At 74.7% G+C, this 56,215-nt stretch carries 54 protein-coding genes and 1 tRNA gene (2 of these 55 cut by a window edge); 22 read left to right on the forward strand and 33 right to left on the reverse strand.

Annotation, left to right across the window (positions count from 1 at the left end):
- Both Q0840_RS01000 and Q0840_RS01005 read right to left on the reverse strand, forming a co-directional pair.
- A protein-coding gene (locus tag Q0840_RS01000; protein ID WP_298455003.1) for a uracil-xanthine permease family protein crosses the window boundary here: on the reverse strand, nt 1-774 show its 5' portion. Its footprint begins 534 nt before the window's first position; 774 of the gene's 1,308 nt are visible here — the first part of the coding sequence; it begins with the start codon at nt 772-774; its stop codon lies off the left edge, out of view.
- Between the two features lie 195 nt (nt 775-969).
- Nucleotides 970-1,422, reverse strand: a complete 453-nt coding sequence (locus Q0840_RS01005; RefSeq protein ID WP_298455005.1) for a hypothetical protein — start codon at nt 1,420-1,422, stop codon at nt 970-972.
- Nucleotides 1,423-1,584: 162 nt separating this feature from the next.
- Here Q0840_RS01005 and Q0840_RS01010 point away from each other — a divergent pair, with 162 nt between their 5' ends.
- Complete coding sequence (locus tag Q0840_RS01010; RefSeq protein WP_298455009.1) at nt 1,585-2,865, forward strand: hypothetical protein; 1,281 nt, start codon at nt 1,585-1,587, stop codon at nt 2,863-2,865.
- On the opposite strand, the gene Q0840_RS01015 is transcribed toward Q0840_RS01010, so the two are convergent.
- Nucleotides 2,846-3,793 carry an LLM class F420-dependent oxidoreductase gene (locus Q0840_RS01015; protein WP_298455012.1) on the reverse strand — a complete coding sequence of 316 codons (948 nt, stop codon included), beginning with the start codon at nt 3,791-3,793 and terminating at the stop codon, nt 2,846-2,848. The two genes, Q0840_RS01010 and Q0840_RS01015, sit on opposite strands and share 20 nt — an antisense overlap.
- 149 nt (nt 3,794-3,942) lie before the next feature.
- Here Q0840_RS01015 and Q0840_RS01020 point away from each other — a divergent pair, with 149 nt between their 5' ends.
- From Q0840_RS01020 to Q0840_RS01035, 4 genes are read left to right on the forward strand one after another with little or no spacing between them, the layout of a single operon-like run.
- The gene (locus tag Q0840_RS01020; RefSeq protein WP_298455014.1) at nt 3,943-4,794 is read left to right on the forward strand and encodes a hypothetical protein; all 852 of its coding nucleotides are present in this window, start codon (nt 3,943-3,945) and stop codon (nt 4,792-4,794) included.
- A gap of 54 nt (nt 4,795-4,848) precedes the next feature.
- A complete protein-coding gene (locus Q0840_RS01025) occupies nt 4,849-5,175 on the forward strand; it encodes a helix-turn-helix transcriptional regulator (RefSeq protein ID WP_298455017.1) in 327 nt (108 codons plus the stop codon).
- Nucleotides 5,172-5,684 carry an SRPBCC domain-containing protein gene (locus tag Q0840_RS01030; RefSeq protein WP_298455020.1) on the forward strand — a complete coding sequence of 171 codons (513 nt, stop codon included), beginning with the start codon at nt 5,172-5,174 and terminating at the stop codon, nt 5,682-5,684. Before Q0840_RS01025 ends, Q0840_RS01030 begins: the two co-directional genes overlap by 4 nt.
- A gap of 16 nt (nt 5,685-5,700) precedes the next feature.
- Entirely contained in the window at nt 5,701-6,105 is a 405-nt protein-coding gene (locus Q0840_RS01035; RefSeq protein WP_298455023.1) for a cupin domain-containing protein, read from the forward strand.
- Here Q0840_RS01035 and Q0840_RS01040 read toward each other — a convergent pair.
- The 3 genes from Q0840_RS01040 to Q0840_RS01050 all read right to left on the reverse strand — a co-directional run bounded on the left by Q0840_RS01040 (nt 6,083) and on the right by Q0840_RS01050 (nt 8,403).
- Nucleotides 6,083-6,805: a hypothetical protein gene (locus tag Q0840_RS01040; RefSeq protein ID WP_298455025.1), complete on the reverse strand. Its 723-nt coding sequence runs from the start codon at nt 6,803-6,805 to the stop codon at nt 6,083-6,085. The two genes, Q0840_RS01035 and Q0840_RS01040, sit on opposite strands and share 23 nt — an antisense overlap.
- 2 nt (nt 6,806-6,807) lie before the next feature.
- Complete coding sequence (locus Q0840_RS01045; RefSeq protein ID WP_298455027.1) at nt 6,808-7,371, reverse strand: sigma-70 family RNA polymerase sigma factor; 564 nt, start codon at nt 7,369-7,371, stop codon at nt 6,808-6,810.
- Between the two features lie 108 nt (nt 7,372-7,479).
- Nucleotides 7,480-8,403, reverse strand: a complete 924-nt coding sequence (locus tag Q0840_RS01050) for an Fpg/Nei family DNA glycosylase (RefSeq protein ID WP_298455030.1) — start codon at nt 8,401-8,403, stop codon at nt 7,480-7,482.
- A gap of 182 nt (nt 8,404-8,585) precedes the next feature.
- Between Q0840_RS01050 and Q0840_RS01055 the strand changes: the two genes are divergently transcribed.
- Nucleotides 8,586-9,203, forward strand: a complete 618-nt coding sequence (locus Q0840_RS01055; protein ID WP_298455032.1) for a PadR family transcriptional regulator — start codon at nt 8,586-8,588, stop codon at nt 9,201-9,203.
- 36 nt (nt 9,204-9,239) lie between these two features.
- On the opposite strand, the gene Q0840_RS01060 is transcribed toward Q0840_RS01055, so the two are convergent.
- From Q0840_RS01060 to Q0840_RS01070, 3 genes are all read right to left on the reverse strand, one after another.
- A complete protein-coding gene (locus tag Q0840_RS01060; RefSeq protein WP_298455035.1) occupies nt 9,240-10,292 on the reverse strand; it encodes a glucose 1-dehydrogenase in 1,053 nt (350 codons plus the stop codon).
- Nucleotides 10,293-10,375: 83 nt separating this feature from the next.
- Entirely contained in the window at nt 10,376-11,755 is a 1,380-nt protein-coding gene (locus tag Q0840_RS01065; RefSeq protein ID WP_298455038.1) for a cytochrome P450, read from the reverse strand.
- A gap of 112 nt (nt 11,756-11,867) precedes the next feature.
- Nucleotides 11,868-13,103 carry a glycoside hydrolase family 26 protein gene (locus tag Q0840_RS01070; RefSeq protein WP_298455040.1) on the reverse strand — a complete coding sequence of 412 codons (1,236 nt, stop codon included), beginning with the start codon at nt 13,101-13,103 and terminating at the stop codon, nt 11,868-11,870.
- A gap of 244 nt (nt 13,104-13,347) precedes the next feature.
- On the opposite strand from Q0840_RS01070, the gene gdhA reads away from it, so the two are divergent.
- The 6 genes from gdhA to Q0840_RS01100 all read left to right on the forward strand — a co-directional run bounded on the left by gdhA (nt 13,348) and on the right by Q0840_RS01100 (nt 19,233).
- The gene (gene gdhA, locus Q0840_RS01075) at nt 13,348-14,685 is read left to right on the forward strand and encodes an NADP-specific glutamate dehydrogenase (RefSeq protein WP_298455042.1); all 1,338 of its coding nucleotides are present in this window, start codon (nt 13,348-13,350) and stop codon (nt 14,683-14,685) included.
- Nucleotides 14,686-14,777: 92 nt separating this feature from the next.
- The gene (locus Q0840_RS01080) at nt 14,778-15,548 is read left to right on the forward strand and encodes a DUF4129 domain-containing protein (RefSeq protein ID WP_298455045.1); all 771 of its coding nucleotides are present in this window, start codon (nt 14,778-14,780) and stop codon (nt 15,546-15,548) included.
- On the forward strand, nt 15,545-16,060 hold the full coding sequence (locus tag Q0840_RS01085) for a hypothetical protein (RefSeq protein WP_298455047.1): 516 nt from the start codon (nt 15,545-15,547) through the stop codon (nt 16,058-16,060). The genes Q0840_RS01080 and Q0840_RS01085 overlap by 4 nt, the downstream gene beginning before the upstream one ends.
- Nucleotides 16,057-17,124 (forward strand): MoxR family ATPase, encoded by a 1,068-nt coding sequence (locus Q0840_RS01090; protein ID WP_298455050.1) that lies wholly within the window; start codon nt 16,057-16,059, stop codon nt 17,122-17,124. Before Q0840_RS01085 ends, Q0840_RS01090 begins: the two co-directional genes overlap by 4 nt.
- A 13-nt stretch (nt 17,125-17,137) precedes the next feature.
- A complete protein-coding gene (locus Q0840_RS01095) occupies nt 17,138-18,493 on the forward strand; it encodes a DUF58 domain-containing protein (RefSeq protein WP_298455053.1) in 1,356 nt (451 codons plus the stop codon).
- Nucleotides 18,490-19,233 (forward strand): hypothetical protein, encoded by a 744-nt coding sequence (locus Q0840_RS01100; protein WP_298455059.1) that lies wholly within the window; start codon nt 18,490-18,492, stop codon nt 19,231-19,233. The genes Q0840_RS01095 and Q0840_RS01100 overlap by 4 nt, the downstream gene beginning before the upstream one ends.
- Nucleotides 19,234-19,320: 87 nt before the next feature.
- Here the strand turns inward: Q0840_RS01100 and Q0840_RS01105 are convergent.
- Nucleotides 19,321-19,410 (reverse strand) — tRNA-Ser (locus Q0840_RS01105).
- 81 nt (nt 19,411-19,491) lie between these two features.
- Nucleotides 19,492-21,720 (reverse strand): bifunctional diguanylate cyclase/phosphodiesterase, encoded by a 2,229-nt coding sequence (locus Q0840_RS01110; protein ID WP_298455061.1) that lies wholly within the window; start codon nt 21,718-21,720, stop codon nt 19,492-19,494.
- Nucleotides 21,721-21,833: 113 nt separating this feature from the next.
- Between Q0840_RS01110 and Q0840_RS01115 the strand changes: the two genes are divergently transcribed.
- Nucleotides 21,834-22,685, forward strand: coding sequence for an NAD-dependent protein deacetylase (locus Q0840_RS01115; RefSeq protein WP_298455064.1), 852 nt, complete (start codon nt 21,834-21,836; stop codon nt 22,683-22,685).
- A gap of 45 nt (nt 22,686-22,730) precedes the next feature.
- Here the strand turns inward: Q0840_RS01115 and Q0840_RS01120 are convergent, their stop codons facing one another.
- A complete protein-coding gene (locus Q0840_RS01120; RefSeq protein WP_298455066.1) occupies nt 22,731-23,192 on the reverse strand; it encodes a nucleoside deaminase in 462 nt (153 codons plus the stop codon).
- Between the two features lie 3 nt (nt 23,193-23,195).
- On the reverse strand, nt 23,196-23,966 hold the full coding sequence (locus Q0840_RS01125) for a GntR family transcriptional regulator (RefSeq protein ID WP_298455067.1): 771 nt from the start codon (nt 23,964-23,966) through the stop codon (nt 23,196-23,198).
- Nucleotides 23,967-24,055: 89 nt separating this feature from the next.
- On the opposite strand from Q0840_RS01125, the gene manD reads away from it, so the two are divergent.
- The 4 genes from manD to upp all read left to right on the forward strand — a co-directional run bounded on the left by manD (nt 24,056) and on the right by upp (nt 28,628).
- A complete protein-coding gene (manD, locus tag Q0840_RS01130) occupies nt 24,056-25,264 on the forward strand; it encodes a D-mannonate dehydratase ManD (protein ID WP_298455068.1) in 1,209 nt (402 codons plus the stop codon).
- A gap of 213 nt (nt 25,265-25,477) precedes the next feature.
- A complete protein-coding gene (locus tag Q0840_RS01135) occupies nt 25,478-26,869 on the forward strand; it encodes an MFS transporter (protein WP_298455071.1) in 1,392 nt (463 codons plus the stop codon).
- Nucleotides 26,866-27,888, forward strand: a complete 1,023-nt coding sequence (locus Q0840_RS01140; RefSeq protein WP_298455073.1) for an L-idonate 5-dehydrogenase — start codon at nt 26,866-26,868, stop codon at nt 27,886-27,888. The genes Q0840_RS01135 and Q0840_RS01140 overlap by 4 nt, the downstream gene beginning before the upstream one ends.
- Before the next feature lie 104 nt (nt 27,889-27,992).
- Nucleotides 27,993-28,628 (forward strand): uracil phosphoribosyltransferase, encoded by a 636-nt coding sequence (gene upp / locus Q0840_RS01145; protein ID WP_298455075.1) that lies wholly within the window; start codon nt 27,993-27,995, stop codon nt 28,626-28,628.
- Between the two features lie 84 nt (nt 28,629-28,712).
- Here the strand turns inward: upp and Q0840_RS01150 are convergent, their stop codons facing one another.
- The 3 genes from Q0840_RS01150 to Q0840_RS01160 form a co-directional block, all read right to left on the reverse strand.
- Nucleotides 28,713-29,585, reverse strand: a complete 873-nt coding sequence (locus Q0840_RS01150) for a MetQ/NlpA family ABC transporter substrate-binding protein (RefSeq protein ID WP_298455077.1) — start codon at nt 29,583-29,585, stop codon at nt 28,713-28,715.
- Between the two features lie 122 nt (nt 29,586-29,707).
- On the reverse strand, nt 29,708-30,385 hold the full coding sequence (locus Q0840_RS01155; RefSeq protein WP_298455079.1) for a methionine ABC transporter permease: 678 nt from the start codon (nt 30,383-30,385) through the stop codon (nt 29,708-29,710).
- Complete coding sequence (locus Q0840_RS01160) at nt 30,382-31,371, reverse strand: methionine ABC transporter ATP-binding protein (RefSeq protein ID WP_298455081.1); 990 nt, start codon at nt 31,369-31,371, stop codon at nt 30,382-30,384. The genes Q0840_RS01155 and Q0840_RS01160 overlap by 4 nt, the downstream gene beginning before the upstream one ends.
- Before the next feature lie 315 nt (nt 31,372-31,686).
- Between Q0840_RS01160 and Q0840_RS01165 the strand changes: the two genes are divergently transcribed.
- Nucleotides 31,687-32,415: an NAD(P)H-binding protein gene (locus Q0840_RS01165; protein ID WP_298455082.1), complete on the forward strand. Its 729-nt coding sequence runs from the start codon at nt 31,687-31,689 to the stop codon at nt 32,413-32,415.
- A gap of 39 nt (nt 32,416-32,454) precedes the next feature.
- On the opposite strand, the gene Q0840_RS01170 is transcribed toward Q0840_RS01165, so the two are convergent.
- A complete protein-coding gene (locus Q0840_RS01170) occupies nt 32,455-35,457 on the reverse strand; it encodes a sigma-70 family RNA polymerase sigma factor (RefSeq protein WP_298455086.1) in 3,003 nt (1,000 codons plus the stop codon).
- 138 nt (nt 35,458-35,595) lie between these two features.
- On the opposite strand from Q0840_RS01170, the gene Q0840_RS01175 reads away from it, so the two are divergent.
- The gene (locus tag Q0840_RS01175) at nt 35,596-36,363 is read left to right on the forward strand and encodes a hypothetical protein (protein WP_298455089.1); all 768 of its coding nucleotides are present in this window, start codon (nt 35,596-35,598) and stop codon (nt 36,361-36,363) included.
- Nucleotides 36,364-36,453: 90 nt separating this feature from the next.
- Nucleotides 36,454-37,146, forward strand: a complete 693-nt coding sequence (locus Q0840_RS01180) for a phosphotransferase (protein ID WP_298455092.1) — start codon at nt 36,454-36,456, stop codon at nt 37,144-37,146.
- Nucleotides 37,147-37,174: 28 nt separating this feature from the next.
- Here the strand turns inward: Q0840_RS01180 and Q0840_RS01185 are convergent, their stop codons facing one another.
- The 6 genes from Q0840_RS01185 to nrdH all read right to left on the reverse strand — a co-directional run bounded on the left by Q0840_RS01185 (nt 37,175) and on the right by nrdH (nt 43,139).
- The gene (locus Q0840_RS01185) at nt 37,175-37,567 is read right to left on the reverse strand and encodes a hypothetical protein (RefSeq protein WP_298455096.1); all 393 of its coding nucleotides are present in this window, start codon (nt 37,565-37,567) and stop codon (nt 37,175-37,177) included.
- 47 nt (nt 37,568-37,614) lie between these two features.
- Complete coding sequence (locus tag Q0840_RS01190; protein ID WP_298455099.1) at nt 37,615-39,072, reverse strand: MFS transporter; 1,458 nt, start codon at nt 39,070-39,072, stop codon at nt 37,615-37,617.
- Nucleotides 39,073-39,127: 55 nt separating this feature from the next.
- A complete protein-coding gene (nrdF, locus tag Q0840_RS01195) occupies nt 39,128-40,102 on the reverse strand; it encodes a class 1b ribonucleoside-diphosphate reductase subunit beta (RefSeq protein WP_298455102.1) in 975 nt (324 codons plus the stop codon).
- Between the two features lie 124 nt (nt 40,103-40,226).
- Nucleotides 40,227-42,377 (reverse strand): class 1b ribonucleoside-diphosphate reductase subunit alpha, encoded by a 2,151-nt coding sequence (gene nrdE, locus Q0840_RS01200; protein WP_298455105.1) that lies wholly within the window; start codon nt 42,375-42,377, stop codon nt 40,227-40,229.
- Complete coding sequence (nrdI, locus tag Q0840_RS01205) at nt 42,347-42,763, reverse strand: class Ib ribonucleoside-diphosphate reductase assembly flavoprotein NrdI (protein ID WP_298455108.1); 417 nt, start codon at nt 42,761-42,763, stop codon at nt 42,347-42,349. The genes nrdE and nrdI overlap by 31 nt, the downstream gene beginning before the upstream one ends.
- Nucleotides 42,764-42,893: 130 nt before the next feature.
- Nucleotides 42,894-43,139, reverse strand: coding sequence for a glutaredoxin-like protein NrdH (gene nrdH / locus Q0840_RS01210; RefSeq protein ID WP_298455111.1), 246 nt, complete (start codon nt 43,137-43,139; stop codon nt 42,894-42,896).
- Nucleotides 43,140-43,540: 401 nt separating this feature from the next.
- On the opposite strand from nrdH, the gene Q0840_RS01215 reads away from it, so the two are divergent.
- Nucleotides 43,541-45,658, forward strand: coding sequence for a prolyl oligopeptidase family protein (locus Q0840_RS01215; RefSeq protein WP_298455114.1), 2,118 nt, complete (start codon nt 43,541-43,543; stop codon nt 45,656-45,658).
- The gene (locus Q0840_RS01220) at nt 45,655-46,683 is read left to right on the forward strand and encodes a S66 peptidase family protein (RefSeq protein ID WP_298455117.1); all 1,029 of its coding nucleotides are present in this window, start codon (nt 45,655-45,657) and stop codon (nt 46,681-46,683) included. Before Q0840_RS01215 ends, Q0840_RS01220 begins: the two co-directional genes overlap by 4 nt.
- Before the next feature lie 37 nt (nt 46,684-46,720).
- On the opposite strand, the gene Q0840_RS01225 is transcribed toward Q0840_RS01220, so the two are convergent.
- The 10 genes from Q0840_RS01225 to Q0840_RS01270 all read right to left on the reverse strand — a co-directional run.
- Nucleotides 46,721-47,032, reverse strand: coding sequence for a helix-turn-helix domain-containing protein (locus Q0840_RS01225; protein ID WP_298455119.1), 312 nt, complete (start codon nt 47,030-47,032; stop codon nt 46,721-46,723).
- Nucleotides 47,033-47,043: 11 nt separating this feature from the next.
- Nucleotides 47,044-47,520, reverse strand: a complete 477-nt coding sequence (locus Q0840_RS01230) for a succinate dehydrogenase hydrophobic membrane anchor subunit (protein ID WP_298455122.1) — start codon at nt 47,518-47,520, stop codon at nt 47,044-47,046.
- Between the two features lie 28 nt (nt 47,521-47,548).
- Nucleotides 47,549-48,754, reverse strand: a complete 1,206-nt coding sequence (locus tag Q0840_RS01235) for a TerC family protein (protein ID WP_298455124.1) — start codon at nt 48,752-48,754, stop codon at nt 47,549-47,551.
- A gap of 238 nt (nt 48,755-48,992) precedes the next feature.
- On the reverse strand, nt 48,993-50,333 hold the full coding sequence (locus tag Q0840_RS01240) for an SLC13 family permease (protein ID WP_298455127.1): 1,341 nt from the start codon (nt 50,331-50,333) through the stop codon (nt 48,993-48,995).
- Between the two features lie 80 nt (nt 50,334-50,413).
- Complete coding sequence (locus tag Q0840_RS01245) at nt 50,414-50,830, reverse strand: heat shock protein transcriptional repressor HspR (RefSeq protein ID WP_298455132.1); 417 nt, start codon at nt 50,828-50,830, stop codon at nt 50,414-50,416.
- A 56-nt stretch (nt 50,831-50,886) separates the two neighbouring features.
- Nucleotides 50,887-51,897, reverse strand: coding sequence for a DnaJ C-terminal domain-containing protein (locus Q0840_RS01250; RefSeq protein ID WP_298455135.1), 1,011 nt, complete (start codon nt 51,895-51,897; stop codon nt 50,887-50,889).
- A gap of 97 nt (nt 51,898-51,994) precedes the next feature.
- Nucleotides 51,995-52,720, reverse strand: coding sequence for a nucleotide exchange factor GrpE (gene grpE / locus Q0840_RS01255; RefSeq protein WP_298455138.1), 726 nt, complete (start codon nt 52,718-52,720; stop codon nt 51,995-51,997).
- The gene (dnaK, locus tag Q0840_RS01260; protein ID WP_298455141.1) at nt 52,717-54,594 is read right to left on the reverse strand and encodes a molecular chaperone DnaK; all 1,878 of its coding nucleotides are present in this window, start codon (nt 54,592-54,594) and stop codon (nt 52,717-52,719) included. Before dnaK ends, grpE begins: the two co-directional genes overlap by 4 nt.
- A gap of 149 nt (nt 54,595-54,743) precedes the next feature.
- Nucleotides 54,744-55,310, reverse strand: a complete 567-nt coding sequence (locus tag Q0840_RS01265; protein WP_298455145.1) for a GNAT family N-acetyltransferase — start codon at nt 55,308-55,310, stop codon at nt 54,744-54,746.
- 114 nt (nt 55,311-55,424) lie between these two features.
- On the reverse strand, nt 55,425-56,215 hold the 3' portion of the coding sequence (locus tag Q0840_RS01270) for an FAD-dependent oxidoreductase (protein WP_298455148.1). Its footprint extends 565 nt past the window's final position; the window shows 791 of its 1,356 coding nt (coding positions 566-1,356); its start codon lies off the right edge, out of view — the gene reads right to left on this strand; the stop codon is at nt 55,425-55,427.

Here is a 56,215-nt window from a genome sequence, read left to right on the forward strand (position 1 = left end):
GGTCATGGCGGCGACCGACTTCACGTGGCCGACGTTCTCGGCCACCAGGACGAAGACCACGGGCGCGAACAGGCCGAGCACCGCGAGGTCGAACTGCGGCGCGGTGAACTGCGGCAGGCCCACCCAGTCGGCCGCGCCGACGGCGGCGAAGTCCACCTCCCCGCGCAGCACGGCCACGAGGTAGCCGACCAGCACGCCGACCAGGATCGCCAGCCGCCCGAGGATGCCACGGAACAGCACCGTGACCAGGACGATCGCCAGCAGGGTGAGCACAGCGGTCACCGGTGCCGCCTCGACGTTGCCCCACGCCGTCGGGGCCAGGTTGAGGCCGATCAGCGCCACGATCGTGCCGGTGACCACCGGCGGCATCACCGCGTCGATCCACCGGGAGCCGACCGCGCTGACGAGCAGCCCGACCGCCGCGAGCAGCACCCCGGCGAGCAGCACCCCGCCGAGCGCCACCGCCGGGCCGCCGGCGTCCTGGGCGGCGGCGATCGGGGCCAGGAACGCGAACGACGACCCGAGGTAGCTGGGCAGCCGGTTGCGCGTGAGCAGCAGGAACGTGACCGTCCCGACCGCGGAGAAGAACAGGGTCGTGGCCGGCGGGAACCCGGTGAGGATCGGCACCAGGAAGGTCGCGCCGAACATCGCCACGACGTGCTGCAGGCCGATCCCCACGGTGCGCGGCCAGCTCAGGCGCTCCTCGGGGCGCACCACCTCGCCGACGCCGATGGTGCGTCCGTCGCCGTGCAGCCGCCATCCGATGCCGCTCATCGCGGGCCTCCCTCTCCGTGGCCCGCGACGCGCGGGAGCCCTTCGCCGGTGCCGGCCGACCCGGCCCGGGCGCGACGCAGGGTAGCGACCGCGCCGTCCGGTCCGCGCGCGCGTCCGTCGCGGTCGACGCCGGCGCCCGGCCCGAGCGGGACGCCGTCGGGGTGCGGCGAGCGGCCGGACGAGGGGCCCGGCCCGTTACGGGCGCGGCGTCTCCCCGACCCCCGCCCATGCTCCGAGCCGCCCGATGATGTCGGCCGGGGCGCGGTCCAGGGCCGGCAGCGTGAGGACGCCGGTCCTCGTCCGGATCTTCACCTGCTGGCTCCAGGTGGGCCGGCCGGGGACGTCGCCGCCGACCGCGACGACGTCCGCGCGGTCGATCGACCACGGCCGCACGCGTCGGCGCAGCTCCAGGTGGTCGTCGTGGAGCACGAGCGTGACCCGCGGCCCCGAGAGCGCCACGACCACCTGCGCCGCGAACCCGATGCCGGTCAGCACAGCCATGCCGGTCTGCAGCCGCCCGCCCTCGGCGACCGCCTGGCCGGCCCACAGCAGGAACTGCAGGCCCCACAGCACGAGCTGGGTCCGCCGGAACGGCGCCGACGTCGCGCTGGTGGCGACGAGCTCCGCGTCGGGGTGCCCGGTGCTCATGTCGACATCATCACAATCATCCCTCCGCCTGGCGCGACACGGACGGGTGACGACTCCGTGACGGTCCGCCTGGACGCCCGTCCCCGCCCGCTGAGCCACGGGCGACCGGCGCACGGCGTCGACGCGGCCAAGCCGCCCTGACGGCTGTGCGATGCTCGCGCCGTGACGGTCCAGCCGAGCCGTCCCGAGGCGACCCGGGGCGACCCTCTGCGGCGGGCGGCGAGCAGCCGGACGGCGCTGTGGACGACCTTCGTCGCCGTGCACGGATGGCTGGCCTGGCTCGGGGTGGTCGTGATGCCGACCCGCGCCTTCTGGGACGTCGACCTCTACCGGTGGTGGGCCTCGCTCGCCCTGGACGCGGGGCGCTGGCCGGTCCTGGACGACCCCTGGGTGTACCCCGCGGGCGCGCTCGTGCCCGTGCTGGCACCCGCCCTGACCGGTGCCCGCACCACGGTGGGCTACTCCGTGGGCTGGTGCGTCCTGGTCACCGTGCTCGACGCCGTCGCGGTCGCGGTGCTGCTGCGGGCCGGCCCCCGCGCCCACCCGGATCGCCCCGTACGCACCGGTCGCGACCGCGCGCCCGTCCCGACCGGTGCCTGGTGGTGGCTGGCGTTCCTGCTCGCGCTCGGTCCCGTCGCCCTGGGCCGGCTCGACGCCGTCGTCGCCCCGCTGTGCGTGGTGGCGCTCGCCGTCGGGCTGCGGCGGCCGCGCGTCGCCGCCGCGCTGCTGACGGCCGGGGCCTGGGTCAAGGTGGCCCCGGGCGCGCTGCTGCTGCCGCTGGCGGCCGTCGTGCGGCGACCCGTGCGGACGGTCGCGTTGCCGGCCGCCGCCGTGACGGCGGTCGTCGTCGGCGCGGTGGCGGCGGGCGGCGGCGCGGCCCGGATCGCCGGCTTCGTCACCACGCAGGGCGGCCGGGGGCTGCAGGTGGAGTCGGTCACCGCGACGCCGTGGCTGCTGGCGGCCGCGGTCGACGAGCGGGTGCGGATCGTGTTCGACACCGCGCTGGTCACCTGGGAGGTCGCCGGGCCGGGGACGGCGGCGACCGCGCGCGCCCTCGCCGTCGCGCTGCCGGTGGCGCTGCTCGGGCTCGCGGTGCTGCTGCGGCGCAGCACCGCGAGCCCGGTCGACGTGCTGCTGCGCGGGTCGCTGGCCGCGACGACCGTCCTGCTCGTGGTCAACGCGGTCGGCTCGCCGCAGCTCGTCGGCTGGCTGGCCGCGCCGGTGGCCGTGGCCCTCACCGTCGCCCCCGAGCGGCGCGCCTGGACACGGGTCGCGGCGGGCGTGCTCGTCCTGGCCGCTCTCACCCAGGTGGTCTTCCCGTTCGGGGCCGACGGCGTCGTGACCGGCGACCCGTTGTTCACCGCCGCGCTGGTGCTGCGCAACGCGGGACTCGTCGTCCTGCTCGTGGTCGCGGTGCGGTCGGTCAGCCGACCTGCGCCATGACCTCCGCGGCGACGAGCTCGAGGTGGTCGAGGTCGCCGAGGTCCATGACCTGCAGGTAGACCCGGCCGGCGCCGGCCTCGCGGATCGCACCGAGCGTGTCGACCGCCTCGGCGACGGTGCCCGCGACGCCGTGCTCGCGCAGCTCGGCGGGCTCACGGCCGATCGCGGCGGCCCGACGTCCTACCTCCGCCTCGTCGGCGCCGACGCACAGGATGAGCGCCACCGAGTACGTCAGGCTGTCCGGGTCCCGGCCGGCCTCCTCGCACGCGGACCGGACGGCCGCGAAGCGCGCGGGGACGTCCGCCTTCTCGGGGAATGCGGCGTTGTACTCGCTGGCGAACCGGGCCGCGAGCGCCGGCGTCTTGCGCGGACCGTTGCCGCCGACGATGACCGGCACGCCGGCCCGCGAGGCGTCCAGCGGCGAGCGCTGGGTCGGCTTGGGCAGCGCCGGGGAGTCGGTGAGCGTGTAGTGCTCGCCGGCGTGGTCGAACGTCTCGCCGTCCGGCGTCCCCCACAGGCCGGTGACGATCTCGAGCTGCTCGGTGAGCATGCCGAACCGCCGCGGCGGGAACGGGATGCCGTACGCCGCGTGCTCCTCGGCGAACCAGCCGGCACCCAGACCCAGCTCCACCCGCCCGCCGGACATCTGGTCGACCTGCGCCACCTGGATCGCGAGCACGCCGGGGTGGCGGAACGTCGCCGAGGTGACCAGGGTGCCCAGCCGGATCCGCGAGGTCTCCCGGGCGAGCCCGGCGAGGGTCGTCCACGCGTCGGTGGGGCCCGGGCGCGGGTCGCCGTCGCCCATCCGCAGGTAGTGGTCGGAGCGGAAGAAGGCGTCGAAGCCGAGGCGCTCGGTCGCCTGCGCGACCGCGAGGAGCTCGTCGTAGGTGGCGCCCTGCTGGGGCTCGGTGAAGATGCGCAGATCCATGCCGTCACCCTGGCATGCCGGCCGGGCCGCGGCCGCCCGGAGCCGGGCGCGGTCCGCGGCTCCCGCCGACCCATGGAGGTTCGGTGAGGGAGCGGCGCAGGCGGCGCGGCCGGGGCGCACGGCCGGCGCGGGACAGGCAGGATCGGGGCATGACTGAGCAGCCCCGCCCGGCGATCACCGCGATGTGGGCGTGGGACAACCCCGTCGACCCGGCGCTCGACGCGCGCGGCCGCGGGTACGCGCCGGCCGCGGCGGACCGGCTCGCCGCGTTCGCCCGTGCCGGGGGCCTGCAGCACGTCTACGTGCTCGCGCCGACGCTCCCACCGGCCCTGCCGACGGCCCGGTCCGGTTCGTCGGGCCCGGCCCGCGGGCCGGTCGACGCGTGGCTGGCGGAGGCCGTCACCGCGCTGCACGACGCCGGCGTGACGGTCAGCGCGGTCGCCGGCGCCCGCGCGGCGACACCGCACTGGGTCGACGCCGTGACCGCCCTCGCACCGTTCGACCGGCTGCAGGTCGCCGTCGTGCCGTGGGCCGGCCCGGGCGAGGGACGCACGGCCGCCGACGTCGGCGCCGCCACCGCCGACGCCGTCGTGGCCGTCTCGGACGTGGCCGGCTCGCTGCCCGTCGACGTGTGCGTGCCCTGGTGGTTCGCGACCACGACCACCGACGACGGCCGCTCGCTGCTGGACCCGTTGCTCGGGTCGGTCGGCGCGGTCGCGCTGGCCGCGCCCGCCGCGCATGCCGAGGGGCCCGACGGCGTCCTGGAGCGGGCCGCGCCGGCGGTCGACGCGCTGGTCGCGGCCGGGCGGCCGTTCACGGTCGGGGTGCAGGCGGACACGCCCGAGCTCGCGGGCGGCTCGGAGCACACCTTCTTCGACGAGGGCCCGGTCGCGCTCATCCGCGAGTGCGGGACCGTCGCGGCCGCGCTCGCGGGTGTCCCGGGCTTCGGCGGCGTCGCGGTCAAGGCCCACCGGGCGTGGCGCCGGCTGCTGGGGGTCTAGGTCTCCCCTCATATTGCTTGACGGACATATGCCCGTTCGGCGATGCTCGGTTCCATGAGCACCTACACCGCTCTGGCCGATCCCCACCGGCGCCACATCCTCGAGCTCCTGCGCACCGGTGAGCGCCCCGTCAACGACCTCGTCGAGCACCTGGGACTCAGCCAGCCCGGCGTCTCCAAGCACCTCAGGGTGCTGCGCGAGGCGGGCCTGGTCGCCTCGCGCAGCCACGGCCAGCAGCGTCTGTACGCGCTGCGCACCGAGCCGTTGGTCGAGATCGCGGACTGGCTGGAGCCCTACCGGATGCTGTGGGCCGCTCGCCTGGACGACCTCCAGCGCCACCTCGACAGCCACCCCGACACACCCGCCCTGGAGGACTCATGACCGACGGCACCCTGCTGACCATCGACGGCCGGCCCGCGCTCCGCTTCGAGCGCGTCCTGCCGCACTCCGTCCACCGCGTGTGGCAGGCGGTCAGCGTCCCGGCCGAGCTCGCCCTGTGGTTCCCCGCTGCCGCACCGTGGACCCCGGCCACCGGGGAGCACTTCGAGGTGGGCGGGATGACCGGGCAGGTCACCGAGGCCCGCCCGCCCCACCGCCTGGCATGGACCTTCGCGGGCGCCGAGTACTCCTTCGACCTCGCCGAGCACGACGACGGCTGTCGGCTGGTCTTCGTCCACGTCTTCGACGACCGCTCGGCCGCCGCGCAGACCGCCGCCGGATGGCACAGCTACCTCTCCCGGCTCCAGCCCCACCTCGCCGGAGAGCGCGTCAGCGAGGACGCCGCCCACCGGGGATGGGCGCAGACGCATGAGCGCTACGCCGAAGCCTTCGGCGTCGACCCGGCACCGGGACGGCACTTCGCCGAGCAGCTGCGCACCGAGCAGGCCTGACGCCGCGCCCCGGGGCGTGTCGGCACGTGGTCCACCGTCCTCGACCGCCACGCCGGAGCGGAGCAAGGTCGGATCTCGGCTCGTCCTGCGCCGCCCGCGCGAGGTGCTGGTGCCGGTCCTGCGCGATGACCGGACCGCGTTCGACGTCGGCCCCACTGCTGCCTCACCACACCTCGGGGGCGTCGTCGTCAGCCGCCAGGACGACGTCGAGCTGCGGGTGAAGGGCACGACGGAGGTCCGGGTCTACGACCTGACGTACCCACCCGGGTCGTTCTCCGGCTGGCACACCCACCCGGGCATCGTCGTCGTCGTGAAGGAGGGCGCCGTCGACCGGCAGTCCGGTGGCGAGTCCGAGGAGTTCACCGTCGGCGCTCGCTCGTGGGCGACCCCCGGCGCCATCAGTCCAGGCAGAGCGTGGTGACCTCGACGACCCCGACGACGTCGTCCCCGTAGCGGTCGGTGAACAGCTCGACGAACAGCTGGGCGTCGGCCCGGGAGGTGAAGTACACCGAGCGGACGACCTGCGTGCCGTCCAGCCCGAGCCCCTCGGCGGCGCCCCGGTCGCAGTTGATGTCGCCGCCGCCCGGGAAGTACCCCATCTCCTCGAGCCGGGTCCCCGCCCTCTGCCAGGCGGGGTCGTCCGGGGTGGTCATCACCGCGACGTAGACGCCCCACGCCGTGCCGCCGTGGGACGGTGTCGCGGCCGCGGGCGGGGTCGGCGGCACCGGCTGCACCGGGGCGGGCGGTGTGCTCGACGGCGTCGGCTCGGGTGGGACCGGCGTCGGGGTGAGGGAGGGGGTGGGGACGGGCGCCACCGACGACGGGCTCGGCGCCGGCCGGACCGGCGTGGTCGGGTCGGGCGTCGGTGACGGCGTGGTGGAGGTCGTCGGTGTGGCGGCCGCCACGGGGGCGGGAGGCCGGGTCTCCAGCCGGTCCAGGCCCGCGGCGCCGGCCACGAGCACCCCGACCGCCGCGGCGGTGCCCACGACGGCACCGGAAGAGGTGCGCGCGATCCGACGACGGCGCAGCTGTGCCGTCAGGGCCCCCACGGGCAGGCGGGTGGTGCGGACGGCCGGGTCGTCGCCGAGGCGCCGCAGTCCGTCACGCAGGTCGTAGTCCATGGTCAGTCCTTCGCGGCGTGGGTGGCAGGCTGGACGAGGAACGCCTCGGTGCGCGCAGAGGGGTGCAGGTCCGGTATGGGACCCAGTTGCGCCTCGAGCTTCCTGACGGCGTTGCTGAGGTACCGCTTGACGGAGCCGGCGGCCAGGTTCATGCGGTCGGCGGTCTCGGGGACCGTGAGGTCCTCGTAGAAGCGCAGGACGATCGCGGCGCGCTCCTGGGGCGCCAGCGTGGCCAGCGCGGCACGCAGGTCCATGCGGTCGGCTGCGGCGAGCTCGTGTCCCTCGACGGCGTCGTCCCGAGTGACCAGGTGCCGCAGCGACGTCCACAGCCGGCCCCGACGGTAGCCGTCGATGTACAAGCGCAGGATGGTGCGCCGCACGTAGGCCTCGGCGGCGTCGGGCGCCGAGCCGGAGCGGCTGCGGACGAACACCTTCAGCAGCGCCTCCTGGGTGAGGTCCTGCGCGGCCATGAGCTCGCCCGTGAGCAGATAGGCGTAGGCGACCAGCGCGGAGCCGCGCTCGTCGACGAAGGTCGCGAACACGTCGTCGTTCGAACGGTGCGACATCGTCCTCCCGTCGGTGTCGTGGTGCACGGCCACGTCGACCGTTCACCACCCAGACGAACGGAGGGCGCCGATCGTTGTACCGGGCGTCGCACCCGAGGGCGCCGGCCGCTACGGGCCCACCTGGCAGGTCGGGCACCAGTACAGGTTGCGTGTCGCCATGGTCTCCACCGCGATCGCGGTCCCGCAGACGTAGCACGGCTCCCCCGTGCGCTTGTAGACCCAGTGCCGCTCTCCGACGTCGGCCAGCGCCCGCTCGCGCGCAGCAGGGTCGTCCTCGTCCCGGGTGAGCATCGCGCCGGTCGCGATGCCGTCGTCGAGCAGGCCGACCCAGTCCCGCCACAGCCCGCGGGCGACCTCGCCGGGGACGCGGCGCCCCACCGTGTGCGGCTCGAGGCGGGCCCGGAACAGCATCTCCGCGCGGTACACGTTGCCGATCCCGGCCACCACGGACTGGTCCATGAGCAGCTGGCCGACCGGCACCGCGCGGGACGTCAGCCGGCGGACGAACTCGGTCTCGGCCTCCGGCCCGGCGTCCGCCGCCGGGTCGGGCCCCAGCCGCGCGATCACCCCGGCGACGGCGTCGGCGTCCAGCACCTCGCACGCCGTCGGGCCGCGCAGGTCCGCCAGGCTGGCCTCGGTCAGCAGCCGCACCCGGACCGCGCCGACGGGCGCCGGGGGGAAGTCGCCGTCGGCGGGGTCGACGGGCCGCTCACCCTCCCCCATCCGCAGCGCCCGGGCGACCCGGGGTGCCCCGAGGCTGCCCCGGACCGCGCCGCCGGCGTCGATCGGCGAGATTTGCCCGTGGAAGTCCCACGCGCCGTAGAGCCCCAGATGCACCCGCAGCCAGCGGTCGGTGTCGAAGGCGAGGAACAGCTGCTTGCCGACCGCGCGGGCCTCGGTCAGGGCGGTGCCGTCGAGCAGCGCGGCCCCCGCGGCGAACCGCCCCTGCGGGGAGCTGGCGGCGATGCGCTCGCCGACGAAGTCCGCGCGGAACTGCCGGGCGATCCGGTGAACGGTGTGTCCCTCTGGCACGAAGGACGACGCTACGCCAGCCGCGTCCCCGGCGCCGGACCGGCGCCCCGCACCACCCCGCACCACCCCGAACCGCCGCGGACCGCCGCCCCGACCGCGGCACGCCCTCACGGCGACCCCTTGCCCGCGACATGCTGTCGATATATCGTCGATGTGTTGTCGAGACGGAGAGGAGTCTTCCCATGAGGCCCCAGCACGACCACCCGCACCCCCGCACCCGCCCCGGTCCCCCGGCCGACGGGATGCGCTACCGGATGCAGGGTCCCGGCGCCGACGGCGGCTTCGGACCGTCCCGGCGCGGCCCGCACGGGCACGGCGGCCCCGGCGGTCGTCGCGGTCGCGGACCGCGCGCCCGCGGCGACGTCCGGTCCGCCGTCCTGCTCCTGCTCGCCGAGCAGCCACGCCACGGGTACGAGCTCATCCAGGAGATCGCCGACCGCACCTCCGGCGCCTGGACCCCGAGCCCGGGCTCGGTCTACCCGACCCTGCAGGCCCTCGAGGACGAGGGCCTCGTGCGCATCGAGCAGGTCGAGGGCCGGCGCGTCGCCTCCCTCACCGAGCAGGGCGTGCAGTACGTCGAGGACCAGCGCGCCGCGCTCGGCGAGCCCTGGTCCACGCCCGACCACGACCACGCCTCGGCCCTGGCGGTCCGCCGGCAGCTGCGCGGGCTCATGGACGCCGTCGGCCAGGTCGCCAAGGTCGGCACGCCGGCCCAGAACGCCGCCGCCGCGACGGTGCTCGACACCGCCCGCCGCGACCTGTACCGCGTGCTCGCCGACGGGCCCGCCGACGACGAGTGAGGTCGCCGAGGTGCCCGCCGGTCGGTCGCGCGACCGTCAGCGGGTGAGGTCGATGACCACCTTGACGTCGTCCTCGTCCGCGTCGAACGCCTCCGCCGCGCGCTCCAGGGGGACCGTGCGGGTGATCAGCCGGCCCAGCCACTCGCCGTCCGCGGCAGCGAGCGCGGCGGCGGCCGCGGCGTAGTGGCCGAGGTTGGCGTTGACCGAGCCGATCACCACGTCGTTCTCCAGGACGAGGTCGCGGTTGAGGGCGCCGGCGTCGACCGACGTGCTCCGCCCCGCCGTCGAGACCCCGGTCAGGCACGTGATCCCGTACGCCGACGTCCCACCGAGGCTGGGCAGCACGACGCTGCTGGCGCCGGTGGCCTCCACGACGACGTCGGGCCGGACCCGCTCGAGCACGTCGGCGACCGGGTCGCTGGAGTAGGTCGCACCCAGGTCGCGGACGAGCTGCGGCTTCACGCCGTCGCTCACGAGGTCGACGACGTGCACGTCCAGCCCTCGCTGCACGCCGAGCATCGCGGCGAGCAGACCGATCGGCCCCGCGCCGGTGACCACCACCCGCCGGGGCTCGAACCAGGCGCGGTTGCCGACCTTCTCGATCTGGTCCCAGGCCTTGGCCACGACGCTGGTCGGCTCCATCAGCACGCCGGCCCGCTCGAGCGCCGGGTCGAGCCGGACGGCGTACTCGCTCTCGACCCGCCACGTCCGGCTGCCGTACCCGTCCAGCTCCTTGATGCCGCGCTCGGTGTACCGGCCGTTGCGGCACATGTCGAACTGTCCCCGGGCGCACGCGCCGCACGGCTCGGGGTCGGGCCGGCGGACCACGCCCGCGACCAGGTCACCGGCAGCGAACCCGCTGCCGTCCGGCGCCTCGACCACGCGTCCGAGCGACTCGTGACCGAGCACCAGCAGGTCGCGCCCGGCCGGCGCGAACCCGTAGTCGCCGTCGGCGATCTCCCGGTCGGTGCCGCACACGCCCAGCGCCAGGCCCTGCACCAGCAGGTCCCCCAGCTCCGGTCCCGGCTCGGGGACCTCGGTGACCTCGAGCGTGCCCGCGGAGCCGGGCCGGACGGTCACTGCCTGCATGGGTCTCTCCTCGCCGACGTCGCGCGCAGGTCGCGCGGCAGGTCGACGGTAGGCGCGGGATGACGCGCCCGCCCGTCGTGCGGTCAGGCGCCGGGTGACAGGCGGGGCAGCCGGAACATCAGCCCGAAGGGGCTCAGCGTCCCGGGCAGACGCTCCCCGTCGCCCGCTCGGCCCCGCACCCGCGCGGGATCGTCCAGCGTGACGTCACGGTCGGCGAGGAGCACCGCGAGCACGGTGCTGGCCACGTGCAGGACGAGGTTGCGCCCCGGGCACTCGGCCGGCCCGGCGCTGAACGGGATCAGGGGCCAGTCCTGGGTCGAGCGCGGCTCCAGCCAGAGGTCCGGCGTGAACCGGTCCGCGTACGGCAACGCGTCGTTGCGGTGGAAGAACGGGGCGTAGGTCAGCACCGACGTGCCGGACGGCATCGGGCCGCCCTCCCACCTGGTGGGCTCGGTGGTCTCGCGCAGCACGGCGGGCGTCGTCGGCCACAGGCGCAGCGACTCCTGGACGCAGGCGCGCAGGAACGGCAGGTCCTGCGGACGGCTCAGGTCCCGTCCGGCGATCTCGGCGCGGGCGCGCGCGAGCTCCTCGGGGTGCGTGGCCAGCAGCGCGAGCGCCCGGAAGGTCGCCCATGAGCCGGCGTCGAAGGCGAACAGCCACTGCGGTACCTGCTGCTCCGGTCGGGTGCGGCCGGTGGTCGGGGTGCCGGCCATCACGCCGGCCAGGCTGCCGGGCTCGGCCCGCTCGAGGTGACGCACGAGGCGGCGCTCGAACCGGCGGCGCAGACGCCTGCGCCGGGGGTGCAGGAAGGCCCAGTTCGCGGCGGCTCGCAGGCGGGTCAGGTCGTCGCTGAGGCGCTCGTCGTCGCGTGCGCCGTCACCCAGCACGACGCGGCGCACGGCGCGCCACCACGTCACGGTGAACGCGTCCCACGTCAGGGCGTCCGGACCGACCCGCACGAGCAGGTCGCAGACCTCCTCGTGGACCTTGGCGACCGGGTCGGCGCCGCGGTGCACCGCGTGGGGTGTGTCCAGCGCGCGCTCGTTGAACCGCCGCCGCTCCGTGCGCGCGCGGCCGCTGGAGATGAGCACCCCGTGCGGCTGGAAGTGGGCCAGCGCGGCCCGCTTCTCCTTCGTCGCGGGGCTGAACGGCACGGGGGACTGGGCGAGCACCCGCTGCACGTGCTGCGGCGCGAGGAGGACGACCATGGCGCGGCCGGGGATGCGCAACCTCAGCGGCCCGGGACCGTAGCGGTCGTGCAGGCGCTGGAGCAGGCCGACGGCGCGACGGTCCGCGTCGAGGCGCTGCGCGACCTCGAGCATGCCCGGACGCCGGATGATCACCCCGCGCGCCAGGATCGGGGCGACCACCGAGCCCATCACCCGCGCGGTGTCCAGGCGCGAGGCGAGCGGCAGGCGGGACGGCAGCGCGGAGCGGCGGGAGCCGACGGGGGTCGCGGTCATGGTGCTCCCGGAGGTTCGGCGGTGAGACGGCACCGGCCCAGGACCGGTCACGTCAGGCTAACCGCGGGGACCCGCACCGGCCTCGGCGCCCGGTCGGCGGGCCGGCGAGCGGTCAGGCGTCGTCGGCCACCCGGCACGGCGCCGGCGGCTCGGCGAACCGCGCCCACGCCGGCAGGTCGGCGACGAAGGCGTCCCGGGTCACCGGGTCACCCGCCACGCTCCAGCGGACCGTGGCACCGATCTCCGGCTCGTGCTTGTCCCACTCGAACCAGTTGACCATCCGCAGCTGCGGGAACTGCTCGGCCGTCTGCGGCGACAGGACCTGCCGCCACCACGCCTGCTTGATCGCCAGCTCGGCCGGCGCGGTCAGGTCGTCACCCGGCACCACGAGCGCCGCCGTCTCCGGCACGGCGACCGGCTTGCCGTGCTCGACGCCGTACACCGAGTAGAAGTCCGGCAGGGCGGTGTCGTCCCCGCCGTCGCCGACGTAGGTGCCGGTCAGCTGGGCGGCGAACTTGCCCGGCTCGGGCAGCTCGTTCTCACCCCACGGGTGCGCCGACCCCCAGTGGTACAGCGACATGCCGACCCAGTCCACGACGTCGTCGCCGGGGTAGTACGGCGCGTACGGGTCGTCGGCGAGGGTCAGCACCCCGTCGCCGTCGCTGTCCAGGGCGGCGTGGTCGGCCGATCCGGCGACGGCGGCCGACGGACCGCCCGTGAACGGGTACCCACCGCCGTAGTTCGGGGCCCACATCATCGCCGTCCCGGGGGCCCCGGCACGGACGGCCACGGCGAGCGCCCGGAACGTCGCGACGAAGGCGGCGGGCTGCTGTCCCCAGGTGTACCAGGACCCGTTCATCTCGTGCGCGAACCGCAGCACCACCGGCACACCCGTGCGGTTGATCGAGGACAGCAGGTCCACGACGTCGTCCACGACGTCGGGCGTGACGGCGGCCAGGCCGTCCGTCGGCTCCAGGGTGAGCAGCAGGACTCCCCCGTCGGCGCGCACCTGCTCACCGGCGGCCACCACGTCGGTGACGTCGGCGGGGCTGAGCGGCACGTCGCTGAAGTGCACCGCGACCGCGGGGCCGCGACCGATCGCCCCGGCGTACTCCGCGAGTGTCTGCCGGCCCCAGTCCAGGTTGACCCCGAGCAGGATGCCGTCGGGCGGCACGACGTCGGCGGCCCGCGGGACCGCGCACACCGGCGCCCGTGGCGGCGCCGGCGTCGCGGCCGCGAACGTCGAGCAGCCGGCGAGCGCGAGCACGCCCGCGAGCACGAGCGCCGCGGACGGAACGGCTCGCGCGGGGCTCCAGGCGTTCGGGGACGGCGGGTTCAGCGGCAGCACACCCGCCCCTATCGGCGACGGGGGCCCGTCCGCAAGTGGTCGCGGCGCGCGGCCTGCCCCGCCACCGGCGGCTACCGTCTGCCCCGCCATCGGCGGCTACCGTGACGACGCGCGTCGGCCGGCACGACGGCGACCGCCGGACGGGCACCGGGTCGCACACCGGCTCCCACGCCCGCGTCCACGCCCACGTCCGTCCGCCCACCCTCGCCCACGCCCTCGCCCACGCCCCCAGGAGGCCCACCCCATGGACACGTCGCTCACCCCCGTGCTCGAGGAGGTCCTGCGCCGCAACCCCGGCGAGCAGGAGTTCCACCAGGCGGTGCGGGAGGTGTTCGACAGCCTCGGCCCCGTGCTGGCCAAGCACCCGCAGTACGCGGACGCCGGCGTGCTGGAGCGGATCTGCGAGCCCGAGCGGCAGATCATCTTCCGGGTGCCGTGGGTCGACGACGCCGGCCGGGTGCAGATCAACCGCGGCTTCCGGGTCGAGTACAACTCGGCCCTCGGCCCCTACAAGGGCGGGCTGCGCTTCCACCCGTCGGTGTACCTGGGGATCGTGAAGTTCCTCGGCTTCGAGCAGATCTTCAAGAACGCGCTGACCGGCATGCCGATCGGCGGCGGCAAGGGCGGCTCCGACTTCGACCCGCGGGGCCGCTCCGACGCCGAGGTCATGCGCTTCTGCCAGTCCTTCATGACCGAGCTGTACCGGCACATCGGGGAGCACACCGACGTGCCCGCCGGGGACATCGGCGTCGGCGGACGCGAGATCGGCTACCTGTTCGGCCAGTACAAGCGCATCACCAACCGGTACGAGTCCGGCGTGCTCACCGGCAAGGCCGTGACCTGGGGCGGGTCCCTCGTGCGCACCGAGGCCACCGGCTACGGCACCGTGCTGTTCACCGAGCAGATGCTGGCCACCCGCGGCATGTCGTTGGACGGGCTGCGCGTGTCGGTGTCCGGCGCGGGGAACGTCGCGACCTACGCCATCGCCAAGGCGCAGCACCTCGGTGCCCGTGCGGTCACCTTCTCCGACTCCTCCGGCTACGTGGTGGACGACGCCGGGGTCGACCTGGAGCTGCTGCGGGACGTCAAGGAGGTGCAGCGCGGTCGGGCCGCGGACTACGTCGCCCGCCGGCCCTCCGCGCGCCTGGTCACCGACGGATCGGTCTGGGACGTGCCGGTCGACGTCGCGCTGCCGTGCGCGACCCAGAACGAGCTCACCGAGGCCGACGCCCGCACGCTGCTGCGCAACGGCGTCGTCGCCGTCGCCGAGGGCGCCAACATGCCGGCGACCCCGGACGCCGCGGCGACCCTGCACCGCGGCGGGGTGCTCTTCGGTCCGGGCAAGGCGGCCAACGCCGGCGGCGTGGCGACGTCGGCGCTGGAGATGCAGCAGAACGCCTCGCGTGACCTCTGGAGCTTCGAGCACACCGAGGACCGGCTCGCCGAGATCATGGTCGGCATCCACGACCGCTGCGCGCAGACGGCCGAGGAGTACGGGATGCCGGGCAACTACGTCGTCGGCGCGAACATCGCCGGCTTCCTGCGGGTCGCCGACGCGATGCTCGCGCTCGGCGTCGTCTGATCGCGGGCACCGGCACGGGCGTGCCGAACCGCCCGTGCTGGTGACGCCGGCGCTGCCGCGGCGGTGTCGGTGGCCTGGCGTAGCGTGCACCCATGCTCCGCCGCCGCAGCCTCCCCGACGGCGTCGGGCGGCTCGCCGACGGGGGCCGGTGGCCGAGCGCGGTGGTGCTGGCTGCGGCGTGCGTGCTCACGGCGGCCGTGGTGGGCCCCTGGCAGCCGCAGGGGATCGGTGCCGGGGACGCCCGAGTGGCGGCGCCGCTGCCGTCCGTGCCGGCCCCGACCGCCGTCCCCACCCCTCGGCCGGTGGGCGAGCTCCCCGTCCGCGAGCCGGTGGACCTGGCATGGGTCGGGCCGGCGCTCGCCATGGCGGTGGCCGTCGTGCTGGCTGCGCTGGTCGCGCGGTGGCTGCTGGCCCGGTGGCGTGCCCTGCGGCCGCCGGAGCCGGCCCAGGCACCCACCGACCCGGGCCCTGCGGTGGCCGTGGCGGCGGACGAGCCCCTGCCGGACGCGCGCGTGCTCGAGGAGGGCGCGCGGGCGGCTCAGCGGGGCCTGCGGGCCGCGGCGGGACCCGCGGAGGGTGTCATCGCCGCGTGGGTCGCACTCGAGGAGGCGGCCGGTCGGTCCGGGATGGCGCGGCTGCCGTCGGCCACCCCCACGGAGTTCACCGTCCAGGTCCTGGACCGGACCGCCGCCGACGGCGTCGCGGCCCGCACGCTGCTCACGCTCTACCTGCGGGCCCGCTTCGACGACGTCCCGCTGTCCGCCGCCGACGCCGACGACGCCGAGCGGGCCGCCGGTGCGCTGGTCAGCACCCTCGCCGCGTCCCCGGGGGCCCCGCCCACCCGCTGGGGCGGCTCGGGATGACGGCCCGGCACGCGCTCGTCGCCGTCACGGTGGGCGCGGCGGTCGCGCTCGGGGTCTGGACGGTCGGGCTGCGGCCCGTCGACGCCGTCGTCGTGGGCGTGGTCACCGCGGTGCTCACGACCGTCGGGCGCACGCTCGATGACGAGACGGAGCACCGGTGGCGACCACCCCCGCCGGACGAGCCCGACGGCGCCCGCTCGGCGGTCTCCACGCTGATGTGGGGCTTCGCGGGCCGCGACGGCAAGGTGTCGGAGAGCGCCCTGCGGCACCTGCGCCGACAGGCCGGTCGACGCCTGGCGGCCACCGGCATCGCCCTCGACGACGGCCGGGGATACCTGCTCGCGCGCACCGGGACCCACCCGGGCGACGACGCCCGGGCGCGCGCCCTGCTGGGTGACCGCGCCTGGGCCGTGCTCACCGGCCGCGGTGACCTGCCGACGCTGCGCGACGTCGCGCACTGCATCGACGCCGTCGAACGACTGGACCCCGACCACCCCGAGAGGCGCCGATGACCAGCCAGCCCGCCCACCCGTCGAGCGACCGGGAGCCGCACGGGTCCACCGCACCGACGGCTCCGACCGCACCGACGCCGGCCGGCCGGCCGGCGGCCGCACTGCCGCCGGCCGAGGTCGCCCGGCTCGCCGAGGCGATCCTGGCCGAGGTGGGGACCGCCGTCGTCGGCATGCAGGCGGCGCTGCGGACCGCGCTGGCCGCCGTGCTCGCGGGTGGGCACGTGCTCTTCGAGGACGTGCCCGGGCTCGGCAAGACGCTCGCCGCCCGCAGCCTCGCCACCGCGCTCGGCCTCGACTTCCGCCGGGTGCAGTGCACCCCCGACCTGCTGCCGTCGGACATCACCGGGTCCTCGGTGTGGGACCCGGGCGAGGCACGGTTCCGGTTCGCGCCCGGTCCGGTGTTCACCGGGCTGCTGCTGGCCGACGAGATCAACCGCACCGCCCCCAAGACCCAGTCCGCGCTGCTGGAGGCCATGGCCGAGCGTCAGGTGACCGCCGACGGCACCACCTACCCGCTGCCCGCGCCGTTCCACGTCGTCGCCACCTCCAATTCGGTGGAGTACGAGGGCACGTACCCGCTGCCCGAGGCGCAGCTCGACCGGTTCCTGGTCCGGCTCGCCGTCGGCCATCCGGACCGCGACGCCGAGACCGACGTGCTGCTGCGCCGGGTGGCGCGCCGCGAGGAGGCGGCGCCGGTGCGGCGCGTGGTCGACGCCGCCACCGTGCTGGGCATGCAGGCCGGCGTGGAGGCGGTCCAGGTCGACCCGGACGTCGCCCGCTACTGCGTGGACCTCGCGGCCGCCACCCGCGCCCACCGGGCCGTGGACGTCGGGGCGTCGCCGCGCGGCTCGCAGTCGCTGCTGCTCGTCTCCCGCGCGCTCGCCGTGCTCTCCGGCCGGCGCTTCGCGACCCCCGAGGACGTCAAGGAGGTCGCGGTGCCGGCCCTCGCCCACCGCCTCACCCTGACCCCCGCGGCGTGGGCGGCCGGCGTCGCGGCCGAGGACGTCGTGCGCCAGGTGCTGGCCGAGGTCGCCGGCCCGGCGACCGTCCCGGCGGCCGGGTGACCCGGTGACCGGCGTGACGGACCAGCCGACGCCGGACCCGCGCACCGGGTCGCGCACCACGTCCCCCGGCGGCGGGTGGGGCGCCTCCGGCGGACCGGCGTGGACCGGCCGGGCGGGCGTGGTCCTGCTCGTGGTCGCTGCGCTCGTCGGCCGCCCGGACCTGGCGCTGGTCGGCGCGCTCGCCGTCCTGGTGGTGGTCGGTGGCCGACGCGGCGGCCCGGCAGACGTCACCGCACGGGTCGACCAGGTCGTGGAGCCCGACGGGCCGCCCGGGTCCCTGCGCGCCGACCTGCACCTCGGGGTCCCGTCCGGGGCCGACGCGGTCCGGGTCCGGGTGGACCGGCCGGGGTACCGGGCGGGCGAGGCGCTCGTGGCCGTGGCCGGGAGCCGGACGCTGGAGGTCAGGGTGGCGTCCGTCCGGACCGGTCGCCAGCGGTTGTTCCGGGCGCAGCTGCAGGCCGTGGCCGGCGCCGGTCAGCACACCGGACCGGTCCGCGAGGCCCCGGCCGGCGAGGCCGTCGTCCTGCCGCGCGGACGGGGGCTGGCCGAGCTGCCGCTGCCACCGCGGCTGCGCGGCTCGACCGGCCAGCACCGCTCGCGGCGCCCGGGCGACGGCGGCGACCTGCGTGACGTGCACCCGCTCGGCCCCGGGGACCCACCCCGGCGGGTCGACTGGCGGGTGACCGCCCGCCGGGCCCCCGCCCTGGAGCAGCTGTACGTGCGCCGGACCCTCGCGCTCGCGGAGGCGACGGTGACGCTGGTCGTCGACTCCCGCGACGACCTCGGCCCCGACCCGGCCACCTGGGGCGGCACCCAGCCGGCGCGGCCCGACGACTCGACGTCGGCGGACCTCGCCCGCCAGGCGGCCGCCTCGGTCGCCGAAGGTCACCTGTCGCTCGGTGACCGGGTCGGCATGGAGGACCTGGGCGTGCGGCGCCGCACGCTGCGGGTCGGCACCGGGCGGCGACAGCTGGACCGGCTGGTCCAGCAGCTCGCGCTGATCCGGCCGCAGGGACGCCCGCCGGACCGCGTGCGCGCGCCGCAGGTCACCGCCGGCAGCCTCGTGTACCTGTTCTCGACCTTCTTCGACGACGAACCCGTGCACCTGGCGCGGACGTGGCAGAGAACCGGTCACCGCGTCGTGGCCGTCGACGTGCTGCCGCAGCCCCGCCGGACCACCGACCCTCGGGTCGAGCTGGCCCTGCGCATGGTCCTGATCGACCGCACGGACCGGCTGGCTGCGGTGCGCGCCGCGGGCATCGACGTCGTCCGGTGGGCCGACGGCGCAGCCGCCACCCACCTGCTCGAGGTCGCCCGCCGGTCGCGCCGCGCACCCGCGCACGCCGGTCCCCGGCGGGGCCGGGGATGAGCGGGGCGGACGCGCGCGGAGCGCGGCTGCGGGTGCGGCCGTCGGTGCTCGGCGGCCTCACGGGACGCGGAGTCGGGGTCGGCGCCCGCGGTGCGGGGCTCCGGGCGGCGCGCGGCGCCGTCGTCCGCCGGACCCGCACCGCGCCCGTCAGGCTGGGCCTGGGTCCGGCGCTGCCCGCTGCGGTACTCCGCCTGCTCCCCGGCGCGCTGGTCCTCGCCCTCGGTGCCCTGCTCGGTACCGGCGACGCGGTGCGGGTCCTCGCGGCGGCCGCTGCGGTGCTGGTCGTGGCACGCCCGGCATGGCCGATCGCCGGTCCGCTCGTGCTGCTCGCCGGACTGGCGGTCCTCACCGGGCCGGACCGGGTCACGACCGGCGGGGGTGCGGCCGACGCGCTGGGCGTCCCGGGCCCGGTCCGGCTCGCGGCCGTGCTGCTCCTGCTCGACGTGACCCTGCGCGCGCTGTCGCTGGCCGCGCACGCCGCGTGGGGCGGCCGGGTCGAGTGGGCGGTGCTGGGGCGGGCGGGCCGGGTGGCGCTGTCCACCCAGCTCGTGGTGCAGCCCGTCCTGCTGCTCGTGCTCGCCGTCCGCGCCATGTCCGACGGCGCCGGGCCCGGCTGGCTGCGGGTGCTCGCCCTGGCGACCGCGGGGCTCCTGCTCGGTCTGGCGCTGCCCCGCGCCCGTGCCGGGCGGGAGACCACCGCGCGGTGGCCACGCGGTCGTCGGACGCGCGGAGACGCGTAGGCGGCGCAGCGAGCGCGACCGCGACAGCACGACGGCCCGGACCTGTCAGGTCCGAGCCGTCGGCCATGTCCGCAGTCATCGTCGCGGTGGCGGTAGCGGTGGGATTTGAACCCACGGTGGACTTTCACCCACACACGCTTTCGAGGCGTGCTCCTTAGGCCGCTCGGACACGCTACCTCGGCGCAGACGATACCCGGTCCGCCGGTGCACGCCGAATCGGGGCCTGCGCCGAGGGGCCGGGGGGTCGGCCCCGGCCGCTCAGCGCACGGTCGCGTGCGCCGGCGGCCACACCTGGTCGGGTGGGCTGGGGTAGCCGTGCAGATACCCCTGGGTGTAATCGCAGCCGGCGTCGGTGAAGAAGTCGAGCTGCTCGGGCGTCTCGATGCCCTCGGCGACCGTGCGCACCCCCAGGTCCGTGGCCAGCCGCAGGATCGAGCGGACGATCGTGCGGGTCGCGGGCTCGTGCAGCGTGGACGTGAAGTCCCGGTCGAGCTTCAACGTGTCGACCGGCAGCCGCCGCAACCAGGTCAGCGCGGTGTTGCCCGCCCCGAAGTCGTCCAGTGCGATCCGGAACCCGTGCTCGCGCATCCGGGTCAGCTGCTCCGCGAGCCGGCACACGTCGGCGCCCAGCACGTCCTCGGCCACCTCGAACTGGATCCGGTGCGGCGCGACGCCGTACCGCTCGACCCGCTCGGCGAGCTCGTCGGCGAGCGCGGGCCGGCTCAGCTGGATCGGCGCGAGGTTGATGAAGACCTCCGGCACCCCTCCGGGCTCCTCCCAGCGGGCGGCTTGAGCGAGGGCCAGGTCGACCGCCCGGGTGCACAGCGCCGGGACCAGCCCGACGCCGACCGCGCCGGGCAGGAAGTCGGCCGCGGCGAGCAGCCCGCGGGTCGGGTGCCGCCAGCGCACCAGCGCCTCGGCCGCCACGTGTCGACGGTCGGAGGTCCGCACGATGGGCTGCCAGTGGACGACCAGCTCGTCCGCGTCGAGCGCCCGGTGCAGGTCGCTCTGCAGGTGGACGCGGCGCAGGACCCGCTCGCGCAGCTCGGGGTCGAACATGTGCACCCGGTTGCGACCCCGGCGCTTGGCCTCGTACAGGGCGGCGTCCGCGTCCGCCAGCAGGGACTCCGCAGCGGGGCTCGGCCGCTCGTCGACGTCGTCGTCGCGCTCGGCCCCGAGCGGCGCGCCGAGGTCGACGCCGTCGGCCGGGCCGGCGTCCGCGGGGCGACCCTCGCTGGTGACCGCCCCGAGGGACACCGTGACGTGCGCGGCCAGCGAGCCGATGTCGTAGCGGGTCCCGGCCGCCCCGGCGATCCGCTCGGCGACCGTGACCGCGTCGTCGGACGTGGCCAGGTCCTGCGCCAGCACGACGAACTCGTCACCCCCCAGCCGGGCGATCGACTCCCCGGGGTGCAGCACGGACGCCATGCGACGCGACATCTCCACGAGCAGCCGGTCCCCCGCGGAGTGCCCGAGGCTGTCGTTGAGCATCTTGAAGTCGTCGACGTCGAGCAGCAGCAGGGCCAGCTGCCGTCCGGACCGGCGGCCGGCCTCCAGCGCCCGGTCGAGGGCCCGGGTGAACCAGCGGCGGTTCGGCAGCCCGGTGAGCGCGTCGGACAGCGCCAGCGCCCGCAGCCGGCGCTGCGCCTCGAACTGCTCGGTGACGTCGAGCGCGTTGATGATGACGCCGCCCACGACCGGGTCGTCGAGCCGGTTCGTGGCCACGTACGCGACCCGCCGCACCTGACCGGCCCCGTTGCGCACCTCGGCCTCCGCGCGCGCGGTGCCCCCGGCCGGCGCCCGCAGGACCCGGTCGAACAGGTCGTCGCCGACGGTGACGCCCGCCCGGTCGCTGAAGAAGTTGCCGAACCGCGTGCCCAGCAGCGTCTGCGGGTCCACGCCGAGGACGGCGGCGAGGGAGGGGCTCGCGTAGGTGATCAGCCGGTCCGCCGTGGTCACCACGATCGTGTCGCTGGCGTGCTCGAGGAGCCGTTCGAAGCGGGTGTTGGCGGCGAGCAGCTCGCGCTGCGCGGCCCGGGCCTGCGTCACGTCACGGGTGAGCACGACGACGTGGCCCGCCACGGGGATGCGCAGCACGTCGGCCACGCCCGACGCCGCCTCCGGCGTCGTCGCCACCCCCACCGGGCTGCCGTCCGTGTCGGTCCGGAGCAGGAAGTCCTCGTGGCTGAGGGCACCGGTCACCAGCACCTGCTGGTTGAGCCCCACCAGCCGGTCGGCGAACGCGCGCGGCATGAGCTCGCGCAGGGTCCGACCCAGGCTCGGACGCCCCGCGAGCTGGGCCGTCAGCCCGGTGTCGGCGATCACCACGAAGTCCACCGGGGTGCCGTCGTCGCCGTTCACCGGCCGCAGCACGGTCAGCGAGTCCGTGCCCACCGTGGCGAACGACTGCAGGATGGTCGCCAGCAGGTCGACGTCACCGTCGCCCGGTGACACGGCGGCGAGGTGCGTCCCCGTGCGCTCGCCCATCCCACCTGCCCGTCGTCCACCGCCTGCCCGTCGGGCCTGGTCATGATGAGCATGCCGTACGCGGACGCCACCCGGCATCTGCACCGTCGCGGGCGCCTGCCTACACTCGAGCGGTGACTGAGCCGGTGACCCTGCTCGACGCCCTCGACCGGGCCGTCGAGGTCCTGGCCGGGCACCGGCTGGCGGTGCTGACCGGCGCGGGCGTCTCGACCGACTCCGGCATCCCGGACTACCGCGGCCCCGGGTCCCCACCGCGCAACCCCATGACGTACGGCCAGTTCGTCGGTGACCCCGCGTTCCGCCGGCACTACTGGGCGCGCAACCACGTCGGGTGGACGCACGTGCGCCGGGCGCAGCCGAACGCCGGGCACCGGGCGCTGGCGGCGATGGAGGCCCGGGGCGTGGTCGGCGGCCTGATCACACAGAACGTGGACGGGCTGCACGGCGACGCCGGGTCGCGCCGCGTCATCGACCTGCACGGCCGCTTCGATCGCGTGGTCTGCCTGCAGTGCGGGGCGGACACCCCCCGCGCCGAGCTCGCGCACCGCCTCGAGGCGCTCAACCCCGGCTTCGCGGAGTCGGTCGGCTCGGTCGCGGACGTCGAGATCGCCCCCGACGCCGACGCCGTCATCGAGTCCACCGCGGACTTCGTCGTCGCCCCGTGCGAGCGCTGCGGCGGGATGCTCAAACCGGACATCGTCTACTTCGGCGAGAACGTGCCCAAGGACCGGGTGGCGCGGGCCTACGCCATGGTGGACGACGCCGGCGCGCTGCTCGTCGCCGGTTCGTCGTTGACCGTGATGTCCGGCCTGCGGTTCGTCCGGCACGCCGCCAAGGCGGGCAGGCCGGTCGTCATCATCAACCGCGGCCAGACCCGCGGCGACCCCCTCGCGACGGTCCGGGTGGACGCCGGGACGTCACCGACGCTGGTCACCCTCGCCCAGACGCTCCCGACACCCGCCTGAGCCGCGCCCGTCGTCGTCGACCGGGGCGCACCGGGTCGGACCGGCTCAGCGGTGCCCGGCGAAGAACCCGCGCAGCACCTCGCCGCACTCGGCCTCCCGCACACCGCCGACGACCTGGACCCGGTGGTTGAGCCGACGGTCCCGCACCACGTCCCACTGCGAGCCGCACGCACCCGCCTTGGGATCCCAGGCGCCGAGCACGAGCCGCGGCACCCGCGCCAGGACGGTCGCGCCCGCGCACATCAGGCACGGCTCGAGGGTCACCACGAGCGTGCAGTCGTCGAGCCGCCAGCGCCCCAGCGTGACCGAGGCCGCACGCAGCGCGAGCACCTCGGCGTGCGCGGTGGGGTCGGCGCTCGCCTCCCGGCGGTTGCGTCCCCGGCCGACCACGTCGCCGCCCGGCCCGACGACGACCGCGCCCACCGGCACGTCACCGGTCGCCAGCGCCGCGCGGGCCTCGTCGAGGGCGTCGGTCATCCAGCGGGCGTCATCGGGGGTGCCGGGCACGCGTCAGTCCCAGACCGCGACGCTGCGCCGGGTGGGGACGGATCCGGCGTTGGACGCGAACAGCTCCGGTGAGCGCCGGCGGACCCGCTCGATGTCGGCGAACACCGCACGCAGGTGGGTTCGCATCAACGTGCGGGCCGCCGCCCGGTCGCCCCGCAGCAGGGCGTCCAGGACGGCTTCGTGCTGGTCGCGGAACACCGACATCGAGGCGTTCTCGGTCAGTCCGAGGCGCCGCGCCCGGTCGAGGTGGCCCTTGGCTGCGACGACGGTCGGCCACGTCCGCTCGTGCCCGGCCAGCCGGAGCAGCCCGTGGTGGAACTCCTCGTCGAGCGGGAAGAACGCGTCCGCGTCCTGGTCCACCGCCTCCTGGGCAGCGAGGTTGGCCCGCAGCTCGGCGACCAGGTCCGGGGCCGGGTCGGCCGGCACGTCGTCGAGCGAGGCGAGCTCGACGGCTTCGCGCAGGAACTGCGCGTCCGCGACGCGGTCGGGGTCCACGCGCGAGACGAACGAGCCGACCTTCGGGAAGACCTGCACCAGACCCTCCTGCGACAGCAGGATCAGGCTCTCGCGCACCGGCGTGCGGGAGATCCCGAGCTCGGCGGCGAGCTCGTTCTCCGACAGCGCTGCCCCGGGTGGCAGCTGCAGGGTCACCACGCGCCGTCGCAGCTCGTCGTAGACGGCTCGGCGGCTGGTCCGGGCGGGCAGGGTCGGCACGGAGACCACTGTAGTGAACAGGCCCCGGCCGCCGAGCTGGTTGACGTAGCGAACACACATGCGCTTACATACAAGCGCCGTACTGCAGCCGCCGATCGCGCGGCACCCATGCCCGCCGCGCCGATGCGGCCGCACAGGAACTGGACGCCATGACCACGATCGAACGGGCCGAGGTGCTCGTCGCGGGCCCCGGCCGCAACTTCGTCACGCTGCGCCTGACCACCTCCGACGGCGTGACCGGCCTCGGGGACGCCACCCTGAACGGCCGCGAGCTCGCCGTCGCGAGCTACCTGCGGGACCACGTGGTGCCGCTTCTCATCGGCAAGGACCCGGCCCGCATCGAGGACATGTGGCAGTACCTGTACCGCGGCGCGTACTGGCGCCGCGGGCCGGTGACGATGACCGCCATCGCGGCGGTCGACACCGCACTGTGGGACGTCAAGGGCAAGGTCGCCGGCCTGCCGGTCTTCCAGCTGCTCGGCGGCCGGTCCCGCGAGGGCGTGCTGGTCTACTGCCATGCGAGCGGCACCGACACCGCCTCCCTCGTCGACGACGTCGCCCGGTTCCGCGACCTGGGGTACCAGGCGGTCCGCGCGCAGGCCGCCGTGCCCGAGGTCGGCGGCACCTACGGCGTGCGCAAGGGCCTCATCTACGAGCCCGCCGCGACGTCGCTGCCGGACGAGCAGCCGTGGTCGACCGAGGCCTACCTGCGGTTCGCGCCCACCTACCTCGAGGCGGTCCGCGACCGGCTGGGCTTCGACTTCCACCTCCTGCACGACGTCCACCACCGGCTGACGCCCATCGAGGCCGCCCGCTTCGGCAAGCGCGTGGAGGACGTCCAGCTGTTCTGGATGGAGGACCCCACCCCGGCCGAGAACCAGGAGTCGTTCCGTCTGATCCGCAGCCACACGACCACGCCGATCGCGGTGGGCGAGGTGCTGAACAGCATCTGGGACGTCCAGCACCTCATCACCGAGCAGCTCATCGACTACGTCCGCACCACGGTGGTGCACGCCGGCGGCATCACGCACCTGCGTCGCATCTTCGACCTGGCGGCCCTGTACGGCGTACGGACCGGCTCCCACGGCGCCACGGACCTGTCGCCGGTGACGCAGTCCGCGGCGGTCCACCTGGACCTGGTGGTGCCGAACTTCGGCATCCAGGAGTACATGGAGCACGCCCCGGAGACGATGGAGGTGTTCCGCAGCGGCGTGCGCTTCGAGAACGGGATGCTGCACCCGAGTGAGGAGCCCGGCCTCGGCGTCGAGTACGACGACGCGGCCGCGGAGCGCTTCCCCTACGACCCCCGGTACCTGCCCGTGGCCCGTCGGCTCGACGGTTCCCTGCACGACTGGTGACGGCACGCCGGCCCACCCGGCCGGCACGCCACCGCACCCGCCCATACCGACGGCCCGGCCCCGCACCCGTCTACCCGACGGCCCGGCCCGGGCACGTCCACACCGGCCCGACCGGACACCGGGGCGCACCCGACCCCGACGTCGACCCTCACCGCCCTCGCGGGTGAGGCCACCCAGCATCGGCCGCGCCCGCGCGGCGCAAAGGAGCACACGATGACCCAGGAGAGCACGGCGGTCCCGCCGCCGCACGTGGCGGAGCGCACCACAGGCGACCTGAAGAGGGCTGCCGTCTCCGGCTGGCTCGGCACGGCCATGGAGTTCATGGACTTCCAGCTGTACTCGCTGGCCGCTGCCATCGTCTTCAACGAGATCTTCTTCCCCGAGGTCGACCCTGCGGTCGGGCTGATCGCCGCCATGGGGACCTACGGCGTCGGCTACGTCGCCCGCCTCGTCGGGGCGATCTACTTCGGCCGGATGGGCGATCGGATCGGTCGCAAGAGGGTCCTGTTCATCACCATCGCGCTGATGGGCGCGTCGACGACCCTCATCGGCGTCCTGCCGACCTACGCGCAGATCGGCCTCGCCGCCCCCGCCCTGCTGGTCGCGCTCCGCCTCGTCCAGGGCTTCGGCGCCGGTGCCGAGATCGCCGGGGCCACCACGATGCTCGCCGAGTACGCCCCGGCGCCCCGCCGCGGGATCATCGCGTCGCTGGTCAGCCTGGGCACGAACACCGGCACACTCGCGGCCACCGGTCTGTGGGCGCTGCTGCTCGCCGTCTTGACCGAGGAGCAGCTGCTCTCCTGGGGCTGGCGCCTGCCGTTCCTGTTCAGCTTCGTGCTGATGATCTTCGCGATCTGGGTGCGTCGGCACCTCAAGGAGAGCCCGGTCTTCGAGAACCGCGCCGACGTGACCGCGGACGGCGTCGCGCTGAGCCGCGCCGAGCTCGAGCAGGCCGCGGCGGACGCGCACGAGACGAGCGTGCTGGAGGCCGCCCTCAAGCAGCGCAAGGGCAAGGCGTTCTTCATCGCCCTCGGCCTGCGCTTCGGCCAGGCCGGCAACTCGGGCCTCATCCAGACGTTCCTGGTCGGGTACCTCGCCACGACGCTCCTGCTGGACCGCAGCGTCGCCACGAGCGCGATCCTGTACAGCTCCGTCGTCGGGTTCGCCACCGTGCCGATCGTCGGCGCCCTCGGCGACCGGTTCGGCCGTCGTCCCGTCTACATGGCGCTCACCGCCGTGTCCGCGGTCCTCGCCTTCCCGCTGATCAACCTGATCCAGCAGGGCAGCACGGTCGCGCTGACGGTGTCGATGATCCTGCTGCACAACCTCGCCGTCCTGGGCCTGTTCTCCCTCGAGAGCGTCACGATGGCCGAGCTCTTCGGGGCCCGCACCCGGTTCACCCAGCTCGCGCTCGCCAAGGAGATCGGTGGCATCCTCGCCACCGCCATCGGCCCCGTCGTCGCCGCGGCCCTGACCGCCGCGACCGGGTCGTGGTGGCCCATCGCCGCGATGCTCGTCGTGTACTCGCTGATCACGCTGGTCTCGGCGTACGTGTCCCCCGAGGTCCGGGGCCGCGACCTCGTGCGTCTGGAGGACGCGGCATGAGAGCGGTCGTCGTCCACGGGGCCGGCGACGTGCGGGTCGACGAGGTCCCCGACCCGACGCCCGCCCCCGGCGAGGTCGTCGTGGCGATGGAGTGGGGCGGCATCTGCGGCTCCGACCTCGCCTACTGGCGGCACGGTCGATCCGGCACGGCCGAGCTGCGCAGCCCCATGGTGCTCGGGCACGAGGCGGCCGGCCGGGTCGTCGAGCTCGGCGACAGCGTCGCCGACCTGCAGGTCGGCGACCCGGTCACCTTCCAGCCGGCCCTGCTGGTGGGCGACGGCACCATGCCGGACCGGCTCGCGGGCCGCACGAACCTGTACCCGCACGTGCGGTACTTCGGCTCGGCCGCGTTCTCCCCGCACACCGACGGCGCCTTCAGCGGGCGCCGGGCGGTGGCGGCGCACCAGGTCCGCCGGCTGCCGGACGGCGTCAGCACGCAGCGCGGCGCGCTCGCCGAGCCGCTCGCGGTGGCGATGCACGCCGTCGGGCGCGCCGGGGACCTGACCGGGCGGACGGTGCTCGTGAACGGTGCGGGTCCGATCGGGGCGCTCGTGGTGGCCGCGGCCAAGTTCGCCGGGGCCGGGACCGTCATCGCGGCCGACGTCGCCGCCACGTCGCTCGAGATCGCCGAGGCGATGGGGGCGGACAGCACCGTGGATGTGTCCAGCCAGCCGCTGCCGGACGACGTCGAGCTCGTCGTCGAGGCCTCCGGCGCGCCGGCGGCGCTCGGCGCGGTGCTGCGAGCCACGGCGAAGGGCGGGACGGTGATCCAGGTGGGCAACCTGCCCGGCACCGCCGTGTCGGCCGTGCTCGGCGACCTCGTCACGCGCGAGCTCACGTGGATCGGCTCCTACAGGTTCGCCGGCGAGATCGACGACGCGATCGCGGCGATCGCCGCGGGCCTCGTGGTCGATCCACTGATGACCCACGTGTTCGACATCGGCGAGGCCGAGGAGGCGCTGCGCGTCGCAGCCGACCGCAGCACGGGCAGCAGCAAGGTCATGCTGCGCCTGGGCTGACCCCCGCCGGACCACGTGCGGTCCCACCGCCCGATCCAGCGGCGCCGTCCGGCACGACGACGGCGCCGCTCGGTCGCCGGCAGGGTGGACGGTAGGTTGGCGACATGCGCCTGCACGTCGCGGACCACCCGCTCGTCGCCCACAAGCTCACCGTCCTGCGGAACCGCGACACCGCCTCGCCCACGTTCCGACTGCTCGTCGACGAGCTGGTCACCCTGCTCGCCTACGAGGCGACGCGCGAGGTCCGCACCGAGCCGCATCCCATCGTCACCCCGGTCACCGAGACCGTCGGCACGAAGATCGCCGCCCCGAGGCCGCTCGTCGTGCCGATCCTGCGCGCGGGGCTCGGCATGCTGGACGGCATGACGCGGCTGCTGCCGACGGCCGAGGTCGGGTTCCTCGGGATGCAGCGCGACGAGACGACGCTGGAGGCCATCACCTACGCCAACCGCCTGCCGGAGGACCTGTCCGGGCGCCAGTGCTTCCTGCTGGACCCGATGCTCGCGACCGGCGGCACGCTGGTGGCGGCCATCGACTACCTGTTCGCCCGCGGCGCCCGGGACGTCACCGCCGTGTGCCTGCTGGCCGCGCCCGAGGGCCTGAAGGTGCTCGAGAAGGCGGTCGGGGACCGGGTGGACGTCAAGGTCGTCGTCGCCGCCGTCGACGAGCGGCTCGACGAGAAGGCGTACATCGTCCCGGGGCTCGGCGACGCGGGCGACCGCCTCTACGGCATCGTCTGACCGGGCACCGCCCGTCCCCGGGGCGGGCCCGCCGCCGGCGCCCTCGCGGGCACGACGACGGGCCCGACGACCGGCGCCGACCCGTCAGAAGGCGGGCAGGACCTCACCGGCCGGCCACCGGTCCTCGATGAACGCCTTGACCTCCGGGGAGTGCAGCAGGTCGTCCAGCGCCACGATCGACGGGTCCTCGGCGTCCTCGGAGCGCACCGCGAGGAAGTTCGCGTACGGGTTGGCCTCGCCGGACTCCAGCAGCAGCGAGTCCGTGGCCGGGTTGAGCCCCGCCTCGAGCGCGTAGTTGCCGTTGATGACCGCGGCGTCCACGTCCTCCAGCGCCCGCACGAGCTGCTCGGGGGCGGTCTCGATGAACTCCAGGCCGTGGGGGTTCTCGGCGATGTCGAGCAGCGTCGCCAGCTCGTCGCCGGTGTCCTCGAGGGTGAGCAGGTCGTTCGCGACCAGCAGGTCCAGGGCGCGGGCCTGGTTGCCCGGGTCGTTGGTGATGCCGATGGTGGCGCCGTCGGGCAGGTCGTCGATCGACGTCAGGTCGGCGGAGTACAGCGCGTACGGCTCGATGTGCACGCCGTCGAAGTGCGCGAAGTCGTAGCCCTGGTCGGCGACCTGCGCCTCGAAGTAGGGCAGGTGCTGGAAGTAGTTGGCGTCGAGGTCGCCCTCGGCCAGGGCGGTGTTCGGCAGCACGTAGTCGTCGAACGTCTCGATCTCCAGGTCGAGCCCGGCGTCGGCGGCCAGCTCGGCGTCCACGAACTCCAGGATCTCGGCGTGCGGGGTCGGGCTCGCGCCGACCGTGAGGGTGGTGACGCCGTCGACCGTGGTGCCGGCGGCCTCGGTGGCGCCGTCCGCGCCGGCGTCCGAGCCGCCGCACGCGCCGAGGGTGAGCGCTGCGGCGGCGACGACGGCGGCGTGCGCCAGGCGCGGGGTCCGCGCGTGGGTCCGGTTGGTCATGGGTACGTCCTTCCGTACGGCCCCCACGTCCGGGGGCGTGCATGGTGTGGTGCCCGGGTGCGGGCCGGTGGTCGGTGGTGCATCGGCAGTGGCGGTCGGCGGGGGCGGGTGGCGGTGGTGGGTCAGCGGTGGTCGAGCCGGCGGGTGAGGGCGTCGCCGACGATCTGCACCGCCTGCACGACGACGAGGATCAGCACGACGCAGGCGATCATCACCGGGGTGTTGAACCGCTGGTAGCCGTAGGAGATGGCCAGCGCGCCGAGCCCACCGCCGCCGATCACGCCGGCCATCGCGGAGAAGGACACCAGCGCGATCACGGTGACGGTCGCGGCGGCGACGATCGCCGGCAGCGCCTCGCGCACCAGCACGGAGCCCAGGATCTTGCGCCGGGTGGACCCCATCACGCGGGCCGCCTCGACCTTGCCGGGGCTCACCTCGCGCAACGCCGACTCGACCAGCCGGGCGAAGAACGGCACCGCTCCGAGCGTCAGCGGCACCACGGCGGCCTGCCAGCCGAGGGTGGTGCCCACGACCCACCGGGTGAACGGCAGCACCGCGATCATGAGGATGACGAACGGCAGCGAGCGGCCGATGTTGACCACGAACCCGGTGACCGCGCTGACGGCGCGCTGGGGTGTCAGCCCGCCGGCGGAGGTGGTGTGCAGCAGCACGCCGAGGGGCAGTCCGAGCACCAGGGTCAGCAGCGAGGCGACGCCGACCATCTGCAGGGTCTCCAGGGTCGCCTGCGGCACCTTCTCGCGGATCACGGGGTCGGCCAGCACGTCGTCCCACCAGGTCATCGGGTCACCTCCGCGTGCACGCCGGCGGCGCGCAGCCGGGTCAGTGCGGCGTCGACGTCACCGGCCGGGACGTCCAGCTGGAGCCTGCCGACCCGGCGACCGGCGAGGGTCTCGATCGTGCCGGCGGCGATCTCCACGCCGTCACCCAGGGCGGCGACCGCGCCCAGCACGTCCTGCGTGGCGACGTCGTCGGTGGTGTAGGCGACCTCGACCAGGGACCGGGCGTCGTCCAGCGGCAGCTCCGGGACGGGGATGAGCTCGCGCGCCAGCCGGGAGCCGTACACCGCGACGACGTCCCCGACCGGGCCGGTCTCCACGACCCGCCCGTGCTCGAGCAGCGACACGGAGTCGCAGATCTCGCGGACCACCGCCATCTCGTGCGTGATGATCAGCACCGTGATGCCGAGCCGGTCCCGCAGGTCGCGGATGAGGCCGAGGATCTGCCGGGTGGTGGCCGAGTCCAGCGCCGAGGTCGGCTCGTCGCACAGCAGCACGGCGGGCTCCGTGGCGAGCGCCCGGGCGATGCCGACCCGCTGCTTCTGCCCGCCGGACAGCTGCGCGGGGTAGGCGTCGCCGCGACCGGCCAGCCCGACGAGCTCGAGCAGCTCGGCGACGCGCGCGGCGCGCCGCTCCCGCGGCATCCCGGCGACCTCGAGCGGGTAGGCCACGTTGGCCGCGATCGTGCGCGAGTCGAGCAGGTTGACGTGCTGGAACACCATCCCGATGCGGCGGCGGGCGCTGCGCAACCGCGCCTCGGACAGGTCGGAGAGCACCTCGCCGTCGACCGTCACCGTGCCGGACGTCGGCCGCTCGAGCACCGTCAGGCACCGGATGAGCGTCGACTTGCCGGCGCCGGACCGTCCGACGATGCCGTGGATGGCGCCGCGTGCCACGGCGAGGTCGATGCCGTCGAGCGCGACGACGTCGCCGCCACGGGCCGGGTACACCTTGCGCAGCGCGGCGAGCTCGATGTGAGCGGGGGGCATGGGACTCCTCGGGACGGCCGCCCGCGCACGGCCCGACGGGGGACGCGGCAGACGGGCGGCAGCGGTGCCGGGTGGGGTGGGCGGCACGGGGCCGCAGGGGCCGCGTCAGCGGCCGGGGCGCGCTCAGCTGCGACAGCTGGAGCGCTCGGTCATGCAGCCCATCCGCCGCGCACGGGGCGCGAGCGGCGACGGGGACGTGCACGGACCGGACATGTGCTCCATTGCATCACACGGGCGGTGGTGCGCCGGACGCCCGTCCACGCCGGCGACGACTCCCCCGCGCGGTCGCCGCGGCGCCCGCCTAACGTGGCCGTCATGATCATCGCCATCGCCGGCGGGCACGGCCAGATCGCCCTGCGCCTCGCCCGCATCCTCACCGACCGTGGGCACGACGTGATCTCCGTCGTGCGCAACCCCGACCACGTCGACGACGTCCGGGCGACGGGCGCGAGGCCCGCCGTCTGCGACCTGGAGTCCGCGACCGCTGCGGAGCTCGCCGGCCACCTGACCGGCGCCGACGCCGTCGTCTTCGCCGCGGGCGCGGGGCCGGCCAGCGGCGCGGCCCGCAAGGACAGCGTCGACCGGGCCGGCGCGGCGCTGCTCGCCGACGCCGCCGAGAGCGTCGGGGCGCGCCGGTACGTGCTGGTGTCCTCGATGGGCGCGGGGGCGGAGCCGCCCGCGGGGACCGACGAGACGTTCGCCGCCTACCTGCGCGCCAAGACCGCCGCCGAGGAGGACCTGCGCCGGCGCGACCTGGACTGGACCGTCCTGCGTCCCGGCGGGCTCACCGACGACGCCGGGGCGGACCGGGTCCGGCTGCAGCCGGACGTCCCCCGCGGCCAGGTGCCCCGCGACGACGTCGCACTCGTGCTCGCGCACCTGCTCGAGGAACCCCGCACCGCCGGGCAGGTGCTCGAGCTGGTGGCCGGGGACTGGCCGGCCGAGGCGGCCGTCGCCGACCTCGTGCGCGACCACGGCACCGGTGACGCGGACGACCTGGGCACGGCGCCGGCGACGGGGCCGAGCGACCCGGTCAGCCCGTAGCGCAGCCCCGGCAGGACGGCGCCGCGGCCGAGCCCCTGCTCAGCCGGCGCCGGGTGCTCCCGGCGTCGAGGGCGACGGTGACGGCGCCGGCGGGGGGACGGGCGTGCTGGAGGCGTCGGACTCGACGGTCCCGCGGTCGGTGACCTGGACGGCCGCACGCCGGGTGGTCGTGCTGCCGCTGGCGTCGGTCACGGTGAGCACGAGGTCGCCCCCGCCCGCACCGACCGCCGCCGGCTCGGCGACCAGGGTCAGGGACAGGCCCGCCGACGACGGCTCGTCACCGACCCCGGCGGCCAGCCGGTCCAGGCGGCACAGCACGAGCGGGCCGTCGGAGGCGCACCGCCACGGCAGGGACTCCTCGGCCGAGCCGTCCCAGCGCACCCCCGGCGGGAGCGTCACGGCGGCCACGACGTCGGACGCCTCGGCACCGCCGGCGTTGAGGACCGCGAACCGGACGACGCTCGGCTGGTTGACGACCAGCGCCACGCTGTCCGGCACGGACAGCGTGACCTGCGGGAGGAGCAGCGCCGTCGGCACCGACCGGACCACGGTCACCAGCCCGGCACCCTGGACCCGCACGCCGATGGCCGATCCCGGCGGCAGGATCGCGCCGGCACGCGGCCCGACGACCGCGGTCAGCTGGGCACTGGCGCCGCCGGCCAGTGCCGGCATGCAGAACTCGAACGGCGTGCCCGGCGCGTCGTCCGCGCACGGCGCCCACCCGTCGGGACCGACGGGCGGGACCGTGCCCAGGCCGAGCGCGGCGGGCAGGTCCAGGATCGCGCGCAGGTCCGTCGCGCCGCTCTGACCGGTGTTCGCGACGGTCACCCGCACGCGACGGGTCGACCCGGGCACGAGCACGACGGCGTCGGTCAGCTCGGTGATGGACAGGCTGGCGGGGGCCGGCTCGGCCGGAACGACGGGACCCGGGTCAGGCAGCGGATCCGGGTCCGGGACGGGGTCGGGCACCGGGTCGGGCGCCGGCACCGGCTCGGCGGGTACCGGGTCCGTCACGACATCGGGCCGCGGTTCGGGCTGCGGGGCGGGCTCGGTGACCGGCCCGGTGACCTGCGGCGCCGGGGCGGGCTGCGGGACCACCGGCGTCACAGCGGGGTCCGGCGCGGGGATCACGGTGGCCGGTGCGACCGGGACGACGGGCGTCGTCTCCGGCGGCGTCCCGGGCTGCGGCGACGGTGCGGGTGTCGCGGCGGGTGGCTGCGGGGTCGGCTGCAGGGTCGGCTGCACCTGGCCGACGACCTGCGACGACGGCGACGTCGGGGCGGGCTCGGTCACGATGGCGCCGCCCACGGCGAGCGACACCCCGACGACCCCTGCGGTCACGGCCCCTGCGACGCCACCGGGCAGCGCGCCGACCAGGGCACCGACGCCCCCACCAGCCAGTGCGCCGGCGCCCGCGGCACCAGCACCCATCGCCGTGGCACCCGCCGCCGTCGCCCCCACCACGGAGGCGCCCGCAGCCGTGGCACCGGCCGCCGTCGCACCGGCTGCGGTGGCACCCGCCCCGATGGCGGTCGCACCCATCGCTGTCGCACCCGAGGCCGTAGCGCCGGCGGCCACCGAGCCCACGGCGCCCGCCGCCGTGGCACCCGCGGCCGTGGTCCCGGCGGCGGCTGCCGACCCGGCGCCCAGCGCACCGGCGCCCAGCGCACCGGCACCTGCCGTGCCGCCCACCACCGAGCCGCCGACCACGGAGCCGCCCACCACGGAGGTACCGAGCACGGACCCGCCGGCCACCGAGGCCGCGGCCGCGGACCCGGCGGCTGCCGTACCCGTCACCGCGCCACCGACCGATGCAGCACCTGCGCCGGCACCGACCGCTCCGGTCCCCGCGGTCGCCGCCCCGGCGGCAGCCGTGGTGCCCGCGGTGACCGCGCCGGTCCCGGCGGCGCCCGCCACCCCGGCGGATGCGCTCCCACCACCGACCGCCGCGCCGGTGGTGGCGCCCGCACCCAGCGACCCCGCGGTGGCGCCGGACGTCCCGGCAGCCGCACCGCCGACGGCGCCGCCTCCGGCCGACCCCGCCGCGACGCCCGAGCCGGTGCCCGCCGCCACACCGGACCCGGCTCCGGCGGCAGCCCCCGAGCCGCTGCCGACGGCGCCACCACCACCGACCGCCGCGCCGGTACCCGCCGCACCACCCACGCCGGAGGTCGCCGCCGCGGACCCGGCGGCGCCCGCCGAGCCGGCAGCGCCCGCCGAGGCCAGCACCCCGACCGGCAGCGGCGCGGACAGGACGCCGAGCCCGGCCACGCCCAGCACCAGGGGGGCGATGATCCCGCGCAGCCCGTGGTTGACGTCCCCGAGCTCGAGCACCAGGTCGCGGCAGGTCGCGCAGATCTCGAGGTGCTCACGCACGTGCGCGGTCTCGCGCTTGGCGAGCCCGCCCCGGACGTACGCGCCGAGCTTGCCGTTGACGCTGCGGCAGGCCTCGGTCGGCGCGCCGACCAGGTGCTGCTGCAGGTACGCCTCGCGCAGACCCTCACGCGCCCGGTAGGCCAGCGCGGCGACGCCGTTCGCGGTCAGCCCGAGCAGCGGGGCGATCTGCGCCGGCGCGAGCCGCTCGATCTCCGTGTACCACAGGACCGCCTGCCACCGTTCGGGCAGCGAGCCGTAGGCACGGGCGACCACGCCGCGCTCGAAGCCGGCCAGCGCCGGGTCGTCGACCCCGCCGACCGGACCGAACGCGGTCTCGAACGTGGCCATGTCGTCGGTGGGCTGGACGCGGCGACCGCTCTCGGCGCGCGCGTGGGCGAGCCGGCGGATCACCGTGAACAGGTACGCGCGGAAGGCCACGTCCGGGCCGCCGCCGCCGCGGACCACCGTGTAGACCTTGGCGAACGCGTCCCCCACGACGTCCTCGGCGTCGGCGGAGGATCGCGTGTACTGCCGCGCGACCGTGCGGGCCGCTGCCGCATGCCGGGTGTACAGGGCACCGAACGCCTCGGAGTCCCCCACGCGGGCAGCAGTGATGAGCTCAGCGTCGGAGCAGTCGTCTCCCCACGCTGCGGCTGTCTCGCTCACCTCGCCGCCTCTCCGCCCCCGGGCCTGTCACCCGACAGGGTGCCACGGATGCAGGCGCGCTGGCGATGCGCCGCCCTGGTGAAAAAATCGCCGTCCCATGTCGCGTCATACCGGACGCCTCGGACACTCTCATCCACCGTGAGGACCACCTACCGGTCGGCCGGCATGCCGCCCGACGTGCGCGAGCGCTGGCAGTCCAGCAGCGTCGCGTCCGTCTGGCTGCGCCCCGCGGACTGGTACCACCCGGCGGTGGACGCCCTCGTCGAGGCCGTCCTCGACGGCTCGGACCCGGTGCCCGCCGCCGAACGGCTGGGTGCCGCGCGCGCCGCCGCCGGGGTCGGCATCAGCGAGACGATCGACGACCTGGCGTGCCTGTTCCGCGCGCTCGGGGACGACGCCCCGCCGCTCGAGCTCGTCCGCGCCGTCTGCGAGGGCTGGGCTGCCGACCACGCCGCCGCGCCGGCGCTGACGCACTGCATCGACCCCGACTCGGGGCTGCCGACCGCCGAGTACCTCGGCGTGCGGCTCGGGGAGACGTACGGGTCCGCCCAGCGCGCCGGTGCCCGGGCCACCGAGACCCACGCGCTGCTGGTCGTCGACGTCGAGGCCCAACCCCTGGCGCCGTGGTCGCGGATCGTCCGGTCGGCGATCGTCGGGGAGGGGCTCACGCTGCTGTACGGCGAGGGCTACCCGATGGCGGCGCTGGGGCGGGGCGTGTTCGCCGTGCTCGTGGAGCGCGCGTCGGACCTCGGCCCGCAGGCGCTCGAGCTGCGCACACGCCTGGCCGAGCACGCCCGCTCGCACGGTGCCCAGGACCTGGTCCGCCAGCCGCCGCGGGTGTGGCTCGAACCGCTGCCGGACTCACGCACGCGCGCCGTCGAGCTGCTCGAGCACCTCGGCCGCTGACTGAGCGTCCCGGCCGCCGCGTTCTGCCGGTGGTCGGCCGGGGGTCGGCCGCCACGGGACATCGGCGACAGCCGGTACTACCGTCATGTCATGAGGTCATCGGAAGCCACAGACCCCGACGCGGGCCCGGGCCCCGTGCTCACGGTGGGCTCCACCGCCGTCATCTACCTGCTCGACGACGAGCGGGTGGTGCGCCGGTACCGCGAGCAGCACGACCTGTCCCGCGAGGTCGAGATCATGCGCCACCTCGGCGCGCACGGCTTCCCGGTGCCCGAGGTGTTCGCCGCCCACGGGCTCGACCTGGAGATGGAGCGGCTGCACGGACCCACGCTGCTGCAGTCGCTGGCCGCCGGCGAGACCGGCATCCCGGAGGCCGGCCACCTGCTGGCCGACCTGCACCGGCGCCTGCACGCGGTCCCCCCGCCCCCCGGTGAGCGCGACGGCGTCGTGCACCTCGCGCTGCACCCGGCGAACGTGATCCTCAGCGAGCGCCACGGGCCGGTGCTCGTCGACTGGGAGGTGGCCCGGACCGGCCCGGCCGCCCTGGACGTCGCCGTGACCGCGGTCATCATCGCGGAGGTCGCGGTCGACGAGGACGACGTCGAGTACTCCAAGGCCGCGCGGGCCCTGCTGGCCGCCTTCCTCACCGCCGCCGACGACGACCCGGTGCCCCACCTGGCGCAGGCGGTGCGGATCCGCGGTGAAGACCCGTCGCTGGTGCCGGGAGAGACGGCGCTGGTCGAGCCCGCCGCCGAGCTGGTCCGGCACTTCTGCACCCTGTAGGCGCACCACGCACCCGGGCACCTTGCACCTACGCCCGGGGCAGGACCGCAGGCGTCGGCCCCGACCCGTGCGAGGCACGGGTGGATGCGTGCAGGCACGCGCTGAGCACCGCGGCGTTGACCACCGTCCCCGTCCACGCGTCCGGCCACGCCGACACGACCGCCACCTGGGACACGAGCGCCGCCGCGCCACCCAGCGCCCACCAGTGACGCGAACGCACCGCCACCAGCACGGCGGTGTCCAGGACCATCAGCCCGGCGACGAACCACAGCACCGCGCCGGCCGCGTCCGCCGCACCCGCCGGAGCCGCGCCGGACCACCCGAGTCGCGACCCGACCGAGAGACCGTGGACGGCCGCATGCCCCGACAGCAGCCCGACGACGGCCAGCCGGAGGAGCAGGTCAGCATGGCGTGAGCTCATGGCCCCAGCCTCCCTCGAGGGCGACCCGCCGCTTCGGGACCGAAGGCCTACCCGGACCGGCGCGCCGCCCCGGACGGCGCGGGACGCTCGGGGGCCGCCTCGTCGCGGCGTCGTCGGACGAGGTCGACCAGACCGATCACGAGCGCCGCGCCGGTGAGCGCGATCGCGGCGCGCAGGCCGTGGGCGGCCCCGGCGGACTGGTCCCCGTCGGCCGCGCCGGCGAAGTAGAGCGCGCCGACCAGGGCGATCCCCGCAGCAGCCCCCAGTCGTTGCCCCGTCTGCAGCACCCCACCGGCGGCACCGGCCTGGTCCACCGGCACCTGGGCGAGGGTGATGGTCTGGTTCGGCGAGATGACCAGCCCGCTGCCGAGCCCGGCCAGCAGCAGCGGCACGACCGTCCACAGCCCCGTGCGGGACGACTCGCCCTGGGTCGCGATGAGGACGTCGGTCGCGGTGAGCCCGACGACCACGAGCAGCAGACCCACGACGACGACCTGCCGCCCGCGGCGGTGCACCAGCCGCCCGCCGACCCAGGCCATCACCGCGGACCCGAGGGCGAACGGCGTGATCGCGGCTCCGGCCTGGAGCGGCGTGTACCCGAGACCGGTCTGGAAGAACAGCGTGAGCACGAAGAAGATCCCGGTGAACCCGGAGAAGTAGACCAGTGCGAGCAGTGCGCCGGTCGCGTAGCCGGGTCGTCTGAACAGGGACAGCTGGACCATCGGCGTCCCACCGCGCCCGCTCACCCGTCGCTCCCACAGGACGAACGCCACCAGGAGCACGACGCCGGCAGCGAGGAGCGCGGCCTCCGGCGCCGCCCACCGCTCCGACACCAGCGGCCACAGGATCCCGGTCACACCCCCGCCGAGCAGGACGGCGCCGAGCGGGTCCAGGTCGGCGGCGCGCGCCCGCTCGGAGGTCCGGTCCAGGTACCGCAGAGCGAGGACGACGGCCAGGGCGCCCACCGGCAGATTGACCAGGAAGATCCACCGCCAGCCGTCGTCCGGCCCGAAGGCCGCGATGAGCAGCCCACCGAGCACTGGTCCGACGGCGGTGGAGATCCCGATGGTCGTCCCCAGCCGCCCGAACGCACGCCCGCGCTCGGCACCCCGGAACAGCTGCTGGATCAGCCCGGAGACCTGCGGGTTGATGATGCCGCCGCCCACGCCCTGGACCAGGCGGGCGGCCACCAGCCACGCGGCGGTCTGCGCCACCCCGGCGAGCAGGCTGGCCACGGTGAACACGACGACACCGACGAGGAACATCGTGCGCCGGCCGCGGGCGTCGCCCAGCCGGCCGGCGGCCACGAGCACGAGCCCGAAGCTCAGCGCGTACCCCGAGACGACCCACTGCAGCGCCGCGTCGGACGCGCCGAGCGAGTCGCGGATCGACGGCAGGGCGACGTTGACGATGCTCACGTCCAGCAGCGTCATGAAGCCGGCCGTCAGGCAGACCGACAGCGCCTTCCAGCGGCGCGGGTCGTCGTCGTGGTCGATGTCGCTCATCCCGCCGGGACGCGACGGCCCCGCGGGCCGGCGCGCCCGCCGCGGTGCGGGACGGTCAGAAGTCCCAGTCCTCGTCCTCGGTGTTGACCGCCTTGCCGATGACGTACGACGAGCCGGACCCGGAGAAGAAGTCGTGGTTCTCGTCGGCGTTCGGCGACAGCGCGGACAGGATCGCCGGGTTGACGTCGGTCTCGTCGCGCGGGAAGAGCGCCTCGTACCCGAGGTTCATCAGCGCCTTGTTGGCGTTGTACCGCAGGAACTTCTTGACGTCTTCGGTGAGCCCGACGCCGTCGTAGAGGTCCTGGGTGTACTCCACCTCGTTGTCGTACAGCTCGAAGAGCAGCTCGTAGGTGTAGTCCTTGAGCTCCTGACGGGTCGCGTCGTCGACGCGCTCGAGGCCCTTCTGGAACTTGTAGCCGATGTAGTACCCGTGCACCGCCTCGTCACGGATGATCAGGCGGATGAGGTCGGCCGTGTTGGTGAGCTTGGCCCGCGACGACCAGTACATCGGCAGGTAGAAGCCGGAGTAGAACAGGAACGACTCCAGCAGGGTGCTGGCGACCTTGCGCTTGAGCGGGTCGTCACCGCGGTAGTAGTCCATGACGATCTCGGCCTTGCGCTGCAGGTTCCGGTTGTCCTCGGACCAGCGGAAGGCGTCGTCGATCTCCCGCGTGGAGCACAGCGTGGAGAAGATCGACGAGTACGACTTGGCGTGCACCGACTCCATGAACGCGATGTTCGTGTAGACGGCCTCCTCGTGCGGGGTGAGCGCGTCCGGGATGAGCGACACGGCGCCGACCGTGCCCTGGATCGTGTCGAGCAGCGTCAGGCCGGTGAAGACCCGCATCGTCAGCTCCTGCTCGACCGGCTTCAGCGTCGCCCAGGACTGGATGTCGTTGGACACCGGCACCTTCTCGGGCAGCCAGAAGTTGCCGACCAGCCGGTCCCAGACCTCGGCGTCCTTGTCGTCCTCGAGGCGGTTCCAGTTGATCGCCGACACCCGGCTGACCAGCTTGAGCTTCTCCGTCATGACAGTCCAACTTCCATCGAGTCGAGGACGACCACCGAGGCGATCGGGGAGGGGGGCGACGGCCACGCCGAGCGGGTCGGGGGCAGGTCCGCGGACCCATGCCGCGAGCCGGCCGCAGCAGAGATCAGAGCATGCACGACACGCAGCCCTCGACCTCGGTGCCCTCCAGCGCCATCTGCCGCAACCGGATGTAGTAGAGCGTCTTGATGCCCTTGCGCCAGGCGTAGATCTGCGCCTTGTTGATGTCACGCGTGGTCGCGGTGTCCTTGAAGAACAACGTCAGCGACAGGCCCTGGTCGACGTGCTGGGTGGCCGCCGCGTAGGTGTCGATGATCTTCTCGTAGCCGATCTCGTACGCATCCTGGTAGTACTCCAGGTTGTCGTTCGTCAGGAAGGGCGCCGGGTAGTAGACGCGCCCGATCTTGCCCTCCTTGCGGATCTCGATCTTCGACGCGACCGGGTGGATCGAGGAGGTCGAGTTGTTGATGTAGGAGATCGAGCCCGTGGGCGGGACCGCCTGCAGGTACATGTTGTAGATGCCGAACTGCCGCACCGACTCCGCCAGGGCGCGCCAGTCGTCCTGGGTCGGGATGTGCACCCCGGACTGCGCGAACAGCTCCCGGACGCGCTCGGTCTGCGGCTCCCACGCACGGTCGACGTACTTCGCGAAGTACTCCCCGCTCGCGTAGGCCGAGTCCTCGAAGCCCTCGAACGCCCGGCCCCGCTCGATCGCGAGCCGGTTGGAGGCCCGGATCGCGTGGTAGGCGACCGTGTAGAAGTAGATGTTCGTGAAGTCCAGGCCCTCGGCCGAGCCGTAGTGCACCCGCTCGCGGGCCAGGTACCCGTGCAGGTTCATCTGGCCGAGGCCGATGGCGTGCCCGGCGTCGTTGGCACGCTTGACCGACGGGACGGACTCGATGCTCGTCTGGTCCGAGACCGCGGTCAGCGCGCGGATGGCCGTCTCGACCGTCGCACCCAGGTCCGGGGAGTCCATCGCCAGGGCGATGTTCATCGAGCCCAGGTTGCACGAGATGTCCTTGCCGACGTGGCTGTAGGACAGGTCGTCGTTGTACTGCGACGGCGTCGCGACCTGGAGGATCTCCGAGCAGAGGTTGGAGTGCGTCACGCGGCCGGCGATGGGGTTCGCCTTGTTCACCGTGTCCTCGAACATGAGGTACGGGTAGCCGGACTCGAACTGGATCTCGGCGAGGGTCTGGAAGAACTCGCGCGCCTTGATCTTGGTCTTGCGGATGCGACGGTCGTCGACCATCTCGTGGTACTTCTCGGTGACCGAGATGTCCGCGAACGGCACCCCGTAGACGCGCTCGACGTCGTACGGGGAGAACAGGTACATCTCCTCGTTCTTCTTCGCCAGCTCGAACGTGATGTCCGGGATGACGACGCCGAGCGAGAGCGTCTTGATGCGGATCTTCTCGTCCGCGTTCTCCCGCTTGGTGTCCAGGAACCGCAGGATGTCCGGGTGGTGCGCGTGCAGGTAGACCGCACCGGCGCCCTGGCGCGCGCCGAGCTGGTTGGCGTAGGAGAAGGAGTCCTCGAGCAGCTTCATCACCGGGATGACGCCGGACGACTGGTTCTCGATGTGCTTGATCGGCGCGCCGTGCTCACGGATGTTGCTCAGCAGCAGCGCCACCCCGCCCCCGCGCTTGGACAGCTGCAGGGCGGAGTTGATGCCGCGCGCGATGGACTCCATGTTGTCCTCGATGCGCAGCAGGAAGCACGAGACGGCCTCACCGCGCTGAGCCTTGCCCGAGTTGAGGAACGTGGGCGTCGCCGGCTGGAACCGGCCCGCGATGATCTCGTCGACCATGCTGACCGCGAAGTCCTGGTCGCCGTCGGCCAGGGTCAGGGCGACCATGCAGACGCGGTCCTCGAAGCGCTCGAGGTAGCGCTTGCCGTCGAAGGTCTTCAGCGTGTACGAGGTGTAGTACTTGAACGCGCCGAGGAACGTCTCGAACCGGAACTTCTTGGAGTAGGCGTACTCGAAGAGCGTCTTGACGAACGCGAAGTCGTACTTCGCGAGGATCTCGGGCTCGTAGTACTTGTTCTCGACCAGGTACTCGAGCTTCTCAGCCAGGTTGTGGAAGAAGACCGTGTTCTGGTTGACGTGCTGGAGGAAGTACTGGCGCGCCGCTGCCCGGTCCTTGTCGAACTGGATCTCGCCGTTCGGGCCGTACAGGTTCAGCATCGCGTTGAGCGCGTGGTAGTCGAGCCCCGCGTCCGCGTCTACGCCGGTATCTGTCGTGATCGCTGCCACAGCTGTCCCAATCCTTCACGGACGCGCGTGACGTCCTCTGGTGTGCCCATGAGCTCGAAGCCGTAGAGGAACGGCACCGCGCACTTGGCGGAGATGATGTGTGCGGCGAGGAGGTAGGCCTCGCCGAAGTTGGTGTTGCCGGCACCGATCACGCCGCGCAGCAGCGACCGGTTCGACTCGTCGTTCAGGAACTTCACGACCTGGCGCGGGACCGCGCCCGCACCGTTGCCACCGCCGTACGTCGGGACGACGAGCACGTACGGCTCGGTCACCCGCAGCGGGGCCTGGTGGGGCAGCAGCGGGATGCGCTGCGCGGGGAGCCCGAGCTTCTCGACGAAGCGGTGGGTGTTCTCCGACGCGCTCGAGAAGTAGACCAGCGAGCTCATGGCGCAGCCCTCTCCTCGTGCAGCGGGGGCCGGTGCGGGCGGCCGGTCGGACGGCTCGCGCCGGGTGCGGCGCGGCGGGTGTGCAGGCGTCGGGTGGTGCGCGGTGCGGGCGCCCGCGTGGTGGCGGCCGTCAGGCGACCGCGACGGCCGAGCTCTCGACGAGGGAGCGGATCCGGTCCGGGCGGTAGCCCGACCAGTGCTCGGCGCCGGCCACGACGACGGGCGCCTGCATGTGCCCGAGGGACATCACGTAGTCGCGGGCGTCGGGGTCCATGCTGATGTCCACGATCGTGTAGTCCAGACCCGCCTTGTCCAGGGCGCGGTAGGTCGCGTTGCACTGGACGCAAGCGGGCTTGCTGTACACGGTGATGCTCATCGTTCCCCCACGAGGTCGGCGGCCGCGGGGGCTCCCCGCATGACGTCCACAGTAGCCCCACCCGGGGGGAATCACAACGGTGCAACACCAGACCTGGGGGTCAGCCCGCCCCCCGACCACTAGGTGTAGTGGTCGCTGTGGACGGACCGTCCCCAGCCTGGGGACAGCGCGACACACCGCGCTCACCTGCAGGATCACCGGGCCGGGCCCGCGTCCGACGTCCCGTCGTCCCCAGCCACCCCCAGCGTGGCCCCCAGGCGAGCACACAGCCGCCCCACCCACGCGGCACCCGCAGCCGCCGGGTCGCGCCGGGCACGACGACCGGCGTGGCGGACGTCGTCGGCGTGTCGCCCGGGGCCGGGCGTTTGCCCCCACGCCGCGGACGGACGAATGATGCCCGGGTGGACACCGACCCCTACGCATGGCTCGAGGACGTCGAGGGCGCAGACGCCCTGGCCTGGGTGCGCGAGCGCAACGCCGACGCCCTGGACCGACTCGCCGAGAGTCCCGGCTTCACCGACATCCGGCGGGAGGTCCTCGAGGTCCTCGACTCCGACGCCAAGATCCCGATGGTCGGCCGCGCCGGGGAGCACCTGTACAACTTCTGGCGCGACGCCGAGCACGAGCGGGGGGTGTGGCGGCGCACCACGCTCGACCAGTACCGCACCGACGACCCGGCCTGGGAGACGCTGCTCGACCTCGACGCGCTGAGCGCGGCGGAGGGCGAGAGCTGGGTGTGGCACGGCGCGCAGGTGCTGCGGCCGGACCTCCGACGCGCCCTGGTGTCGCTGTCGCGGGGCGGCTCGGACGCCGACGTCACGCGCGAGCTCGACCTGCAGACCCTGGAGTGGGTCGCGGACGGGTTCGTGCGCGAGGAGGCCAAGGGCGGGCTCGGCTGGGTGGACCGGGACACCGTCTTCGCCTACACCGACGTCGGACCGGGCACCATGACGACGTCGGGCTACCCCCGCACGGTGCGCCGGTGGACCCGCGGCACGGCGCTGGCCGACGCCCCGGTCGTCTTCGAGGGCCGGCCGGACGACCTGTACATCTCCGCGCACCACGACCGGACGCCGGGCTTCGAGCGGGACCTCGTCGTGCGCGCGATCGCGTTCTACCGCCAGCAGGTCTTCCTGCTCGGCGCCGACGACGCCCTGACGCTGATCGACGTGCCGCAGAGCGCCGAGGTGAGCCTGCAGCGCGAGTGGCTGCTGGTCGAGCCGCGCGAGGACTGGTCCGTCGGCGGGCGGTCGTACCCGGCCGGCTCCCTGCTGGCCGCCCGGCTCGACGACTACCTCGCCGGGTCGCGCGACCTGGAGGTGCTGTTCACCCCGACCGCGACCACGTCGCTGGCCGGGCTGACCTGGACCCGGTCGCACCTCGTGCTGACCCTGCTCGACGACGTCCGGCACCGGCTCCAGGTCCTCACCCCCGGCGAGGCGGGCTGGGCGACGTCGGACCTGCCGGGCGTGCCCGAGCTGACCACCGTGTCGGTGGCCGGCGTGGATCCCGACGAGTCCGACGACCTGTGGATGACCACCACCGGGTACCTGACCCCCACGACGCTGTCCCTGGTCACCGTGGGTGGCGCGGCCGAGGCGCTGAAGTCGACGCCGACCTTCTTCGACGGGTCCGGGCACACCGTCAGCCAGCACATGGCGACGTCGGACGACGGCACCCGGGTGCCGTACTTCCTGGTGCGGCCGGACGGCCTGCCGGACGGCGGACCCACCCTGCTGTACGGGTACGGCGGCTTCGAGGTGTCGCTGACGCCCTCCTACTCGGGTGCGCTCGGCCGCGGCTGGCTCGCGCGCGGCGGGGTGTACGCGGTCGCGAACATCCGCGGCGGCGGGGAGTACGGGCCGCGGTGGCACCAGCTCGCGCTGCGGGAGAACCGGCACCGCGCGTACGAGGACTTCGCCGCCGTCGCGCGGGACCTGGTCGACCGTGGGGTCACCACACCGCAGCGGCTCGGCGTGCAGGGCGGCAGCAACGGCGGTCTGCTCACCGGCAACATGCTGGTCCGCTACCCCGAGCTCATCGGCGCGGCCGTCGTGCAGGTGCCGCTGCTGGACATGCGGCGCTACAGCCACCTGCTCGCGGGCGCGTCCTGGATGGCCGAGTACGGCGACCCGGACGACCCGGACGACTGGGCGTTCCTGCGCACGTTCTCGCCCTACCACCTCCTCGACGCCGACCGGGCCTACCCGCCGGTGCTGCTGACGACGTCGACCCGGGACGACCGCGTGCACCCGGGCCACGCGCGCAAGATGACCGCGCGGCTGCTGGAGCTGGGCAAGGACGTCACGTACTTCGAGAACATCGAGGGCGGCCACGGCGGGGCGGCGACCAACGCCCAGGCGGCGCACATGACCGCGCTGGCGTACACGTTCCTGTGGCAGCGCCTGGCCGGCGGGGTGCCGGACGGCAGGGCGCCGGGTGGTCTGGCCGTGGCCGGTCGCCCGGCGGCCGGTCACGCGGCGGACGGTCGCCCGGTGGACGGCCCCGCGGCGCCGTGATCCGGTACCCCGCGCCGCTGCGGCCGGGCGACCGCATCGGCGTCACCTCCCCGTCCGCCGGGGTCGCGGACGCCCTGCGCCCGCGGCTGGACCACGCCGTGCGCACGCTGCGGGACCTGGGCTACGACGTCGTCGTCGGCCGCTGCATGGCCGGGGACGGCGTGGTCAGCGCGCCGGCCTGCGAGCGCGCGAGCGAGCTGATGGCCATGCTGCTGGACCCGGCCGTCCGCGCCGTCGTGCCGCCGTGGGGTGGCGAGCTCGCGATCGACCTGCTGCCGCACCTGGACTGGGACGCGGTCGCGGCCGCGGAGCCGACCTGGCTGGTCGGGTACTCGGACATCTCGACGCTGCTCGCGGCGATGACCCTGCGCACGGGGATCGCCACGCTGCACGGGCCGAACCTCATGGACACCCCGTACGCCGTGCCGGAGCCGTTGCTCGCGTGGCACGCCGTGGCGTCCGCGGCGCCCGGGGCGCCCCTGCGGCAGGGCCCGGCGGCGCGCTACCGCTCGACCGGGTGGGACGACTACGTCCGCACGCCCCAGGTGGACGAGTACCACCTGGATGCGCCCGGTGGCTGGCGGCTGCTGGACGGGACGGCAGGTGACGTGCTCCTGCGCGGCCGGCTCATCGGTGGCTGCCTGGAGACGGTGGCGAACCTCTCCGGGACGCCGTACGGGCCGGCGGCGGAATTCGCGGGGCGGCACGCCCCCGAGGGCACCGTCGTCTACCTGGAGGTCGCCGAGGCGGACGCGTTCGAGGCCGCGCGCCGGCTGCACGGGATGCGCCTGGCCGGGTGGTTCGACGCGGCGACGGGCGTCCTGGTCGGCCGGACCGCGGCCCCGGACTCGCCGGGACTCACCCAGCAGGACGCCGTCCGGGACGCGCTGGGCACCCTCGGCGTCCCGGTGGTGCTCGACGTCGACTGCGGGCACGTGCCTCCGCAGCTCGCGCTGGTCAACGGCGCCCGGACCGTGGTCGCGCGGACCGCCGGCCGGTGGACGCTCGAGCAGGTCATGGACTGACGAGCTCCTGGACCGATCAGCCGATGGACGGATCAGCTCACGGACTGACCGGGCGCCCCGCCGGTCCGCCGAAGAGGGCGATCAGCTCGTCGACGTCGTGGTCGGCGGTCGCCGGGTGCCGGAACGGTCGGTGCGGCTGGAGGGTGTAGTGGTTGCGCCGCCCGGTCCGGGTGCGGCCCAGGTACCCCGCCTCCTCCAGGTCCTGCAGGATCGTCAGGGCGGCGCGGTCGCTGATCTGCACGACGGCGGCCAGGTCGTGCACGCGGGCGTCGGGGTCCCGGGCCACCGCGAGCAGCATGTGGGCGTGGTTGGTCAGGAAGGTCCATCGTGGCTGGGTCGACGTCCTCACCTCCGGCGGGGTCACGGGCGGGCACCGGGAGCCCGGCTGTCGGCCTCCGCGCAGAAGGATGGCAGCAGGCCGGGGTCCGCGGTCGGCGGGCACGGGTCGAAGGTGAGGACGACCAGCGAGCCGAGCACCAGCGTGACCACGGTCGCCGCGAGCAGCAGCCCCTTCAGCCACAGCCTGGTCCGGGGCGTCTCGGCGTAGTCGTCGATGATCGTGCTCATCCCGTGGGCGCCGTGCAGCATGGCCAGCCACAGCATGACCAGGCTCCACAGCTGCCAGAACGGGTTCGACCAGCGGCCGGCGACCAGGGCGAAGTTGATCGCGTTGATCCCGTCCCCCAGCACGAGGTTCACGGTCAGGTGGGCCAGGACGAGGACGACGAGGACGGCCCCGGACACCCGCATCCAGACCCATCCGACCAGGTGGCGTCCGGTCCGCCCGGACCGGCCCGGACCGGCGGCGCGCGGCGGTGGCACGGACAGGTCCCGCATCGGACTCAGCCCTCTCCCGCGCCCGCCGTCAGGCCCGGTCACGGTCGTGCGGCGACCCGGCCGGCGTGGGGGCCGTCGCGGCGGGCTCGGGCGTCCCGGGCTGCGCCGCCGGAGCCCCGAGCTCGCTCAGGACGCCGTCGCCGACCGCCCGCTGACGCCCACCGGACCGCCCTCGCCCGCCGACGACGTCCTGGTCCGCGTGCGGCGACCGTGGCCCCGGCCGCTCCGCGCCCCGGCGCCAGGTCGGCTCGAGCGCGGCCAGCTCCGCCGCGGACGCCACGGCGAACGGCGGCGTGGCCGGGGCGGGCGGCGCCTGACGGACCTGCCCCCGGGTCGCCCTCAGGCTGAGCCCGATGGAGATGGCGATGATGCTCGCGACGACGGCCAGCGAGAGCGTGGTCGGCACGTAGAGGACGTCGATCTTGAGCATCATCTTGATGCCGACCCAGATCAGCACGAGCGCCAGGCCGAGCTTGAGGTAGATGAAGCGGTGGATCAGGTCCGCCAGCAGGAAGTACATCGCCCGCAGCCCCAGGACGGCGAAGGCGTTGGCGGTGAAGACGAGGAAGGGCTCGTCGGTGACCGCGAAGATCGCCGGGATGGAGTCGACGGCGAACACGATGTCGGTCACCTCGATCAGCACCAGGACGAGCAGCAGCGGGGTGGCCAGCAGCGTCCCGCCCCGGCGGATCACGAGCCGCTGACCGTGGTACCGGTCGGTCATCGGCACGTACCGACGGAACAGGCGCAGCACCCGTGACGCCTCGGGATCCAGGTGCTCGTCGCGCCGGCGGATCATCCGCACGCCCGTGTACAGCAGGAACGCGGCGAAGACGTACAGCACCCAGCTGAAGTTCGCGATGAGGACCGACCCGGCGGCGATGAAGGCTCCCCGGAACACCAGCGCACCGACGACGCCCAGGAACAGCACCCGGTGCTGGTACTCGCGCGGCACGGCGAAGTAGGTCAGCAGGATCGCCCACACGAAGACGTTGTCGACCGCCAGCGACTTCTCGATGAGGTAGCCGGCGAAGTACTGCTGGCCGTGCTCGGCGCCGAACAGCCGCCAGACCACGGCGCCGAAGCCGACCCCGAACAGCACCCACACGCCCGACCACACCGCGGCCTCGCGCACGCCGATCACGTGCGCGCGCCGGTGGGCGAACAGGTCGACCATCAGCATCGCGAGGATGACACCGAGCACCGCCACCCAGCCCCACACCGGCACACTCATCGCTGGACCACCTCCCGGTCACGTGACGACCACGACCGGAGGTCTCTCCCAGCCCGCACCGGGCTCGCTGCGCCGGGCCCCACGGGGGGCCGTCCTGACGACGCAGGCGTCAGGGATACTCCCCTCCCACCTCTGCCCGACAAGTGAAGCGAACTTCACCTTTGACGTCAACCGGGGCCGGGTCACCGGGACGGCACCCCTGCCCGCGCCGGGGGGTCGCGGCGGCGCGGCCGCGCCGTCAGACCCCGATGACGCGCACGGAGAGCCACAGGGCCGCCGTCGCGGTCAGGATCGTCGCGGGCACGGCGAGGGCGCCCACGGCGGTGAACTCGCCGACCACCGGCGGGTGGGCCCGCGCGCTCAGCACCCGGCGCCACAGCAGCGTCGCGAGCGAGCCCACGTAGGTGAGGTTGGGGCCGAGGTTCACCCCGACGAGGACGGCGAGGACCGCGGGCGCGCCGCCCGCCGCGGCCGCCAGCGGCGTCAGGACGAGGGCGGCCGGCAGGTTGTTGACGAGGTTGGCGACCACCGCGGCAACCGCAGCGACCCCCAGCAGAGCGGGGAACGTCGCGCCCGCGGGCAGCGCTCGGCCCAGCGCCGCACCCAGCCCCGAGCCGGCGACGGCGCTCACGACGACCCCCAGGGCGAGGACGAAGGCGGCGAACGGCAGGCTCGCCGCGCGCGCCACGGACCGGACCGTGGCACGTCCCCGCGACAGCGCCCGCGCGCCCAGCACTACGACGGCGCCGAGGGCCGCCGCAGCGGGCGGGACGCCGGCGACGGCGGCCACGACGAACCCGGCCAGGACCGCCACCCCGAGTCGCACGGAGCTCGGGTCGGTGTCGTCGCCCGGGCGCGGGGCGGACGGCCCGAGGGGCGGCCCGGGGGTCGGTCCGGGCGGTCCCACGGTCGGCTCGGGAGGCGGCGCGGCCGTCGGCCCGAGCGACGGCGCGGCGGTCGACGGCCGCAGGTCGTCCGCGAAGTACCGGCTCAGCACGACGTACTCCGTGGCCACCGCGGCGGCCCATGGCAGCGCCATGAGTGCGGTGAAGCGGGCGACGCTCAGGCCCGTGGCCGGCAGGGCCAGCAGGTTCGTGAGGTTGGAGATGGGCAGGAGCAGGGACGCGGAGTTGGCCAGGTGGGCGCACGCGTAGACGTGCACGCGGGCGGGCATCCGCGCGCGAGCGGCGGCGGCCAGGACGACCGGGGTCAGCAGCACCACCGTGGCGTCCAGGCTCAGCACGACCGTGACCAGGGCCGCCACGACGAACACCGACCGGAGCATCGCCCGCGGTCGGTGGCCGCAGACCCGGACCATCGCCGACCCCGCCGCGGCGAACAGCCCCTCGCTGTCGCACAGGTGCGACAGGGCCAGCACCGCGACGAGGAACGCGACCACCGGCGCCAGCTCGACGACCTCCGCCCACGCGTCGGCCGGGGAGACGACCCCACCCGCCACCAGCAGCCCGGCGACGGGGATCGCCACGGCGGCCTCCGGCACGCCGCCGGGACGCAGCACGGCGGCGACGAGCACGGCGACGAGGGCGAGGACCGAGACCGCCGTACCCGCGTCGATCACGCCGTCATCACGCGGTCATCCTGCCCCGGCCGGCGACGCCGGGCGCTCCGGCGCGGAGGTCGGGGGCTGCCGCGCGGCCGTCAGGACCGGCCGCTGGGCCGCCACAGCACGAGTGCACCTGCCGTCGACCGCTCCACGCGTCGGCCGCGGTGACCGCGCGGCACGGCGACGACCTCGCCGCCGGGACCGGCGGTGAAGACGCGGTGCCCCGGCTCGGCGAGCGCCCGCAGCACCTCGACCTGCGCCTCGAGTCGCTCGACCTCCTGCTCCAGGCGCAGGATCCGCTTGATGCCGGCGAGGTTGATGCCCTCCTCCTGGGACAGCCGCTGCACCTCGCGCAGGGTCGCGATGTCGCGCAGGGAGTAGCGCCGCCCCCGGCCGCGGGCCCGGCTGGGTGAGACGAGACCGAGGCGGTCGTACTGGCGCAGCGTCTGCGGGTGCATGCCGGCGAGCTCGGCCGCGACCGAGATGACGAAGACCTGGGCGTCGTCCTGCATGTCGTCGACCCTTTCCGCCGGGTCCCGGGCCGGCGTACCGGCCCGGGACGTGTCGGTCACTCGCGGGCGCGTGCTGCCATCTCGGCGCGCGGGTCCTCGCCGGCCGTGGCGGTGGCGAACGCCTCGACGGCGTCGCGCGCCGTGCCGCTGAGCCGCTGCGGGACGGCGACCTGGACCGTGACCAGGAGGTCGCCGGTGCCCTTGCCGGTGGTCACGCCCTTGCCGCGGGCGCGCAGGACCCGCCCGGACGGCGTGCCCTCCGGCACGCGCATGCGCACGGTGCCGCCGTCGAGCGTCGGGACGTCGACGGTCGCGCCCAGCGCGGCCTCGGCGAAGCTCACCGGGACGGTGACCCGCAGGTCGTTGCCGTCCAGGGAGAACACCGGGTGCGGCAGCACCGTGACGGTGACGACGAGGTCACCGGGCTGGCCGCCGGGCTCGGCGGCCCTGCCCTTGCCTCGCATCCGGATCCGCTGGCCGTCGTGGACGCCCGCGGGGATGCGGACGGTCAGGTTCTTGCCGTCGACGCTCAGGGTCACCGTGGAGCCCTCGACCGCCTGCCGGAACGGCAGCGTGGCCGTCGCGGACAGGTCGATGCCCGGCTGCGGCTGGCGGAAGCCCGCGCCCTGGCCGAACAGGCCACCGAGGATGTCCTCGAACCCGGCGCCACCGCCCGCTCCCCCGGCGCGTGGGCCGCCGGCGCCGGTCGACTGGTAGCGGACCCGGGGACCCGCACCGCCGCCGCCGCCGCCGAACATCCCGCCGAACAGGTCCTCGAACCCGGCGCCACCGGCGCCTGCGCCGCCGCTGCCCGCGGAGAAGCGCGCGCCACCGGCCATCGCCCGCAGCTGGTCGTACTGGCGGCGCTGCTCGGGGTCGGAGAGCACGGCGTACGCCTCACCGACCTCCTTGAACCGCGACTCCGAGCGCGCGTCCCCGGGGTTGTGGTCGGGGTGCAGTGTGCGGGCGAGCTTGCGGTACGCCTTCTTGATCTCCGCGGCGTCCGCGGTCTTGGAGACGCCGAGCACGGCGTAGAAGTCCTTCTCCAACCAATCCTGGCCGGTCATGACGCCTCCCTCCTCGATCGTGCGTGCGGTGCTGGGTGGTGCCGGACGCCGTCCGCCGCCGGTGTGGCGTGCGGACGGCGTCCGGGGCGTGCGGTGCTCAGGCGTCCGGGCTGGTGACGGCGACCCGCGCGGCGCGGACCACCCGGCCGGCGACGCGGTGGCCCGGCTGCATGACCATGGAGACGGTCGGCTCGGTGACGTCGTCCGAGTGCTGGTGCATGAGCGCCTCGTGCACCTGCGGGTCGAACGCCTCGCCGACCGCCCCGAACCGCTCCCAGCCGAACCGGCCGAGGGTCGTCTCGAGCTTGTCGGCGACCGCCGCGAACGGCGTGCCCTCCAGCTCGCCGTGCTGGCGGGCCAGGTCGACGTCGTCCAGCACGGGGACCAGCGCCTCGAGCACGCCGGCGACCGCCTGGTCGCGGGCCACGGACCGGTCCCGGTCGACCCGCTTGCGGTAGTTGACGTACTCGGCCTGCAGCCGCTGCAGGTCCTCGAGCCGCTCGGCCGCGGCCGCCTGCGCCTGGATCAGCTCCGCGTCGGCGCCGGACGGCTCGAAGTCGAGCCCGGCCAGCGGGTCGGCGTCGCCGGCCGTGCCCGCTGCGTCGTTCGTGCCCGTGGCGTCGTCCGTGCCGCCTGCGTCGTTCGTCGCGTCCTGCACGCTGCTCGCCTCCTGTGCGTCGCCGGCGGTCCCGGCACCGGCCGGTGCGCCGGGGCGCACCGCACCGGTCTGCGGGTCGATCCGTCGCTTGTCGGTGAACCGGGTCTCGGCCGCCGGGTCGCCCGTGGGCTCGGGCGCCGCGGCACGCGTCGGGTCCTGGCTCACTTGACCTCGTCCTCCTCCACGATCTCCGCGTCGACGATGTCGTCGTCGGCCGCGCCGGACGGCGTGCCGTTCGACGAGGCGTCGGCGCCGTCGGCCCCGGCCGGCGCACCGGCGCCCGCCTGGTCGGCGGAGTACAGCGCCTCGCCGATCCGCTGGCTGACCGTCACCAGCGCCGCCTGCTTGGCCTTGACCTGCTCGACGTCGCTGCCCTCGAGCGCGGTGCGCAGCTCGGCGACGGCCGACTCGACGTCGGTGGTGACGTCCTCGGGGAGCTTGTCGCGGTTGTCGACGAGGAGCTTCTCCGTCGAGTAGACGAGCTGCTCGGCGGAGTTGCGGGTCTCGGCCTCCTCGCGGCGGGCCTTGTCCTCGGCGGCGTGCGCCTCGGCCTCCTTGACCATGCGGTCGATCTCGTCCTTCGGCAGGGCGGACCCGCCGGTGATCGTCATCGACTGCTCCTTGTTCGTGCCGCGGTCCTTGGCGGACACGTGCACGATGCCGTTCGCGTCGATGTCGAAGGTCACCTCGATCTGCGGCACGCCGCGCGGGGCGGGCGCGATACCGGTCAGCTCGAAGGTGCCCAGCGGCTTGTTGTCCCGGGCGAACTCACGCTCGCCCTGGAACACCTGGATCAGCACCGACGGCTGGTTGTCGTCGGCGGTGGAGAAGATCTCGCTGCGCTTGGTCGGGATGGCGGTGTTGCGCTCGATGAGCTTGGTCATCACCCCACCCTTGGTCTCGATGCCCAGGCTCAGCGGCGTGACGTCGATGAGGAGGACGTCCTTGCGCTCGCCCTTGATGACGCCGGCCTGCAGCGCCGCGCCGATCGCGACGACCTCGTCCGGGTTGACGCCCTTGTTGGGCTCCTTGCCCCCGGTGAGCTCGCGCACGACGTCGGCCACGGCCGGCATGCGGGTGGAGCCACCGACGAGGACGACGTGGTCGATGTCGTTGACCGAGATGCCGGCGTCGCGGATGACGGCGTGGAACGGTGCCTTGGTCCGGTCGAGCAGGTCGGACGTCATCTGCTGGAACTGCGCCCGGGTGATCTTCTCGTCCAGGTGGATGGGGCCGTTCTCGCTCATCGACAGGTACTGCATCGAGATGTTGGTGCTCGTCGCGGACGAGAGCTCCTTCTTGGCCTGCTCGGCCGCCTCGCGCAGACGCTGCAGCGCGATCTTGTCCTTGGACAGGTCGACGCCGTTGTTGTTCTTCACCTGCTTGATGAGGTGCTCGACGATGCGGTTGTCCCAGTCGTCGCCGCCGAGGCGGTTGTCACCCGAGGTCGCGCGGACCTGGATGGTGGAGAACTGGTCCTCGTCCTTGCCCACCTCGAGCAGGGAGACGTCGAAGGTCCCGCCGCCGAGGTCGAAGACGAGGATCAGCTCGTCCTCCTTGCCCTTCTCCAGGCCGTAGGCCAGCGCGGCCGCGGTGGGCTCGTTGACGATGCGCAGGACGTTCAGGCCGGCGATCTGGCCGGCGTCCTTGGTCGCCTGGCGCTCGGCGTCGTTGAAGTACGCGGGCACCGTGACGACGGCGTCGGTGACGGGCTCACCGAGGTACTCCTCGGCGTCGCGCTTGAGCTTGCCGAGGATGCGCGCGGAGATCTCCTGCGCGGAGTAGGTGCTCTCGTCGATCGACACCTTCCAGTCGGTGCCCATGTGGCGCTTGACCGAGCTGATGGTGCGGTCGACGTTGGTGACCGCCTGACGCTTGGCGACCTCGCCGACGAGCACCTCACCCGTCTTGGAGAACGCGACGACCGACGGCGTCGTGCGCGCACCCTCGGCGTTGGCGATGACGGTGGGCTCGCCGCCCTCGAGGACGGAGACGACGGAGTTGGTGGTGCCGAGGTCGATGCCGACTGCTCGTGCCATGAGTGCTGCCTCTTTCCGTACCGGTGATGTGCCCGACGCCGCTCGTGGCGGCGCGGTGCGCCTCGTGTTGAGTCCTGCTGGCTCAAGTCTGCGCGCCCGTCGCGGAGCAAGCAAATTCGGGACGCTGAACTTGAGTCCGACTGGCTCAACTACGCGCGGCGGCTCGGCATTCCCGGCCGGTGGGTGCTGCGGGTCCCCGCTCCCGGCGCCGGCGCCTCGGCCGAGTCGCCGGTGAGGGCACGCTCGTAGCGGAGCAGCTCGGCGAACGGAGCGGTCGAACCGCGGGTGCGGTCGCCGGTGGGGTGCCAACCGAGACGTTCGTAGAAGCGCCGGCCCCGTCGGTTCGCGGTGTAGACCGTGAGCCACGCACGTCCGACTCCGCGGCCGCGCATCTCGTCGAGCACCGCGTCGTGCGTCCACTGCGCCAGTCCGGTGCCCCACTGCTCGACGGCGATGCCGAAGTGCAGCAGCTCGTCGCCCCGCACGGCAGCGAACCCGGCGATCACCGCGTCCCGCACGACGACGTAGCAGTCGGTCCCCGGCGTCTGGAGCTCCCGCAACCAGCGCTCGGCGACGTCGCGCCGGGGGAACGGGTACAGGTGCTGAGGGAACACCTCCGCCAGGCCGGTCACAGCTCCCGGCTCCTGCACGTCCAGCACGGTGTCGACATCATCGGCCGCCATCGGCCGCAGGACGTACCGGTCACCGGGGTGCATCCGCTCGACCCTAGTCGCGACCCGCGCACTCGGTCATCGGCGACCACGGGGCGCCGTGCGATCGCTCGTCGACGCGGCCACGGACACCCGCGTCCGACCGACGTGCGACGGTCGTCAGGTGGCGGCCGTGAACGCCGGCGGGCCGGCGTGCCGGGTCACCCGGTGCGGCTCGGGGACGCTGCCGCAGCACGACCCGCCGCCCACCTCCAGGTCGGTCGAGCAGACCCCGGTCCCGGGCAGGTGCAGCCGGACGGCGTCCGCGCCCGCACGGTCCCCGGCCAACGCGGCAGCGATCGAGCGGACCTGCTCGTACCCGGTGGCGAGCAGGAACGTCGGGGCGCGCCCGTAGGACTTCGTCCCGACGAGGTAGAACCCGTCGTCCGGGTGGGACAGCACGGCCTCCCCGTGCGGCGGCACGGTCCCGCACGAGTGGACGTTCGGGTCGATCAGCTCAGCGAGGCGCGCCGGGGACTCCACCACCGGGTCCACGTCCAGGCGCACCTCGCGCAGCATGTCCAGGTCCGGTCGGAAGCCGGTCGCGTTGACGATCGCGTGCACCTCCAGCTCCAGCGCCCCGTCGCGGGCGCGGCCGCGCACGCGCACCACCTCGCCGGCCGGCTCGAGCTGCTCGATCGACACCTGCGTCACCAGCGTCAGCCGGCCGGCGTCCAGCGCCGCCCGCAGCCGGGTGCCGAGCAACCCCCGGGCGGGCAGCTCGTCGGCCGCGCCGCCGCCGAACAGCCGCCGCGGCGACCCGCCGCGCACGGCCCACGTGATGGTCGTGCCCGGTGCCGACTCGGCCAGCTCCACCAGGCTCAGCAGCGTGTTCGCCGCCGAGTGGCCCGTCCCGACGACGAGGGTGTGCCGGCCGGCGAACCGGTCGCGGTGCGCGCCGAGCACGTCGG

The sequence above is a fragment of the uncultured Cellulomonas sp. genome, from assembly GCF_947494015.1.
Taxonomy (GTDB): domain Bacteria; phylum Actinomycetota; class Actinomycetes; order Actinomycetales; family Cellulomonadaceae; genus Pengzhenrongella.

Coding starts and splice junctions, on each gene's coding strand:
- Q0840_RS01005 (WP_298455005.1), bottom strand. CDS start 1,422: ATGAGCACCGGGCACCCCGACGCGGAGCTCGTCGCCACCAGCGCGACG.
- Q0840_RS01015 (WP_298455012.1), bottom strand. CDS start 3,793: ATGGATCTGCGCATCTTCACCGAGCCCCAGCAGGGCGCCACCTACGAC.
- Q0840_RS01020 (WP_298455014.1), top strand. CDS start 3,943: ATGACTGAGCAGCCCCGCCCGGCGATCACCGCGATGTGGGCGTGGGAC.
- Q0840_RS01025 (WP_298455017.1), top strand. CDS start 4,849: ATGAGCACCTACACCGCTCTGGCCGATCCCCACCGGCGCCACATCCTC.
- Q0840_RS01030 (WP_298455020.1), top strand. CDS start 5,172: ATGACCGACGGCACCCTGCTGACCATCGACGGCCGGCCCGCGCTCCGC.
- Q0840_RS01040 (WP_298455025.1), bottom strand. CDS start 6,805: ATGGACTACGACCTGCGTGACGGACTGCGGCGCCTCGGCGACGACCCG.
- Q0840_RS01045 (WP_298455027.1), bottom strand. CDS start 7,371: ATGTCGCACCGTTCGAACGACGACGTGTTCGCGACCTTCGTCGACGAG.
- Q0840_RS01055 (WP_298455032.1), top strand. CDS start 8,586: ATGAGGCCCCAGCACGACCACCCGCACCCCCGCACCCGCCCCGGTCCC.
- Q0840_RS01060 (WP_298455035.1), bottom strand. CDS start 10,292: ATGCAGGCAGTGACCGTCCGGCCCGGCTCCGCGGGCACGCTCGAGGTC.
- Q0840_RS01065 (WP_298455038.1), bottom strand. CDS start 11,755: ATGACCGCGACCCCCGTCGGCTCCCGCCGCTCCGCGCTGCCGTCCCGC.
- gdhA (WP_298455042.1), top strand. CDS start 13,348: ATGGACACGTCGCTCACCCCCGTGCTCGAGGAGGTCCTGCGCCGCAAC.
- Q0840_RS01080 (WP_298455045.1), top strand. CDS start 14,778: ATGCTCCGCCGCCGCAGCCTCCCCGACGGCGTCGGGCGGCTCGCCGAC.
- Q0840_RS01085 (WP_298455047.1), top strand. CDS start 15,545: ATGACGGCCCGGCACGCGCTCGTCGCCGTCACGGTGGGCGCGGCGGTC.
- Q0840_RS01090 (WP_298455050.1), top strand. CDS start 16,057: ATGACCAGCCAGCCCGCCCACCCGTCGAGCGACCGGGAGCCGCACGGG.
- Q0840_RS01100 (WP_298455059.1), top strand. CDS start 18,490: ATGAGCGGGGCGGACGCGCGCGGAGCGCGGCTGCGGGTGCGGCCGTCG.
- Q0840_RS01110 (WP_298455061.1), bottom strand. CDS start 21,720: ATGGGCGAGCGCACGGGGACGCACCTCGCCGCCGTGTCACCGGGCGAC.
- Q0840_RS01125 (WP_298455067.1), bottom strand. CDS start 23,966: ATGTGTGTTCGCTACGTCAACCAGCTCGGCGGCCGGGGCCTGTTCACT.
- manD (WP_298455068.1), top strand. CDS start 24,056: ATGACCACGATCGAACGGGCCGAGGTGCTCGTCGCGGGCCCCGGCCGC.
- Q0840_RS01135 (WP_298455071.1), top strand. CDS start 25,478: ATGACCCAGGAGAGCACGGCGGTCCCGCCGCCGCACGTGGCGGAGCGC.
- Q0840_RS01140 (WP_298455073.1), top strand. CDS start 26,866: ATGAGAGCGGTCGTCGTCCACGGGGCCGGCGACGTGCGGGTCGACGAG.
- upp (WP_298455075.1), top strand. CDS start 27,993: ATGCGCCTGCACGTCGCGGACCACCCGCTCGTCGCCCACAAGCTCACC.
- Q0840_RS01150 (WP_298455077.1), bottom strand. CDS start 29,585: ATGACCAACCGGACCCACGCGCGGACCCCGCGCCTGGCGCACGCCGCC.
- Q0840_RS01155 (WP_298455079.1), bottom strand. CDS start 30,385: ATGACCTGGTGGGACGACGTGCTGGCCGACCCCGTGATCCGCGAGAAG.
- Q0840_RS01160 (WP_298455081.1), bottom strand. CDS start 31,371: ATGCCCCCCGCTCACATCGAGCTCGCCGCGCTGCGCAAGGTGTACCCG.
- Q0840_RS01165 (WP_298455082.1), top strand. CDS start 31,687: ATGATCATCGCCATCGCCGGCGGGCACGGCCAGATCGCCCTGCGCCTC.
- Q0840_RS01180 (WP_298455092.1), top strand. CDS start 36,454: ATGAGGTCATCGGAAGCCACAGACCCCGACGCGGGCCCGGGCCCCGTG.
- Q0840_RS01185 (WP_298455096.1), bottom strand. CDS start 37,567: ATGAGCTCACGCCATGCTGACCTGCTCCTCCGGCTGGCCGTCGTCGGG.
- Q0840_RS01190 (WP_298455099.1), bottom strand. CDS start 39,072: ATGAGCGACATCGACCACGACGACGACCCGCGCCGCTGGAAGGCGCTG.
- nrdF (WP_298455102.1), bottom strand. CDS start 40,102: ATGACGGAGAAGCTCAAGCTGGTCAGCCGGGTGTCGGCGATCAACTGG.
- nrdI (WP_298455108.1), bottom strand. CDS start 42,763: ATGAGCTCGCTGGTCTACTTCTCGAGCGCGTCGGAGAACACCCACCGC.
- nrdH (WP_298455111.1), bottom strand. CDS start 43,139: ATGAGCATCACCGTGTACAGCAAGCCCGCTTGCGTCCAGTGCAACGCG.
- Q0840_RS01230 (WP_298455122.1), bottom strand. CDS start 47,520: ATGCGGGACCTGTCCGTGCCACCGCCGCGCGCCGCCGGTCCGGGCCGG.
- Q0840_RS01235 (WP_298455124.1), bottom strand. CDS start 48,754: ATGAGTGTGCCGGTGTGGGGCTGGGTGGCGGTGCTCGGTGTCATCCTC.
- Q0840_RS01245 (WP_298455132.1), bottom strand. CDS start 50,830: ATGCAGGACGACGCCCAGGTCTTCGTCATCTCGGTCGCGGCCGAGCTC.
- Q0840_RS01250 (WP_298455135.1), bottom strand. CDS start 51,897: ATGACCGGCCAGGATTGGTTGGAGAAGGACTTCTACGCCGTGCTCGGC.
- dnaK (WP_298455141.1), bottom strand. CDS start 54,594: ATGGCACGAGCAGTCGGCATCGACCTCGGCACCACCAACTCCGTCGTC.
- Q0840_RS01265 (WP_298455145.1), bottom strand. CDS start 55,310: ATGCACCCCGGTGACCGGTACGTCCTGCGGCCGATGGCGGCCGATGAT.